At 65.5% G+C, this 50,256-nt stretch carries 51 protein-coding genes, 1 tRNA gene and 1 riboswitch (1 of these 53 cut by a window edge); of the genes, 22 read left to right on the top strand and 30 right to left on the bottom strand.

The genetic code is table 11. The features are described from left to right. Nucleotides 1–1,567 (bottom strand): hypothetical protein (locus RDU24_RS07255; RefSeq protein WP_308735085.1); only part of this gene is annotated, 1,567 nt, incomplete at its 3' end. Here RDU24_RS07255 and RDU24_RS07250 point away from each other — a divergent pair. The 4 genes from RDU24_RS07250 to RDU24_RS07235 all read left to right on the top strand — a co-directional run bounded on the left by RDU24_RS07250 (nt 1,535) and on the right by RDU24_RS07235 (nt 4,699). Then, the gene (locus RDU24_RS07250) at nt 1,535–2,005 is read left to right on the top strand and encodes a hypothetical protein (protein ID WP_308735084.1); all 471 of its coding nucleotides are present in this window, start codon (nt 1,535–1,537) and stop codon (nt 2,003–2,005) included. The genes RDU24_RS07255 and RDU24_RS07250 overlap by 33 nt on opposite strands. After that, entirely contained in the window at nt 1,998–2,555 is a 558-nt protein-coding gene (locus RDU24_RS07245) for a hypothetical protein (RefSeq protein WP_308735083.1), read from the top strand. The genes RDU24_RS07250 and RDU24_RS07245 overlap by 8 nt, the downstream gene beginning before the upstream one ends. A gap of 90 nt (nt 2,556–2,645) precedes the next feature. After that, nucleotides 2,646–3,887, top strand: coding sequence for an EAL and HDOD domain-containing protein (locus RDU24_RS07240; RefSeq protein ID WP_308735082.1), 1,242 nt, complete (start codon nt 2,646–2,648; stop codon nt 3,885–3,887). Next, entirely contained in the window at nt 3,884–4,699 is an 816-nt protein-coding gene (locus RDU24_RS07235) for an EF-hand domain-containing protein (RefSeq protein ID WP_308735081.1), read from the top strand. The genes RDU24_RS07240 and RDU24_RS07235 overlap by 4 nt, the downstream gene beginning before the upstream one ends. On the opposite strand, the gene RDU24_RS07230 is transcribed toward RDU24_RS07235, so the two are convergent. From RDU24_RS07230 to RDU24_RS07215, 4 genes are all read right to left on the bottom strand, one after another. Continuing rightward, nucleotides 4,696–6,123 (bottom strand): trypsin-like peptidase domain-containing protein, encoded by a 1,428-nt coding sequence (locus RDU24_RS07230; RefSeq protein ID WP_308735080.1) that lies wholly within the window; start codon nt 6,121–6,123, stop codon nt 4,696–4,698. The two genes, RDU24_RS07235 and RDU24_RS07230, sit on opposite strands and share 4 nt — an antisense overlap. 1 nt (nt 6,124) lies before the next feature. Next, the gene (locus RDU24_RS07225; protein WP_308735079.1) at nt 6,125–6,976 is read right to left on the bottom strand and encodes a zinc metalloprotease HtpX; all 852 of its coding nucleotides are present in this window, start codon (nt 6,974–6,976) and stop codon (nt 6,125–6,127) included. A gap of 66 nt (nt 6,977–7,042) precedes the next feature. Then, a complete protein-coding gene (gene thyX / locus RDU24_RS07220) occupies nt 7,043–7,813 on the bottom strand; it encodes an FAD-dependent thymidylate synthase (RefSeq protein ID WP_308735078.1) in 771 nt (256 codons plus the stop codon). A gap of 34 nt (nt 7,814–7,847) precedes the next feature. Continuing rightward, entirely contained in the window at nt 7,848–8,378 is a 531-nt protein-coding gene (locus RDU24_RS07215; protein ID WP_308735077.1) for a hypothetical protein, read from the bottom strand. A gap of 134 nt (nt 8,379–8,512) precedes the next feature. On the opposite strand from RDU24_RS07215, the gene RDU24_RS07210 reads away from it, so the two are divergent. From RDU24_RS07210 to fliS, 4 genes are all read left to right on the top strand, one after another. Further along, nucleotides 8,513–9,484, top strand: coding sequence for a zinc dependent phospholipase C family protein (locus RDU24_RS07210; RefSeq protein WP_308735076.1), 972 nt, complete (start codon nt 8,513–8,515; stop codon nt 9,482–9,484). A gap of 252 nt (nt 9,485–9,736) precedes the next feature. Further along, entirely contained in the window at nt 9,737–10,636 is a 900-nt protein-coding gene (locus tag RDU24_RS07205) for a flagellin N-terminal helical domain-containing protein (protein ID WP_308735075.1), read from the top strand. Between the two features lie 148 nt (nt 10,637–10,784). After that, nucleotides 10,785–12,497, top strand: a complete 1,713-nt coding sequence (gene fliD, locus RDU24_RS07200; protein ID WP_308735074.1) for a flagellar filament capping protein FliD — start codon at nt 10,785–10,787, stop codon at nt 12,495–12,497. Between the two features lie 27 nt (nt 12,498–12,524). Next, complete coding sequence (gene fliS, locus RDU24_RS07195; RefSeq protein WP_308735073.1) at nt 12,525–13,202, top strand: flagellar export chaperone FliS; 678 nt, start codon at nt 12,525–12,527, stop codon at nt 13,200–13,202. Between the two features lie 21 nt (nt 13,203–13,223). Here the strand turns inward: fliS and RDU24_RS07190 are convergent, their stop codons facing one another. The 4 genes from RDU24_RS07190 to RDU24_RS07175 form a co-directional block, all read right to left on the bottom strand. Next, nucleotides 13,224–14,876: a ribonuclease J gene (locus RDU24_RS07190; protein ID WP_308735072.1), complete on the bottom strand. Its 1,653-nt coding sequence runs from the start codon at nt 14,874–14,876 to the stop codon at nt 13,224–13,226. Nucleotides 14,877–14,879: 3 nt separating this feature from the next. Further along, nucleotides 14,880–15,599: a lysophospholipid acyltransferase family protein gene (locus RDU24_RS07185; protein WP_308735071.1), complete on the bottom strand. Its 720-nt coding sequence runs from the start codon at nt 15,597–15,599 to the stop codon at nt 14,880–14,882. Nucleotides 15,600–15,745: 146 nt separating this feature from the next. Then, nucleotides 15,746–17,818, bottom strand: a complete 2,073-nt coding sequence (gene fusA / locus RDU24_RS07180) for an elongation factor G (RefSeq protein ID WP_308735070.1) — start codon at nt 17,816–17,818, stop codon at nt 15,746–15,748. A gap of 235 nt (nt 17,819–18,053) precedes the next feature. Then, nucleotides 18,054–18,683, bottom strand: a complete 630-nt coding sequence (locus RDU24_RS07175) for a DUF488 domain-containing protein (RefSeq protein WP_308735069.1) — start codon at nt 18,681–18,683, stop codon at nt 18,054–18,056. A 146-nt stretch (nt 18,684–18,829) separates the two neighbouring features. Here RDU24_RS07175 and RDU24_RS07170 point away from each other — a divergent pair, with 146 nt between their 5' ends. Then, nucleotides 18,830–19,297: a hypothetical protein gene (locus RDU24_RS07170; protein ID WP_308735068.1), complete on the top strand. Its 468-nt coding sequence runs from the start codon at nt 18,830–18,832 to the stop codon at nt 19,295–19,297. Beyond that, entirely contained in the window at nt 19,230–20,171 is a 942-nt protein-coding gene (locus RDU24_RS07165) for a class I SAM-dependent methyltransferase (RefSeq protein WP_308735067.1), read from the top strand. The genes RDU24_RS07170 and RDU24_RS07165 overlap by 68 nt, the downstream gene beginning before the upstream one ends. A gap of 98 nt (nt 20,172–20,269) precedes the next feature. Here RDU24_RS07165 and RDU24_RS07160 read toward each other — a convergent pair whose 3' ends face one another. From RDU24_RS07160 to gcvH, 5 genes are read right to left on the bottom strand one after another with little or no spacing between them, the layout of a single operon-like run. After that, nucleotides 20,270–20,911 (bottom strand): hypothetical protein, encoded by a 642-nt coding sequence (locus RDU24_RS07160; RefSeq protein WP_308735066.1) that lies wholly within the window; start codon nt 20,909–20,911, stop codon nt 20,270–20,272. Nucleotides 20,912–20,930: 19 nt separating this feature from the next. Beyond that, nucleotides 20,931–22,307, bottom strand: a complete 1,377-nt coding sequence (locus RDU24_RS07155) for a dihydrolipoyl dehydrogenase family protein (protein ID WP_308735065.1) — start codon at nt 22,305–22,307, stop codon at nt 20,931–20,933. 43 nt (nt 22,308–22,350) lie between these two features. After that, nucleotides 22,351–23,796 carry an aminomethyl-transferring glycine dehydrogenase subunit GcvPB gene (gene gcvPB, locus RDU24_RS07150; RefSeq protein ID WP_308735064.1) on the bottom strand — a complete coding sequence of 482 codons (1,446 nt, stop codon included), beginning with the start codon at nt 23,794–23,796 and terminating at the stop codon, nt 22,351–22,353. Next, complete coding sequence (gcvPA, locus tag RDU24_RS07145) at nt 23,793–25,127, bottom strand: aminomethyl-transferring glycine dehydrogenase subunit GcvPA (protein WP_308735063.1); 1,335 nt, start codon at nt 25,125–25,127, stop codon at nt 23,793–23,795. The genes gcvPB and gcvPA overlap by 4 nt, the downstream gene beginning before the upstream one ends. Before the next feature lie 37 nt (nt 25,128–25,164). Beyond that, the gene (gene gcvH / locus RDU24_RS07140) at nt 25,165–25,545 is read right to left on the bottom strand and encodes a glycine cleavage system protein GcvH (protein WP_308735062.1); all 381 of its coding nucleotides are present in this window, start codon (nt 25,543–25,545) and stop codon (nt 25,165–25,167) included. Nucleotides 25,546–25,873: 328 nt separating this feature from the next. On the opposite strand from gcvH, the gene RDU24_RS07135 reads away from it, so the two are divergent. Beyond that, on the top strand, nt 25,874–26,383 hold the full coding sequence (locus tag RDU24_RS07135) for a tetratricopeptide repeat protein (protein WP_308735061.1): 510 nt from the start codon (nt 25,874–25,876) through the stop codon (nt 26,381–26,383). Here RDU24_RS07135 and RDU24_RS07130 read toward each other — a convergent pair. Beyond that, on the bottom strand, nt 26,380–27,519 hold the full coding sequence (locus RDU24_RS07130) for a carboxysome shell carbonic anhydrase domain-containg protein (protein ID WP_308735060.1): 1,140 nt from the start codon (nt 27,517–27,519) through the stop codon (nt 26,380–26,382). The genes RDU24_RS07135 and RDU24_RS07130 overlap by 4 nt on opposite strands. Before the next feature lie 180 nt (nt 27,520–27,699). On the opposite strand from RDU24_RS07130, the gene RDU24_RS07125 reads away from it, so the two are divergent. From RDU24_RS07125 to RDU24_RS07100, 6 genes are all read left to right on the top strand, one after another. Continuing rightward, nucleotides 27,700–28,314: a LemA family protein gene (locus RDU24_RS07125; RefSeq protein WP_308735059.1), complete on the top strand. Its 615-nt coding sequence runs from the start codon at nt 27,700–27,702 to the stop codon at nt 28,312–28,314. A gap of 3 nt (nt 28,315–28,317) precedes the next feature. Continuing rightward, nucleotides 28,318–29,148 (top strand): TPM domain-containing protein, encoded by an 831-nt coding sequence (locus RDU24_RS07120; protein ID WP_308735058.1) that lies wholly within the window; start codon nt 28,318–28,320, stop codon nt 29,146–29,148. A gap of 109 nt (nt 29,149–29,257) precedes the next feature. After that, nucleotides 29,258–29,965 carry a class I SAM-dependent methyltransferase gene (locus RDU24_RS07115; RefSeq protein ID WP_308735057.1) on the top strand — a complete coding sequence of 236 codons (708 nt, stop codon included), beginning with the start codon at nt 29,258–29,260 and terminating at the stop codon, nt 29,963–29,965. A gap of 48 nt (nt 29,966–30,013) precedes the next feature. Continuing rightward, on the top strand, nt 30,014–30,433 hold the full coding sequence (nikR, locus tag RDU24_RS07110) for a nickel-responsive transcriptional regulator NikR (RefSeq protein ID WP_308735056.1): 420 nt from the start codon (nt 30,014–30,016) through the stop codon (nt 30,431–30,433). Between the two features lie 32 nt (nt 30,434–30,465). Further along, nucleotides 30,466–31,245: a GTP cyclohydrolase FolE2 gene (folE2, locus tag RDU24_RS07105; protein ID WP_308735086.1), complete on the top strand. Its 780-nt coding sequence runs from the start codon at nt 30,466–30,468 to the stop codon at nt 31,243–31,245. 58 nt (nt 31,246–31,303) lie between these two features. Next, nucleotides 31,304–31,708, top strand: a complete 405-nt coding sequence (locus tag RDU24_RS07100; RefSeq protein WP_308735055.1) for a flagellar basal body rod C-terminal domain-containing protein — start codon at nt 31,304–31,306, stop codon at nt 31,706–31,708. A 187-nt stretch (nt 31,709–31,895) separates the two neighbouring features. On the opposite strand, the gene RDU24_RS07095 is transcribed toward RDU24_RS07100, so the two are convergent. Continuing rightward, nucleotides 31,896–32,063 (bottom strand): rubredoxin, encoded by a 168-nt coding sequence (locus tag RDU24_RS07095; RefSeq protein WP_308735054.1) that lies wholly within the window; start codon nt 32,061–32,063, stop codon nt 31,896–31,898. Nucleotides 32,064–32,286: 223 nt separating this feature from the next. Here RDU24_RS07095 and RDU24_RS07090 point away from each other — a divergent pair, with 223 nt between their 5' ends. Both RDU24_RS07090 and RDU24_RS07085 read left to right on the top strand, forming a co-directional pair. Continuing rightward, entirely contained in the window at nt 32,287–33,000 is a 714-nt protein-coding gene (locus RDU24_RS07090; protein ID WP_308735053.1) for a class I SAM-dependent methyltransferase, read from the top strand. A 54-nt stretch (nt 33,001–33,054) separates the two neighbouring features. After that, a complete protein-coding gene (locus RDU24_RS07085; protein WP_308735052.1) occupies nt 33,055–34,122 on the top strand; it encodes an asparaginase in 1,068 nt (355 codons plus the stop codon). A 134-nt stretch (nt 34,123–34,256) separates the two neighbouring features. Here RDU24_RS07085 and RDU24_RS07080 read toward each other — a convergent pair whose 3' ends face one another. The 3 genes from RDU24_RS07080 to RDU24_RS07070 form a co-directional block, all read right to left on the bottom strand. Continuing rightward, a complete protein-coding gene (locus tag RDU24_RS07080; protein ID WP_308735051.1) occupies nt 34,257–34,655 on the bottom strand; it encodes a hypothetical protein in 399 nt (132 codons plus the stop codon). Nucleotides 34,656–34,909: 254 nt separating this feature from the next. Beyond that, on the bottom strand, nt 34,910–35,713 hold the full coding sequence (locus tag RDU24_RS07075) for a 2-amino-3,7-dideoxy-D-threo-hept-6-ulosonate synthase (protein ID WP_308735050.1): 804 nt from the start codon (nt 35,711–35,713) through the stop codon (nt 34,910–34,912). 83 nt (nt 35,714–35,796) lie between these two features. Beyond that, nucleotides 35,797–35,884 (bottom strand) — tRNA-Ser (locus RDU24_RS07070). 270 nt (nt 35,885–36,154) lie between these two features. On the opposite strand from RDU24_RS07070, the gene RDU24_RS07065 reads away from it, so the two are divergent. After that, entirely contained in the window at nt 36,155–38,251 is a 2,097-nt protein-coding gene (locus RDU24_RS07065; RefSeq protein ID WP_308735049.1) for a methyl-accepting chemotaxis protein, read from the top strand. 75 nt (nt 38,252–38,326) lie between these two features. Here the strand turns inward: RDU24_RS07065 and RDU24_RS07060 are convergent, their stop codons facing one another. Continuing rightward, nucleotides 38,327–38,950 (bottom strand): DedA family protein, encoded by a 624-nt coding sequence (locus tag RDU24_RS07060; protein ID WP_308735048.1) that lies wholly within the window; start codon nt 38,948–38,950, stop codon nt 38,327–38,329. A gap of 83 nt (nt 38,951–39,033) precedes the next feature. Beyond that, a complete protein-coding gene (locus RDU24_RS07055) occupies nt 39,034–41,307 on the bottom strand; it encodes a DUF3536 domain-containing protein (protein ID WP_308735047.1) in 2,274 nt (757 codons plus the stop codon). A 163-nt stretch (nt 41,308–41,470) separates the two neighbouring features. Here RDU24_RS07055 and RDU24_RS07050 point away from each other — a divergent pair, with 163 nt between their 5' ends. Continuing rightward, on the top strand, nt 41,471–42,145 hold the full coding sequence (locus RDU24_RS07050) for a FecR family protein (RefSeq protein ID WP_308735046.1): 675 nt from the start codon (nt 41,471–41,473) through the stop codon (nt 42,143–42,145). A gap of 28 nt (nt 42,146–42,173) precedes the next feature. On the opposite strand, the gene RDU24_RS07045 is transcribed toward RDU24_RS07050, so the two are convergent. The 6 genes from RDU24_RS07045 to RDU24_RS07020 form a co-directional block, all read right to left on the bottom strand. Next, complete coding sequence (locus tag RDU24_RS07045; protein ID WP_308735045.1) at nt 42,174–43,337, bottom strand: ABC transporter permease; 1,164 nt, start codon at nt 43,335–43,337, stop codon at nt 42,174–42,176. Continuing rightward, on the bottom strand, nt 43,334–44,440 hold the full coding sequence (locus tag RDU24_RS07040; RefSeq protein ID WP_308735044.1) for an ABC transporter ATP-binding protein: 1,107 nt from the start codon (nt 44,438–44,440) through the stop codon (nt 43,334–43,336). The genes RDU24_RS07045 and RDU24_RS07040 overlap by 4 nt, the downstream gene beginning before the upstream one ends. A 4-nt stretch (nt 44,441–44,444) precedes the next feature. Continuing rightward, the gene (locus RDU24_RS07035) at nt 44,445–45,473 is read right to left on the bottom strand and encodes an HlyD family secretion protein (RefSeq protein WP_308735043.1); all 1,029 of its coding nucleotides are present in this window, start codon (nt 45,471–45,473) and stop codon (nt 44,445–44,447) included. A gap of 135 nt (nt 45,474–45,608) precedes the next feature. Continuing rightward, a complete protein-coding gene (cbpB, locus tag RDU24_RS07030; RefSeq protein WP_308735042.1) occupies nt 45,609–47,018 on the bottom strand; it encodes a peptide-modifying radical SAM enzyme CbpB in 1,410 nt (469 codons plus the stop codon). Between the two features lie 2 nt (nt 47,019–47,020). After that, nucleotides 47,021–47,158, bottom strand: coding sequence for a modified peptide precursor CbpA (gene cbpA / locus RDU24_RS07025; RefSeq protein WP_308735041.1), 138 nt, complete (start codon nt 47,156–47,158; stop codon nt 47,021–47,023). Between the two features lie 82 nt (nt 47,159–47,240). Next, a riboswitch (cobalamin riboswitch) is annotated at nt 47,241–47,422 on the bottom strand. A gap of 59 nt (nt 47,423–47,481) precedes the next feature. Then, a complete protein-coding gene (locus RDU24_RS07020) occupies nt 47,482–48,384 on the bottom strand; it encodes a LysR family transcriptional regulator (protein WP_308735040.1) in 903 nt (300 codons plus the stop codon). A 212-nt stretch (nt 48,385–48,596) separates the two neighbouring features. Here RDU24_RS07020 and RDU24_RS07015 point away from each other — a divergent pair, with 212 nt between their 5' ends. Continuing rightward, nucleotides 48,597–48,863, top strand: a complete 267-nt coding sequence (locus RDU24_RS07015; protein WP_308735039.1) for a hypothetical protein — start codon at nt 48,597–48,599, stop codon at nt 48,861–48,863. Nucleotides 48,864–48,887: 24 nt separating this feature from the next. Here RDU24_RS07015 and RDU24_RS07010 read toward each other — a convergent pair whose 3' ends face one another. The 3 genes in view from RDU24_RS07010 to typA are tightly spaced (at most 21 nt apart) and all read right to left on the bottom strand, a layout consistent with a single transcriptional unit that may run on beyond the window. Further along, nucleotides 48,888–49,019, bottom strand: coding sequence for a hypothetical protein (locus tag RDU24_RS07010; RefSeq protein WP_308735038.1), 132 nt, complete (start codon nt 49,017–49,019; stop codon nt 48,888–48,890). Then, a complete protein-coding gene (locus RDU24_RS07005; RefSeq protein ID WP_308735037.1) occupies nt 49,012–49,962 on the bottom strand; it encodes a 4Fe-4S binding protein in 951 nt (316 codons plus the stop codon). The genes RDU24_RS07010 and RDU24_RS07005 overlap by 8 nt, the downstream gene beginning before the upstream one ends. 21 nt (nt 49,963–49,983) lie before the next feature. Further along, nucleotides 49,984–50,256 carry the final stretch of a translational GTPase TypA gene (gene typA, locus RDU24_RS07000; protein WP_308735036.1) on the bottom strand. It continues 1,575 nt past the right edge of the window, so 273 of the gene's 1,848 nt are visible here — the last part of the coding sequence; the start codon falls outside the window, past its right edge; its stop codon occupies nt 49,984–49,986.

Raw genomic sequence — 50,256 nt, 5'->3', positions numbered from 1 at the left:
ATTCCTGCGGCTGCACGGCTCCAGGTGGTACGGGCGCAACGTTCTGCTGTTGGAGGACGCCGTATTTCGAGAGCAATTCCGTGAGTTTGGCCTTGATGTTCTGGGTTGTGCGGGCCACTTGCGTCAGGTCGATGACCACCAGGAAATCCCTGCGCAGGGGGGCCTTGTCCCAGAGGGCGCGCACCGCCGTCTGCAGCGGGGCTTCCATTTGCAGCACCTGCATGAGCGCCGCCAACTGCTGGGGGTTTTTGGGCTTGAACAGCAGCATGTCCGGGCGCGTGGGGTCCTGGGTCCAGATTTGCGTCTTGCGGATGCGCGACAGGCCTTGCTTGGCCAGCGCGTCCACTGCAGGCACAAGGCTTCTGCGGGCGGCCACGCTGCGTACGCTGATTTTCGCGCCTTCGTCTCTTGCCTTCTCGCGCAGGAGCCCCACGAAGGCGCTTTCCAGCAGGTAGAACAGCACGCGCTCCAGGGCATCGATGGACAACCCTTGGGCCAGGGAACGGACGGCTTCGAGCTCGTCGGAGCGCAGGGACGCCTGCGCCGTGAGGAAATGCTCGCGCGCCTGGCTGAGGACCAGCATGGCCCCAAGCGCCAGGGCCACGGCCTGCTCCATGATGAACGGCAGCGGGTGCTTCTCCTGCGGCGGCTGGCCGCTTGCGCGTGCCTGCATGGCGCGGTACAGGCTCATGGCCACCGGATCCATGCAGACGATGAGGGCGGCGCTTTCCAGGTGTTCCAGGAGCAGGTCGCCTGGCAGGAAGGACAAGCCTTTGAGCAGGCAGGCCTGGACCATCTTGCGCACGGCCTGGCTTTCGGGCGCCTCCGCGCTGGCGGATTCAAACGCGGTCTGGATGCGCGTCTTGGGGATTTCGCCGGGAGAGTCGTGCAGGGTGGCGAGCACGTCGTCGAACAGGAAGCGGATGAGGACCTGCTGGCCGTCCTTGGAGAGCATGAACTTGCCCTCGCTGGTAAGGTGCTCGTAGCCCTCGGCGACGTGCTGGGCGATGAAGCGCTCCACGAACTCACGCCAGAAGCTCTGGTCCATCTGGCGGGTCTTGATGAGTTCGGCGAACTGCGAAAGCCCAGGCGCGCCGAAGTGGCGCATGATGAGCTCCTCGTAGTTGTCCGTGGTCAGGCCCATGGCGAAGACCATGCCCTGAACGCTTTTTACCAGCAGCGACTCGGTGTTGCGCAAGAGCGCAGAGGTCTGGGCGACGGCGGCCTCGTCCCCGGAGGCCTGCTCCTTGTCCAGGCGGTTCAGCAGAAGCGGAAAATTTCCGGCCAGCTTGCGCAGAAAGGCGTCGGCTGGGTGGTCTGTGCGGCGGCACAGGGTGTTGATGATGCTCTGCTGCTGGGATTCCAGCATGGGGTATTCGCTGATGCCACCGCTGTTGGTCTCGATGAAGGAGAGCAGCAATTCGCGCTCCAGCACCTCGCGGACGGTGCTTCTTTCCTTGAGCGGGCGCAGGGCGGCGAGATAGGCCTCAAGGCGCGCGGGCCACTCTGGTCTTGTCCCGGCGCTTTGGAGGGCATGAACGCTATGTTCTGCTGGCTGCTGTTCCAATGTCCCTTCCCGGTCCTGGGCACTTTGTCAGATACTGCTCTGACTTGGCTCTACTTCGGCCTGTTTGTCCAAAAAATCAAGGGGGCAGTTCGATATTCCTGCACCCAGGGCGTGTTTTCCGCCAGCCATGGCCGGGCGGGCGTTGCAATTTCTGACGGACAGGCTACAAACCGCAACAGGCGCCTGGCATCACGCCGCGCGCCAGGCAGGGGGCAAGGCATGCGATTTCTCGATTTCGTCCGGCAACAGGGATACATCCCGTATCACGGCACTGTGTCGGCGTCGGTGTATGCCTACTTTCGCTGCGAAAATCCGGCCAAGGCCCGCTGGTTTCATCGGCCCGGCAGCTACCAGTGCGCCGGTTGCGCCCAGCAATGCGAAACCGACAGCCCCGACGGCTTTCAAATCTTTCTCCTGACGGAACAACGAAATGCCTGACACCCCGCGTCCTCTCCCCCGGCTGCTGTTGTCGGCCCTGGCCCTGGTGCTGACCCTTCTGACCGCTGCTCCGAAGGCGTGGGCCGCAGGAGACGACGTGAACCTCTCCCTGTGCAAGCAGGTGCTCTCGCGCATCCTCTGCAAGAAGGAGAACGAGTTCAGCTACAAGGGGAAGGTCCAGGACGGCGTTTACATCGTCGCGGTCTTCTACGCCTCCAAGAACTCCGAGTACCTCTGCGCCGTCATGCCCGATGGGCAGGTCATCGTGCAGGATCGGACCTGGCACCCCATGCGCCGTGTCATTCCCTACACCGCCGATTCCGACGGCAAGTGCCTGACCGCGACCCTTTCCTCGCCGGAATGCCCGACAAGAGCCGTCATCAAGGCCTGCCCGGCGCGCACCCCGAAGGACGCCAAGGAGCAGGTCAAGGAGACCTTCTGGGTGCGGCCCATTCCCGCGATTCTGGAGGAGGAGTACCGGGCCATGACCGAGAAGCCCCAGCAGAACGCCACCGAAGCGGCTCCGCCAGCCGCGGCTCCGCCCAAGTAGTCGGGAGAATCCTCTTTTCGTCTTGCGTGGAACTGCGAAACGAGCGATACTTATATCATGACTCAACCCGTGCCGCCTCCACAGGTTTTGATGGACCATAGGGCCATTTTCGTGGCGCGCCAGCCCATATTTGACGTGCACGAGAAGGTCTGGGCCTACGAGTTGCTGTTCCGTGGAAGCGCTTCGGCCAAGACCGCCGACGTCACGGAAGATGACGTCGCCACAGCTTCCGTCATCGCGGACGGCTTCTCCCTGGCCTTCTCCGGCATGGACAAGTCCCGCAAGGCCTTCATAAATTTTCCCCAGCGCCTGCTGCTCGACGATTCCGTCTACGCCCTGCCACGGGAGATCTGCGTGGTCGAGGTGCTTGAGACCATCACCCCCACCCCGGAGATGATCGCGGCGCTTCGGCGCCTCAAGGAGCACGGCTACGTCATCGCCCTGGACGACTACGTCGGCCAGCCCGGCTTCGAGGAAGTCATCGCCATGGCGGACATCGTCAAGGTGGAGGTGCTGGGCATGGCGCCGGACAAGCTCAAAGCCATCGGCGCGGCCCTGCAGAAGTTCGGCTGCCGCCTGCTGGCGGAGAAGGTCGAGGACCGGGCCACCTATGATTTGTGCAAGAGCTACGGCTTCTCGCTGTTCCAGGGGTTCTATTTCAGTCGACCGGAGACCATGACCGGCAGCAAGGTGCCCACACCGGTGCTGGCCAAGATGCGGCTCCTGCGCGCGCTGACGGGCGAGGACTTCGACGTGCGCGAACTTGCGCGGATCATCTCCTCTGACCCAAGCGTGACCTACCGCCTGCTGAACTTCATCAACTCCGCGGCCTTTTCCCTGCGCTCCAAGATCCAATCCATCCAGCAGGCGCTGACCCTTTTGGGCAAGCAGCAGATCAAGCAGTGGTTCCTGGCGGTGATCATCTCCGATTTCGACAGCACCTCCAAGGTGCAGGAGGCCGCGTACACCTCGCTGCAGCGCGCCCGCTACCTGGAGAGCATGGGCAAGCTCTTCAAGAACGCCAGCTTTTCGCCGGAGACCCTGTTCCTGCTGGGGCTGTTCTCGCGACTCGACGTGCTGCTGGCCCAGCCCATGAACAAGCTGCTGGAGAATATCCCGTTGGACAAGGAGGTGGAGGCGGCGCTGTTGTCCAAGCCTTCGCCCTACTGGTCCTGGCTGTCGCTGGTGGAGGACATCGAGGTCGGCAACTGGGATGACGTTGAGGACTTCCTCGACAGCAGGGGGCTTGACCGCGAGACCTCGGCCATCAACTATACCGAGTCCATCCAGTGGACCCAGACCCTGCTCAAGTGCAAGGCCGACACCTGTTGAGGGCCCGGCTCGCACCGCTTCTCCTGGCGTTGTCGCTGGTTGTCGCCCCGGCGCAAGCGCTGGCCCAGGACGCCCCGCCCCTAGAGGCCGACGCGGCTCCAAGCGCGCCTTCCGCTTCTCCCAAGAAAGCTGTTCCGACCAAAGCCGTTCCAGTCAAGTCTGCTGCGGGCAAGCCGCTGCAATTCAAGGCACTTCCAGACAGCGTTGCGCCTGAAAAGGTCACCCCCGCCAAGGCCCAGCCCAAGCGGCAGGCGCGCGGCCCGGCCGTGCAAAACGACGGCAAGCGCTACCTGCGCTCCCTTGACGAGAACCACGACGGCCGCATCAGCCGGGAAGAGTATCTTGCCTCTTCGAAGAAGCGCTTCGCCAAGCTCGACGCCAACGCCGACGGGGTGGTCTCAGCCCAGGAGGCGCGCGCGGCCAAGGCCAAGGCCGACGCCAAGCGCCTGGCCCAGGGCAAGCCGGTGAAGCCACGCGCAGCGGGAGACAAGCCGCCCAAGCCCCCGCTCTCGAACCTGGACGCCAACGAGGACGGCCGCGTGACCCGCAAGGAGTTTCTGGCCCGCCGCGAGAAGCAGTTCGGCGAGTTGGACCTGAACCGCGACGGGGTCATTTCAAAGGAGGAGGCCAAGGCGGGCAAGGCCAAGAAGCTCGCCCGCCGCGAGGAGCTCAAGCTGGAGAAGAAGGAGCGCCAGGACCGCAAAAGGGCCAAGGCGTTGGAAGCCTCCCAGGAGCAGGACGCTTCGCCGCGTCAGCGTGCGGCTTCGTCAGACGCCCCGGCGGCCATGCCGGAAGCCCCGCGTCAGCCCTAGATCTTCATGCGCACGTTGTAGCTCTGCCCGCCGCGCTGCACGCTCAGGATGAGCGTCGTGTGCATCTGGTAGCGGTAGAAGGCCCCCAGCAGATCCGCCTCGTTCGCGGTGCGGCGGCTGCCCACCTGGAGCACCACGTCGCCGGGCTTGATGCCCAGCCTTGCCGCCGGGCCGCCAGCCCGAACCTCCGCGATGGTCACTCCCCCGGCGTCCCCGCCTCCGGCCGTTGGCCCACCCGCTGATGCGGCGCCCTTGCCCTCGGTGGACGGGGAGAAGCCCCAGCGCCAGTCGAGCAGGTTGAGGCTGGCCTGGCGGTCCAGCACCTGTGGCGTCAGCCGCACCTCGAAGGGGTCTTTGCTCCGGCGCAGCTTCACGCGGATGCTGTCGCCCTTGGCGTAGTTGAGCAGGAGCGCCAGGAACTGGGACTTGTCCTGCACCTCAACCTCTCCGATGGACAAAAGCGCGTCGCCGGGCTTGATGCCGGCAGCCTCGGCAGGGGTCTTGGGGAACACGTCGGTGACGACCATGCCGCCCACGTGCTTCAGCCCGAAATAGGCCGCCTGGTCCTGCTCCATGTTTTCGCCCAGCAGCCCCAGCCAGATATGCGCCACCCGGCCCGTGGCGATGAGCTCGTCCAGCACGCGCTTGGCCTTGTTGATGGGGATGGCGAAGCCCAGGCCCTCGCCCTTGGCGAAGACGGCGGAGTTGATGCCCACCACTTGGCCCAGGATGTTCAGCATCGGCCCGCCGGAGTTGCCGGGGTTGATGGCCGCGTCGGTCTGGATGAGCCCGGTGATGTAGGTCTGGCTGGAGCGCACCGAGCGGTTCACGGCAGAGATGACGCCCGTGGTCACCGTGTGGGACAGCCCGAAGGGGTTGCCGATGGTGATGACCGGCTCGCCGATCATGAGATCCGAGGAGTCGCCCATGCGCGCCTGGGGCAGCGTGGGGCGGTTGGGTCCGGGCAGTTCCAGGCGCAGCACCGCCAGATCGATGTCCGGGTCGGCGCCAACGAGGCTGGCCTGGAATTCACGCCCGTCCTGCAGGCGAGCGGTGATTTCCGCCGCGCCGGAGATGACGTGGGCGTTTGTGAGTACGAAGCCCCGCTTGCCGTCGATGATGACGCCGGAGCCAAGGCTGCGCGTGGTCTGCTTTTGCTGCTGCGGGGTGCTGGGCAGGCCCAGGAAGCGTTGCAGCTGGTCGTTGGCGAAGGGCGTCTGCGCCGGTCGGGCGCTGACGATGCTCACCACCGCGGGGCCGGCCTCCTGCACCACGCGCACCACCGGGGTGCGGCGCGGGTTCGAGTCGCCCGCGTTTTGCGTCGGAGGCGACGCGGCCAGGGACTCCGGGCAGGGCAGGGCGACCAGGGACAAGGCCAGGGATACGGCCAGGGCCAGGGTCTGGGGCAGGGAGCGGGCGGCCACGCTAGGCGCCCTGTCTGCGGGCCAGGGCGCGCAGGCGTTCGATGCGTTCGGCCATGGGCGGGTGGGTGCTGAACAGGCTGGAGAAGCCCCCGGCGCTGAACGGGTTGACGATGAACATGTTCTCGGCCACCGGGTTGCCCTCAAGCGGAATCTGGCGCGAGGCTGCGTCGAGCCGGGCCAGGGCGCTGGCCAGGTCCAGGGGGCGGCCCGAGAGGCGCGCCCCGGTTTCATCGGCCAGGTATTCGCGGGAGCGGGAGATGGCCATCTGGATGAGCATGGCCGCCAGGGGCGCGATGAGCGCCAGTGCCAGGGCCGAGAGTCCGCCGCCTTCCCTGTCGTCGCGCCTGCCTCCGAACATGGCCCCCCACTGGAGCATGTGGGCGATGCTCATGATGGCCGCGCCGAGCACGGCCGCAACGCTCTGGATCAGGATGTCGCGGTTGGCGATGTGCGCCACCTCGTGGGCGAGCACCCCGCGCAGCTCCTCGGGCGAGAGGGCGCGCATGATGCCCTCGGTGACCGCCACAACGGCGTTTTCCGGGTTCCTGCCCGTGGCGAAGGCGTTGGGCGCGGCCTGGGGGATGACGCAGATGCGCGGCTTGGGGATGCCGCCCGCCTGGGCCAGTTCGGCCACGATGGCGTGCAGCCAGGGCGCGTCGGCGGGGCCGAGCTCGCGCGCGCTGTACATGGAAAGCACGATCTTGTCGGAGTACCAGTAACTCACGAAGTTCATGACCAGGGCGAGGACCAGCGCGATGACCAGGCCGGTCTTGCCGCCTGCGGCCTGGCCCAGCAGCAGCATGAGGCCCGTAAGCAGGGCCAGCAGGAACAGGGTCTTCAGTTGGCTCGTCATGGATTGCGCTCCTTCAGCGGAAAGTCTCCAGGGCAGGCCAAAAAATAATCACACCCGGGCGGCTGTCTAGGCCTGGCCGCCCTTGTCCGCCTCGGCCCTGGCCTTGTCCAGGTCGGCCCGCGTCGGAAATTTTCCGCAGGCGAAGCGTGGGCTTTCGGGGCAGAAGCCCAGGGATTCGCACTTGGCTCCGGCCGTGGCGAAGATGGCGGGCAGCTCGGCCTTGCAGAGCTCAAGCATGGCCTCGGCCAGGGCGCGAATCTCCCACTGGGCGCGCAGGCAGCACCGCAGGTGGAAGAAATGCAGCAGCGCCCGGCAGTTCATGGTGATGACGATCTTGGTCTCCGCGGCCTGGGGCAGCACGAAGCGGGCGTCTTCCTTGGATTTCTCCTTGCGCCCATGGGCTTCGAGGATGCCCTTGAGGTCGCGGTAGGCGCTGCCCACCTCGTCCATGAAGGCCTCGAAACGGGCCTTGGCCTCCGGAATTTTGGCAATGGCCGGCGGCAGGATGAAATCCATGTCCGAGCCGTCCACGTAGCGCTGGCTTTGCTGGGAATAGGAGGCCAGGCGGTGGCGCACGATCTGGTGCGAGCAGGCCCGAGAGATGCCCTCCACCGCGAAGGTGAAGCTGGCGTGCTCGATGGGGCTGTCATGGCCGCTTTCCAGAACCTTGCGCACGAAATCGGCCTGGGTCTCCCGGTCCACCTCGCCGGACAAAAGCTTGGGCCACATGTCGGCCACGAAGCCCGCGTGGTAGCACTGGCGAAAGGCTGCGTAGATGAGGGCCAGGGCGTCCGGGGTGCTGGCGAGGAGTTCGACCTTGAGCGGTTTGACAGGCATGGGGTCTCCAGAAAGGATGAGGTTCGCCCGCGCGCTACATGCGCACGCGCTCCAGGACGTCGGCCAGCACCTCGTCGAGCGGCGCGTCGGCAGGGGCCATCAGGTGCAGGGTCTGCATGATGAGCGGCTCGTAGGAGGTGCGCAGGCGGCCCAGGCGTTCACGCACCTTTTCCTGCTCCTCGGGCGTCTTGGCCAGGCGCTCGGCCATGGCCTCCACGCTGGCCATGAGGTAGAGCACGCGGCCGGTTGAGCCCAGGCGCGCGCGGAAGCTCTCGGCCAGGAGCAGCTTGTAGGGCACCTCCACCACGGCCGGGCCTGTTGGCGCGTCCGCGAGGATGCGGTCCAGCGCCGCGTCGGGCCCGTCCAGCGGCAATTCCTGGGCCGTGCAGCCCAGGGCGCCCGCCAGGTGCTCGGCCACTGCGGATTTGCCGCAGCCGGGCAGCCCTATGATATAGATGATGCCGCCGCCGGGCATGCTGGGCCTGGGGGCCGGGGCGTCGTGGCGGAAGACGGTGGTCTTGTCCGCCTCGTCGATCTCGAATTCCTTGCGGATGAACTGGGTCACCTGTGCGCTCCCTGTAAGGCGTTGCCCGCACATGCGCGGCCGGGTTGCCGCATGCGGACAGGCAGGGTATAGCCCAAGCAGAGGCCATCGACAAGCTTCCGGTGGAGAGTCCGGTCGCAGCCAGGGAGGTGAGCATGCCAAGGGAGATCGTGCACTGGATGGTGGCCGAGCGCGCCGCCGAGCTGCTTGCTTCCGGCCCCTTCGGTCCGGCGCTCAGGAACAGCCCCAACGGCCTGCGTTACGGCGCGGTGTTCCACGATGTGCTCTTCTACCTGCGCGGAGACTATCCCGAAGGGCTCAAGGCCCTGCCGCAGCGCCTGCACGGGGCGCAGGGCGAGGACACCTACGAGCTGCTCCGGCTCTATGCCCCGCACATGCACGCCATGCGCGGGCTGCCCCTGCCCACGTCATTTTTCGTGGGGCTCGTCTCGCACATCTTCGCCGACGCCACCATCCACCCCCTGGTCTACCACTTCACGGGCAATTACTACGACGAGGATCCCGTGCGCCGGACCAGGGCAGTGCGCAGGCACCGCACCCTGGAGACCCTGCTCGACATGGTGGCGGCGGGCGGCCCGGCGGCGGTGGAGAAAACCTCCCTGCGCGGCGTGGTGAACGGGGTTGAGGGCAAGCTCTCCGAGGCTTTTCCACCAGAACTGCTGGGCCGCATGGCCGGAATGGACGCCGCCAAGGCCTTCGCCGCCTTCGATTCCGCCCTGGACAACTACTGCTACATGCAGGCGCTTTGCCGCATGCCGACCCTGTCCCGCTGGGTGCGTGAGCTGGAAGGCTGGCTTCCCGACAAGGGGCGCGAGATCGCGGCCCTGTTCTACGCCGCCCAGCTATGGGACAAGCGCGACTCCGTCTCCGGCAAGCTGACCTTCCGCAACCCCGCAACGGGAGACGTGTTCACCAACACCCTGGCCGGGCTCATGGATCTGGCCGCGCGGCAAACCGCCTGGTTCTGCGCCAGCCAGGCTCCTTCGCTCATCGCGAGCGGCACGCTGTCCGAAACTTCGGCCGGACCCTCGCTGGACCTGGGCGTGGCCGGGGCCGCTTCCAGCAAGGCCGGATATTTCGCCGCGCTCCCCCTGCCGCCAGAATAGCCGCAAACCTGGCCGACCAGGGCCAGAGCCACACGAGAGACCCCGCCTCCAACCAGATGCGGGGTCTTTTCTTGCGCCCGCATGGGAAAGTTCACTTTCGATGAAAGAAAGTTTGGCAAGCTCCTAAAGTTTTCCTGGGGCACGTCGATGAGGAGTGCGTAGAAACAATCGGATTGGCCCCGCAGGCGATGTCGCCCCAAGAGGACCACCGAATGGCATGGATGCCAAAAAACTTTCAAGGAGGAAATGGATATGGCTCTTACAATTAACCATAACATGATGTCCATGACGACCGCCCGTTTGCTGACGGACTCTTACGGCAAGCTGGCCAACTCGACTCGCCGCCTGTCTTCCGGCTTGCGCATTCAGACCGCCGCGGACGACGCCGCCGGCCTGGCCGTTCGCGAAATCATGCGTTCGGAAATCAAGAGCTTGCAGCAGGGCATCCGCAACGCCAACGACGCCATCTCGATGATCCAGACTGCTGACGGAGCCCTCGGCGTTATCGACGAGAAGCTCATCCGCATGAAGGAACTGGCCATGCAGGCGTCCACCGGCACCTATTCTTCGGACCAGCGCCTCATCATCGACTCCGAGTACCAGGCCATGGCTTCGGAAATTACCCGAATCGCCAACTCCACCGACTTCAACGGCATCCACCTGTTGAACGGCAACCTCTCCGGCACCAACAGCACCCACAACGGTGCAGCCCTCAAGGCCACCGGCCCCATGAAGGTCCACTTCGGCACCGGCAACGACTCCTCCGAGGACTACTACTACATCTCCATCGACAACTCCACTGCCTCCGCCCTGGGCGTCGGCCTTGGCGCCACCGGAGCCACCAACGGCAAGTCCATCTCCACCCAGCAGCTGGCTCAGACCGCTCTGGATTCCCTGAACAACGCCATCATCTCCAAGGACAAGATTCGCGCCAACCTGGGCTCCATGCAGAACCGTCTGCAGAACACGATCACCAACCTGTCCATCCAGGCTGAGAACACCCAGGCTGCCGAGTCGCTCGTGTCCGACGTCGACGTCGCGACGGAAATGACCGAGTTCACTCGCCAGCAGATCCTGACCCAGTCTGCGGTGGCCATGCTGTCCCAGGCCAACGGCCTCGGCCGACTCGCCATGCAGCTGATCGGTGGCTAACGCTAGCTGAAGAGTCAAGGTCAATCCACGGCAAACGAGAACACAAGGGGCCGCCGCGAGGCGGCCCCTGTCGTTCTGGCACCAGGCTTGCACAAATCAGGTGGGGTAAAAGGACCAGGAAATAATTTCCCTCACAGAGGACGCAAGCATGACAACCTCGATCACTTCTTCATACACTTCCGGCCAGATCAACATCGCCGGCCTGGGCAACGGCACGGACTTCAACGCCCTTATCGACGGGTTGGTGAAGGCTGAAACCGTTCACATCACCAGGCTTGAGAGCTGGAAGAAGGAATGGGACGACAAGGTTGAGCAGTTCCAGAACCTGAACACCAAGATGCTGACGCTCAAGACCACTCTTGAAGGCATGGACACCATGGACTCCTTCATGGTCAAGGCCGTGACCAGCACGGACACCTCCGCCCTGACCGCCACGGCGGACAGCTCCGCGCAGGTTTCCACGCACAGCGTCATCGTGGGACAGCTTGCGCAGAACGATGTCCTGACCACGACCTCGGGCGTGAGCGCGCTCACCAGCTCGGTGATGACCTCCAACTCGAACATCACCTTTTCTTACGCAGGCACCAGCATCACCCTCTCCAACATCTCTGCGGGAACGACGCTCAGCGGGCTTGTGAACTACATCAACAACAACGCCTTGTGCAGCGGGAAGATCAAGGCCACCACCATCTACGACGGCTCGGTCTATCACCTGCAGATTTACGGCCTGGGCCAGGGCGACGCCAACCAGGTGGTGCTCTCAAGCACGGGCGGGCTCGTCTTTCAGCCAGCGGCCTTTGACAACACGCAGAACGCCCAAAGCTCGCACATCAAGGTGGACGGCTACCCAATCGGCGCGTCCAACTGGCTCTCGCGCGACTCGAATACGGTCTCGGACGTGGTCCCAGGGGTGACCATGAACCTGAAGCAGGCCAACTCCAACGCCACGCTGCAGATCGGCATCAGCACGGACACAGCCGCCGTCAAGGAGAACATCCGGACGTTCGTGAGCCAAGTCAACGAGGTGCGCTCCCTGATCCAGAGCATCACCAAGGTCGACACCACCGACGCCAAGAACCCGCAAGGATCGATCTTGACCGGCAACTACGCGGTGCAGATGATCTCCACCCAGCTGAAGGACATCTGCGCGGACAAGGGGCTTGGCTTCAACTACTACAGCGTGTCTGGCAGCACCATCACCGGCGACTATTTCTCCTCGCTTTCCCAGCTTGGCATCAGCACCGACGCTGACCAGGGCTCCACCACAAGCGGCCTGCTCGTCCTCGATGAGGAAATTCTGGACAGCGCGCTGTCATCCGACCCCGACGCCGTGGCCAAGCTCTTTGCAGCCGACTACCTGGGCGAGAGCGAATCGTCGAACTTTTCCTACCTCTCGCACATCGGCGGCACCACCCAGCCGGGAAGCTACGAGGTCAGCATCACCACCGACGGCACAGGAATCACCAGCGCCACCATCAACGGGCATGCGGCGGGCATAGACGGGTGGAGGATCACCGGCGCCTACGGCTATGACGAGGCCGGTCTCGTCATCCAGCTGGACAACCAGACGCTGAACAGCACCATGACCGGGACTGTGAACCTGAAGCTCGGCAAGGCCGGGGAATTGATCAAGAAGCTGAAGACGCTCACCAGCAGCACCGAAGGGCCGCTGCATATTCTGGAAGAGAACTACGGCGACATTACCAACAGCATCGACGAGAAGATTGAATACGAAACCTCGCGCATCGCCAAGCTCAAGCAGTCGATGCAGGAAAAGTATGCGCGCCTGGACGCCTTGCTTGGCAAGCTCGCACAGCAGCAAACACAGCTGACGAGCGCAATTGACCAGCTCGGCAAGTAATCGTTTAGAAGAACGGAGGCTCAGCTCATGCTCAAGGCTGCCAAGGCATATCTTTCGACGCAGGTCACCACGGCAACCCAGGGCGATCTGCTGCTCATGCTGTATGATACGGCCATCAAGCATATCAAGCAGGCCAAGGACAAGATCGCCGAGCGCGATTTCGCCGCCAAGGGGATCTCGATCACCAAGGCCATCGAGATCGTCAGCGAACTGCACGAAAGCCTGAACAAGGAGAAGGGCGGTGACATCGCCAGGAACCTGAGCCGGATGTACTTCATGTGCAACACGAGGTTGTTGCAGGCGAACATTGAGATGAATCCGAAGAAGCTTGATGAGGTGATCGCGATTCTTACTGGCCTGCGGCAGGCTTTCGCCCAGATCATTCCGGGCCAGGAGGGCATGGCCCCGGCCTCGCAATCTTCCGTGACGCGCCCGGCCCAGGACGCCCAGCCTAGCGCGAAGCCAGCCGTGGCTGCCCCGGCCTACCCGACGGCGTATCCTTCGGCCTACCCGCAGCCAACTGTGCCGACTGCCGCCGCGCCGCAGCCGGAAGCAAGCGCCGTGCCCGAGGTTGCCGCCGTGGCCGAGGTTGCGGAGGCCCCGGCGCCAGCCGACGCGCCGGACGCGCCGGAGCAGATCCAGGACCGCGCGACGGTGAACAGCGTTCGCTTTCGGGCCGCCAACGCCTACGCCAACTCCCGCTAGGGCAGGCGCAGCCGTTTCAGGCTAGATGGAGATGACCAGCGGCACCACCACGGGGTCGCGGTCGAGCACGTTGCGGAAGAAGCGGCGCAGCGCCATGCGCACGCGCTCCTTGATCTTCTTGACGTTGCCCGTTGGACTGTTCTCCACCTCTTCCATGACAACGCACTTGGCGTCCTCCAGCAGGTGGGCGTATTGCTGCTCGAACACGAAGCCCTTGGACACGATGTCCGGCCCGAGGGTGATCTCTCCGGTCTCCTTGTCGATGACCAGAAGCACCACCACCATGCCTTCCCCGGCCAGAAGCTGCCGCTCCTTGAGCACGCTCTGGCCCACGTCGCCCACGCCCTTTCCGTCCACCAGGATGCGTTCCGCGGGTACGGCTTCCTCCAGGCGGATGCCCTGGGCGAGAATGGTCAGCGGCTGGCCGTCTTCCAGCACCAGGGCCCGCTCCGGGGCCACCCCGCATTCCACGGCCAGGCGCGTGTGCTTCACCAGATGGCGATACTCGCCGTGGATGGGCACGAAATACTTGGGCCGCACCGCCTCCAGCATGATGCGCAGCTCCTCGCGGTGTGCGTGTCCAGAGGCGTGGATGGCCTGGACCTTCTCGTAGAGGACTTCCGCGCCGAGCTTGTAGAGCCGGTTGATGACCTTGGTGATGGCCAGCACGTTGCCGGGGATGAAGCGCGAGGACAACAGCACCAAGTCGCCCTTCTTGATGCGCATTTGGCGGTGCTCGTCGAGCGACATGCGCGACAGGGCCGCCAGGGGCTCGCCCTGGGAACCCGTGACCACCAGCACCACCTGCTCGTCGATCAGGCTTGAGGTTTCCTCCACCTCCACCAGGGTGCCTGCCGGGATGCGCAGGTAGCCGAGTTCGCGCGCAAGATCGATGTTGCGGGCCAGGCTTTTGCCGGAGATGGCCACCTTGCGTCCGCAGGCGGCTGCCAGGTCGAAGATTTCCTGCAGGCGCTGGATGTGGCTGGAGAACAGCGTGACGATGATGCGGCCGCGCGCCTTGTCGAAGATCTCGCGCAAGGAGGCCATGATCTCGCGCTCGGTAAGCGCGAAGCCTTCGCGCTCCACGTTGGTGGAGTCGGAAAGGAGCAGCTTGACCCCTGGCTCGGCAAAGCGGCGGATGGCGTCCATGTCCGTCAGGTGCCCATCCATGGGGTTGCGGTCGATCTTGAAGTCGCCGGTGTGCAGCACGCGGCCCTGTGGGGTCTCGATGCCCAGGGCGTAGCCCTTGATGATGGAGTGGCAGACGGGGATGAAGTTGAAGGCGAAGGGCCCCATCTCCACGCGGTCGCCGGGCTCCACGGGGCGCAGGTCGGCGTCGATGCCGTGCTCCCTGAGTTTGGCGGCCACAAGCGCAAGGGTGAAGTCCGAGCCGTAAACCGGCACGTTGATGTGCGGCAGAAGCCAGGGCAGCGCGCCGATGTGGTCCTCGTGGCCGTGGGTCAGCACCACCGCCTTGAGCTTGTCCTTCTCGGCCAGCACGTGCTCGAAGCGCGGAATGACCACGTCGACGCCGAAGAGGTAGTCCTCGGGGAACATGAGCCCGCAGTCCACCAGCACCGTCGAGCCATCGGCCTTGAAGGCCATGCAGTTGAGCCCGATTTCCCCCAGGCCGCCCAGCGGGTGTATCGTCAGTCCGTCCTGGCCGTGCGCCATTTTTTAGCTCCTCGCCAGTTTCTGGTAGGCGTCGTTCATGAGGGCGTACATGTCGTCCTTGAATTTTTCGCGGTCCTTCATGGTGTAGGCGGACGGGTCCACCGGGGGCAGCGCCTTCAGGCGGACCAGCTGGTCGGGGTTGAAGAAGCGCTTGCCCTTGGGCAGCAGCTTGCCGGTGCCTTCCATGACCAGGGGCGCCACGGGCAGCCCGCATTTGAGCGCCAGCACCATGCCGCCGACCTTGAAGTCCATGAGCTTCGACAGGTCCTGGTTGCGCGTGCCTTCCGGGAAAATCAGCGGCGCGATGCCCGCCTTCGCCGCGGCCACGGCCTCGTCCACGCTCTTCATGGCCGAGCGCCGGTTCTCGCGCCGGATGGAGATGTGGCCCGCATCGCCAAGCGCCTTGCCGTAGATGGGGATCTTGAACAGGCTCTCCTTGGCCACGAAACGCATGTGGTAGTCCCACAGGGCGTCGAACAGGATGGGAATGTCGAACAGGCTCTGGTGGTTGCACATGAACACGTAGTTGGCCTTCGGGTCCAGCGCGGAGAGGTCGGCCTCGACCTTGATGCCCGCCATGCGCAGCATGAAGCGGCCATAGGCCTTGCCCGGCAGGTCGCGCTCGTCGGGCGTGGCCTTCTCCTTGTCGAGGAGCAGCTGCTTGATGCTGTAATAGATCGTGGTGGGCACGAGGAGGAGGAAGAAACGCAGTACTCTGAACATAACCATCCCTGTTGGTGTCTTGTGATCGCTCCACTACTTGAAAAGCCAGGCAGGCACAAGCTCGCAGCGCCTGGGACTGCCCATCGCATGAAAAAGGCGGCGGAGATGGTCCCCGCCGCCTGTGCGTCGTGTCTTGCCGGGCGGGGCTATTCCTCTTCGGCGTGTTCGCGCTTGTTTTCCTCGATGACCTTGGCCGCGATGGGCGGCGGGCATTCCTCGTAGTTGGCGAACTCCATGGTGAAGGTGCCCTGGCCGCCGGTCATGGAGCGCAGGTCCGGGGCGTACTTGAGCACCTCGCTCATGGGCACGTGGGCCTTGATCTCGGTGACGCCGCCCTGGGACTCGCTGCCCAGCACCTTGCCGCGGCGGCTGGAGAGGTCGCCGATGACGTCGCCCATGTGCGCGTCGGGCACGGCGACGGTGACGGTCATGATGGGTTCGAGCAGGATCATCTTGGCCTTTTCGCAGGCCTTTTTGAAGGCGATGGAGCCCGCGATCTTGAAGGCCATTTCCGAGGAGTCCACGTTGTGGAAGCTGCCGTCGTAGAGGGTCACCTTGAAGTCGATGACCGGGAAGCCCGCGAGCACGCCGCGCGCGGCGGATTCCTGCACGCCCTTGTCCACCGCCGGGATGTACTGGCGGGGGATGGAGCCGCCAACGATGGCGTCAACGTACTCGTAGCCCGCGCCCTTGGGCTGGGGCTCAAGGTGGATCCAGCAGTCGCCGAACTGGCCGCGGCCGCCGGTCTGCTTCTTGTGGCGGCCCTGGATCTCTCTCGCCGCCGTCTTCACGGTCTCGCGGTAGGGCACCTTGGGGGTCTTGAGGACAATCTCCACCTTGTAGCGGCGCTTGGCGCGCTCAACGCTGACCTCGATGTGGTTCTGGCCCATGCCGGAGAGCAGCGTGTCCGCAGTCTCCTCGTCGCGGCCGAGCTTCAGGGTCACGTCCTCGTCCAGCAGCTTGGCCATGGCCTGGTAGACCTTGTCCTCGTCGCCCTTTTCCTTGGGCGCCAGGGCGTAGGTGATGAGCGTGGGCGCCAGGGCGGGCTTCTTCAGCGCAAAGGGCGCCTTGTCCGAGGACAGGCTGTCGCCGGTCTTGGTGTCCTTGAGCTTTGCCAGGGTGACGATGCTGCCGGGGCCGAGCGGGGTTTTGCAGGGAACCTGCTCCTTGCCGTTGGTCAGAAGCAGCTGGCCCATGCGTTCCTGCTGGCCGGTGCGGGAGTTCACCAGGGTCAGGTCGCCGGTGAGGGTGCCCGAGAGCACGCGCATGACGGTGAGCTGACCGGCGAAGGGGTCTGCCATGGTCTTGAACACGAAGCCCGCCACGGGTGCGGCCTCGGTGCTTTCGCGGGCGGAGCCGTCCTCGCCCTCCCAGTGGGGGTGGTCCAGCGGGCTGGGCAGCACGGCCTGGATGGTGTCGAGCAGCTGCGGGCCGCCCATGTTGTTCAGCGCGCTGCCCACGACCACGGGAACCAGCTCGCCGCTTTTGACGCCCGCCACGAGCGCGGCCTTGAGCTCGTCGGGCGTCAGCTCGCCGGCCTCCAGGTATTTTTCCATGAGCGCTTCGTCGCTCTCGGCGATGTTCTCGATCATGGTCTCGCGCAGCGGGGTGGACAGGGCGGAGACGTCCGCCGGGACCGCGCCAGTGGTGGCGCCGCCCTTGCCGTCGAACATGAGCGCCTTGTCCTCCAGCATGTCGACCACGCCCTTGAACTCCTCGCGCTCGCCGATGGGGTAGTGCAGCAGCACGGGCTTGATGCCCAGGCTGTCCTTGAGTCCGTTGAAGGCCATTTGGAAGTCCGCTCGGTCGCGGTCCATCTTGTTGATGAACACGATGGCCGGGAGCCCGGCCTTCTTCACTTCGCCCCAGGCCTTGCGGGTGAGCGGCTTCACGCCGTCCACGGCGTCGATGACGAAGACCACGGCGTCGGCCGCGGCGAGGGTGTAGGGCAGGTCGCCGTTGAAGTTGTTGTCGCCCGCCGTGTCGATGAGGAAATGCTGGTTCTTGTTCCACTTGAAGTTGGCGAAGCTCGGCTGGATGGAGCCGCGGCGCTTGATCTCTTCAGGCTCGAAATCGAGGGTGGTGGTTCCGTCTTCGATCTTTCCGAGACGGTTCAGCACACCGGCGTTGAAGAGCAACATTTCAGCGACAGAGGTTTTTCCGCTGCCGCCATGACCAACCAAAGCATACGTCCGTTGAGACTTGAGCGCTTCCGACATCCCTTACTCCGTGTATCGAGTTTACCGCCGGGAACTGCCTTCCGGGCGGGTTGTGGACCGCCTGCGAAAAATCTTCAAGGTTTAAACCTATAGGGAGAGGGACGCGAGAATGTCAAGGGTGAGGGGCGGATGGGGGGTGGCGGGTTGCTGGCGAGGGGGTGGGCAAAGGCTCCAGGCGTTCTTCGGCAGGACTCTTTGGCGCGTGCGGGTCGGGCCGTGTCGGCGGTCAGTGGACCTAGAGGTCCGAGGTATCGTTGGGGGCGTTTTTCGGAAGGATCGGCCGGTATGATCTCCACGCCAGCCGTTCCTCTGCCTCGCCTCCGAAGAGCGAGAGCTGCTTCGGCGCGCGGCGCTCCTCGTCCAGAAGCTCGGCCTCGGAGATGAGCGTGCCGTCGGCGAGGATGTGCGCCACGGCCACGCCCTGTTCGCGCAGCACCCGGCCCAGCAGCAGCCGCCGGTGGCACTGGCGCGGGTTGTCCTCCCCGCAGGTGAGCGCCATGGTGTAGCCTTTGCGCAGGCCGGTCAGCACGCGCCCGATGGCGACCTGGAAGGGCTCGGTGCCTGCGATGCGGTCGTAGAGCACGTAGCCCTCGTCGTCGTAGAAGCCGGGATTGTCGGGCATGCCGCCCAGTTCGCGGCCCAGGTACAAATAGCGCAGGCCTGCCGCATGGGCGGCGGGCTCGATCTGGTCCTTGTTGAAGTGCGGGGTGTAGGCGGCATAAGGCTTGGAGCGAACATCCACCAATACCTGGACGCCGTAACCCTGCAGATTGTCCAGAAAGCGCGGCAGCGGCAGGTTGGAGAACCCGGCGGTGTAGATCGTTGCCGCGCAGTCCGGTTCGTCTGGGATTACTGAGTACGACATGCTACGTAGTCTATTCCCAAGTCCTGTATACGTCAAGCTGTCCTTTGCGGTTGCAGGGCTTGCGGCGCGGGGCGGGGCGATGTAACGTGCGCCGCAGCAGACGCCCGCGAGGTCCGCGCACTTATTCGCACACAAGGAGGCCGCCTATGCCGCTGAAGGATTACCAGGACGCTTTGACCCGCCTGCAGAAGGGGCTGGCCCAGGCCTACAAGGACTCTCCCCAGATATTGAACGTGCCCGGCCAGTCCGTGGCCTGCAAGGTGGAGCCGGACTACTACCTGGCGCTGGAGCCGGTGTTTCTTATCCTCATGGCGCGCTGGGCCGTGTCGTTTCCGGAGGCGGTGCTGGAGACCCTGTCCCACACGGGCAACGCCATCGTGTGCAAGCCGCTGTCCACGCACATCATTCCGCTCACCGTGAGCTGGGGCGGCCAGGACTACGAGGTCCAGGCCATGTTCCTCCAGGCGGACTTCGTCGAGCGTGCGCTCAAGCTGTACGCCGGGGTGGCCGCGCCGCTGCCGGTGTCCGAACTGCGCATCCGCGAGGATGACCGCGCCGCGCTGGAAGCCTTTTTCGGAGAGTCCACCCCACCCAAAAAGCTGGCCTACCTGTAGCCGCTACTCGGCTCAGTTGGTTCGAGGGTACGCCGTTTGTGGACAGGCGACCATTGGAGCAGCATCCTTGCATAATCTCATAAAGGCCATAGGCCACACCAAGGCCAAGGCACTGGATTTGGTGAGTCGGCACGTCCCTGCCGGAGCGAAGGTTTTGGAACTCTCCTGCGGTGAAGGCATATTGGCCGACGCCATGCTGCGCAGGGGCTATGAGGTGCGCGGCAGCAACTATTCCATCTACCCGCAGCGTAATCCGGCAGTCCCGGTTGACACAGGCGTGGATATCATGGAGCCCCTGCCGTATCTGGACGCCTCTTTTGACTGCGTCGTCCTCTCAGAGGTGCTGCAAAACGTGCCCGACCACCGCTTTGTGCTGGGCGAGATCGCTCGGGTGCTGCGGGTGGGGGGCGTTTTTGTGCTGACCACACCGAACATGATGAACATCAAGTCACGCCTGCACTTCCTGTTCACCGGATATTTCAAGGTCAAATGGATGTTCATCGGACACGATGTGCCGCTGTCCCAGGCCTTCGCCTTTCATAACCACCCGGTGCATCTGCCCGTGCTGTTGTACTATTTAAACGCCCTGGGCTTTGCCACGCCGTTGGTGGACGGCATCTACGTGAAGCCAAAATCCGTACTTCTGACAGCGCTTTTCGGCTGGCTGGTCAAGCCGCTGACCTGGGTCAATGTTTCGTGCACTGAGAAAAACCTTAAACATTCCAAAGCATCTCGCCAGCACTACGAAGCTTTAACCAGTTTCATGGCCCTGACCGCAGACCGTCTGGCCGTGGTGGCCCGCAAGGGTGAGGTGAAACAGGCATTGTCTTCGGTTTCTGATGTGCCTGAATGGGCGCAGGCCTACAGGAAGTAACCGCGCTCTGCCTGCCTTCCATATCGTAGCCAAGAGAAAGGGCGGTCCACCATGATGCGGTGGATCGCCCTTTTTGACGTGCGTGGCGAGGTGTCGGACTAGTCGTCGTGGGCGTTGGGGCACTTGGGGCGCAGCATGCAGATGTTGCAGCCCTCGCTGTAGGGCATGCGTGTAAACACCGCGAACTGGCGGTTCACCGTGCCCTCCGCGTTCCAAATGAGCCCCAGCTTCTCAAAGGCCTTGAGGATGCCCGCGGTGGGCTTGGGCAGGGGGGCGCAGCCCTTGTCGGCCAGCTCGGGGATGACGTTGTGGGCGGCGCTCATGACCATGTGGATGGCCAGGTTGTGGAAGCCCATGCCCGCGCTCTGGGAGTCCTGCCAGACACCCTCGATCTCGTCCTCAACCGGCTCTTCCAGCCAGACAAGGAGGTGCCCGCCGTCGCCGGGCGCGGCCGGGTCGGTGATTTTGTAGGCGCGCAGGTACTTGGCGGCCCAGTTGTCGAAGCGTGGCTCCAGCTCTTCCAGCAGGTCGTGCTCGATGCGCGTCTCTCCGGACAGCTCGCAGTAGGTGAACAGGTCGAACTCCGGGTGGGCGCTGATGGCCTCCACCTGGATGGGGCCGGCCGACTTCTTGGCTACAGGCTTCTTCGCCGTCGTGGGCTTCTTGGCGGCGGCAGGTTTCTTGGCTGCGGCCTTGGCGGCAGCCGGTTTTTTTGCAGCGGGCTTCTTGGTCGTGGTCACGCGGGTCTCCTCATTTGGCCTACACGGCCTCTTTGTCGGCCAAAAGCGCGGCCTTGAGCGATTCGTCCAGGGTCGGATGGGGGAACATGAAGGCTTCGGCGTCCTCGCGGGTCCAGCCGAGTTGGATGATCTGCGTGGCGAAGCAGGCCAGGCGCGACACGCCAGCGCCCACCGCCGTGATGCCCGCGATCTTGCCCTCGCGCCAGACGCATTTCACAAACCCTGCCGTGGCCGCGTGGGCCTGGGCGATGGGGTTGGCGATGAGCTGCGCGCGGCTGACGAGCACGGCTGCTCCCTGGGCCTTGGCGCCGTCCTGCGCCACGGGGGCCATGAGCCCGGCGCGGAACACTTCCGGAGCGCCGTAGAGGATGCTCGGCACCGGGCCGGAGTCATAGGGGCCGGAAATGTGCCCCAGCAGCCGCTCCACCACGTAGTGGGCCTGGTGGCTGGCGGCGTGGGCCAGCAGCATGCGCCCGTTCACGTCGCCCACGGCGTAGACGTTCGGCGCGGCCTGGAGCTGCGCGTCGGTCTGGATGTAGCCGGCGCCGGTCAGGGTGACGCCGAGGGCTTCCAGGCCCAGGTCGGCGGTGTTGGGCTTGCGGCCCACGGCGATGAGCGCGCAGTCGGCCACCACCTCCTCGCCGCCTTCCAGCGTGAGCACGGCGTGCTCGCCGCGCGTCTTGACCGAGGCCACCTTGACGCCGAGGCGCAGGTCCCAGCCCTGGCGCTTGAACACGGATTCCAGCGTCTTGCTGACCTCCGGGTCCTCGGCGCCGGCCAGGCGCGGCAAGGCGTCCACCAGGGTGATCTTCGCGCCCATGCGGTGCGCGGCCTGGGCCATCTCCAGCCCGATGAACCCACCGCCCACGACGATGAGGGACCCCGGCATCTCGGCCAAGGCCAGCAGGCCGGTGGAGTCGAGCACCTTCGCGCCATCCGGCGTGAGGCCGGGGAAGCTGCCGGGGCGCGAGCCCGTAGCCACGAGGAGGTTGCGGCAGCCGAGGGTCTTGGTGCCTTCGGAAGTCTGCACCTCCACGCTGCCGGGGCCGGTGATGCGCCCGAGGCCGGCCACGAGGTCCACGCCAAGGGCTGCCAGGCGGAGGCCCATGGCCTTGCGCGTGGCAGCGATGTACTTGTCCTTGCGCGACTGCAACGCCGGGAAGTCGATGTGGATGTCGCCCGTGGCGACGCGCATCTTGGCCTGCGCGGCCAGCTCGTCCACGGCCTCGGTGGCGCCGAGCCAGAGCTTGGTGGGGATGCAGCCTCGGTTCAGGCAGGTGCCGCCGAGTTCCGCCGCTTCCACCAGCGCGGTTCTGAGCCCGGAACCGGCGGCCTCGATGGCTGCGTCGAAGCCGCCCGGGCCGCCGCCCAGAATCACCAGATCATATGTCGTCATATTGTCCTGCGGGTTGTCGTTACAAATCGCCCTACAAATCGCCCTACAAATCGTCAGTCAGCTCCATGCTGCGGGCGGCGCGGGTCTCGTCCAGGCGCGTCACCGGCAGGGTCGTTGGCGCGTTGTGGGCAAACTCCGGGTCGGCGGCAGACTGCTCAAGCAGCGCGATGAGGTCATCGGCGAACTGGTCCAGGGTGTCCAGGCTCTCGGTCTCGGTGGGCTCGAACATGAGCGCCTCCTTGACGATGAGCGGGAAGTAGATGGTGGGGGCGTGGTAGCCCTTGTCCAGCAGCATCTTGGCGATGTCGAGCGCGCGCACGCCGCAGGTGGTCTGCTTGCAGGCCGTGGCCACGAACTCGTGCATGCAGATGCGATCAAAGGGCACTTCCAAGACGCCATCCAGGCGCTTGCGCAGGTAGTTTGCGGCCAGCACGGCGGCCTCGGTGGCGCGGGTAAGGCCCGCTCCGCCCAGGCGCAGGATGTAGGCGTAGGCCTTGAGCACCACGCCGAAGTTGCCGTAGAACGGGGCCACGTACCCGATGGACTTGGGGAAGTCGTAGTTCAGGAAGAACTGGCCGTCCTCCAGCTTCTCCACGCGGGAGACGGGCAGGTAGGGCACCAGCTTCTCGCTGACGCCCACCGGACCGGCGCCGGGGCCGCCGCCGCCGTGGGGCGTGGCGAAGGTCTTGTGCAGGTTCAGGTGCACCACGTCGAAGCCCGCGTCGCCCACGCGCATCTTGCCCATGATGGCGTTCAGGTTCGCGCCGTCGTAGTAGAGCAGGGCATCCACGCTGCGGAGCATCTCGACGATTTTGGGCAGATTCTTTTCGAACAAGCCCAGGGTGTTGGGGCAGGTCATCATCATGCCCGCCACCTGGTCGTCCAGCACCTTGGCCAGCTCGTCCGGGTCCACGATGCCGTCCTTGCTGGGCAGGTTCACCACCTCGTACCCGGCGATGGCCGCGCTGGCTGGGTTGGTGCCGTGGGCGGAGTCCGGGCAGATGATCTTGGTCTTCTTGTTGCCCTTGTCCTTGTGGTAGGCGGCCATGATCATGACGCCGGTGAGCTCGCCGTGCGCGCCCGCCATGGGGTGCAGGGTGAAGGCGCTCATGCCGCAGATTTCGCAGAGCATCTGCTCGGTCTCGTACATGACCTCAAGCGCGCCCTGGCAGAGCCTGCCCGCGCCCTTCAGCTGCGGCAGCACCGGGTGCAGCCGCGTGAAGCCGGGCAGGGCGGCGACGTTCTCGGTGAACTTGGGGTTGTACTTCATGGTGCAGGAGCCGAGCGGGTAGAAGTTCCCGTCCACACCGAAGTTGCGCCGGGAGAGCTGGGTGAAGTGGCGCACCACGTCCAGCTCGGACAGCGAGGGCAGGCCGGCGGGCTTTCCGCGCAGCAGCCCCTGGGGCAGCATTTCGGCTGCGGTCTTGTCGGCCTTCTGGGGCCAGACGCCCTCGCGGCCGGGATCGGATTTCTTGAAGACCGTGTTCATGCGAGCATCCCCCGCAACAGCTCGGCCAGGACGCCGATCTGCTCTTTGGAAGTCTTTTCGGTGCAGGCCACCAGCAGCGCGTTCTCCAGGCCGGGGTAGTAGCGGCCCAGCGGGAAGCCGGGAACGAAGCCGCGGTTGGTGAGCTTGTCGATGGCCTGGTAGGCGTTCACCGGCAGGCTGACGGCGAACTCGTTGCCAAAGGGCGAAGCGGACAGGAGCTTCACGCCGGGGATGGCGGTGAGGCGCTCGGCCGCGTAGTGTGCGCGCTCGATGCAGATCTCCGCAGTGCGCTTGAGGCCTTCCTCGCCCAGCAGGCACAGGTGCATCAGCGAGCGCAGGGCGCACAGGGCCTGGTTGGAGCAGATGTTGCTCGTGGCCTTCTGGCGGCGGATGTGCTGCTCGCGCGCCTGGAGCGTCAGCACGTAGCCGGTGCGGCCCTGGGTGTCCACGGTGCGGCCCACCATGCGGCCGGGCATCTGGCGGATCATCTCCTTGGTGCAGGTCATGATGCCCAGGTACGGCCCGCCGAAGGAGAGGGGCAGGCCCAGGCTCTGGCCCTCGGCCACGGCCACGTCCGCGCCCATCTCGCCGGGGCTTTTCAGCACCGACTGGAGCACCGGGTAGACCGAGATGACGCTCACGACGCCCTTGGCCTTGGCCGCGGCGAAGAGCGCGCTGAAGTCGTTCAGCGTGCCGAAGAAGTTCGGGTTCTGCACCAGCACGGCGGCGGTCTGGTCATCCAGGGCCGCGGTCAGCGCCGCCAAGTCGCAGTTGCCGTCCTTGTGGGCGATGGTCACCAGCTCCAGGTTCAGGTTGGCCGTGTAGGAGCCGAGCATGACCCTGTAGATGGGGCTCACCGCCTCGCAGACCACCAGCTTGCGGCGGTCGGTGTGGCGCACGGACATCATGGCCGCCTCGAACAGGGCGGTGCCGCCGTCGTACACGCTGGCGTTGGCGTACGGCAGGCCGGTCAGCCGCGTGACGGCGGTCTGGTACTCGAAGATGGCCTGGAGCGTTCCCTGGCTGGCCTCGGGCTGGTAGGGCGTGTAGGCGGTGTAGAACTCGCTGCGCATGGACAGCGCGTCCACGGCCGACGGGATGTGGTGGTCGTAGAACCCGGCGCCCAGGAAGCTCACGTGGTTCACCGCGTTCTTGCGGGCCAGGTCTTCCAGCTGGGCAAGCACGGCCATTTCGCTCTTGCCTTCGGGCAGGTCGAAGCTCTTGGGGCGCATGTCGGGGCCGATCTCGGCGAAGAGCGCCTCCACCGAGGGCGCGCCAATGACGCCGAGCATCCGCCGGATGTCGTCCGGGGTATGCGGAACGTAGGGCATGATCGTCTCCTTGCGGAAGTATGCGCCAAACTCGGCGCTAGTGGGCTTCCTCGGCGCAGACCTGCGCGTAGGCGGCAGCGTCCAGCAGGCCCTCGGGGGCGGCCGCAAGCTTCACCTTGATCATCCAACCGGCGGCGTAGGGCTCCTGGTTGATGGCCTCGGGCGCGTTCTCCAGGGCGGCGTTGACCTCGGTGACGGTGCCGGTCACGGGCGAGTAAAGCTCGCTGGCGGCCTTGACCGACTCAACGGAGCCCATCTCGGCCCCTTGGGTCACGGAGGCGCCCACCTTGGGCAGGTCGACGTAGGTCAGGTCGCCCAGCTGTTCCTGGGCGAAATGGGTGATGCCGACGGTGGCGGTGTCGCCCTCGATCTTGGCCCACTCGTGGCTCTTGGCGTACTTCAGGTCGTTGGGAATCATGCGGGGTGTCCTCCTTGCGGGAAGGTTAATATTCGGGGTGAGGCTTGATAGCATCCCCTGGCGAGAATGAAAACCCTGATTTGTTGCAACCATTCTTATGAAAAACATATTGAAAATCAATTTGTTGCGTACAACAATTGGCGGTACGCCGAAGGACGTTCTGCGCCTTGAAAGAGCCTCCTGGCTTACGGGAGGCGGGACGCGCCAGCGGGAGGCGACCTGTGGCGCGCCAAGGGCAATGGTTTCGACCTCTTGCGGGGCTGGCGCGGGCTGTGCTAAAGTTTGATATCTTCCCCCCGGCCCCGTGCAACCCATGGAGGTGCCCGCCATGCGCAACAGACCAGCCGCCCTGACATTGATTCTCCTTTTCCTGCTCGCCTGTCTCGCCATCCCGGCCCTGGTCCAGGGGCAACCGCAAGAGTGCAAGGAAGCCCAGGAGTCGCGCAGTCCGCAAGCCCAGGTGGACTTGTTCACCATCTGCCTGGATTCCCCCGGGCTGCAGGGCGACGAGCGCGCCCAGACCTACAAGCAGCGGGCCGTTGCCTACATGCACCTCGGTCGGCACCAGTTCGCCCTCGACGACATCAACCATGGGATGAAGCTCAAGTCCGACGACTCCGACATGTACTACCTCCGGGGCTTCGCCTACCGGGCGCTAGGCCAGTACCAGAAGGCCGTCGAGGACAGCAACCGGGCCATCTCCATGGACCCGACCTTTGCCGCGGCCTACGCCAACCGGGCCTTCGCCTACCAGGCCCTCGGCGAGAAGAGCCGGGCCAAGTCGGACGCCATGCGGGCCAAGGAGCTCGACCCAAGCGTCAAGGTGCCGAGGCTCTAGCTCCGTGCTGTCGCGGCGGGCTCCCCGCCGCCGACGCCGGTCAGGCGCCTGGTGTTCCAGTCCAGCACCGCCGTCTCGACGCGCATCTTGTGATGCAGGTCCGGCCATTCCCGGCGTATGACCTCGTCCGCGAATTGCGAGAGGAAGCGCGACTTGAGCTCGGCCCTGGCGCGGTCCATGCCCGCCTCGCGGTACGGGGCCGAGGCCAGCAGCAGGAAGCCGTCGTCGGGGATGCGGCCATGCTGCATGTTCGAGCGGATGATGCCCGCGGCCTTGGCGATGGGGCCGGAAAGGTCGGGGCTGAAAGGGCCGATGATCAGCGCCATGTTCGGCTCGTGCAGAAAGTCGAACCCCCGGCCGATGCAGATGACCCATTCGCGGTGCTCCACGGCGATCTCGCGGCCCGAGGCGCGGATCTCCGCGATGTGCCGGATGTTGCCCGCCACCAGCGGCAGAAGGTCGGTCAGGATGCGGCCGGGCATGTCCGGGTAGAGCGCGCGCAGTTGCCGCAGCAGCGCATCCTCGTCGGGGTTGGTCGGGTCGGCCCCCTGGCTGGCCTCGGCCTCGGCCAGGTTCCATGAAGCGCCGGTGCCGTTCTGCCCCGGGCCGTGCAGGATCAGCGCGTCCTCGTCCGTCTCAAAGCCGAAGACCACGGGATACACGGTCTGGCGCGAGGCGCCGAAAGTGTGCTCCATCTGGCGCTTGATGTCCTGGACGTAGCGGATGGAGGCCTGGGTGTCGAAGTCGAACCCGGCGCAGCCCCGGTGACGGTCGCCTTTTGAGAAGTGGTAGGTGATGACGATGAGCACGCGCTGGCCGCGCTCCACGGCGTCGTTGACGGAGGCGGCCACAACCTCGCCCAGGTAGGGCCAGCCCATGTTGAACATGCCGCCAAGGTTGCGCAGGGGCTCGATGATGCCCAGGGGCGTCTTGGTGGCGTAGGGAATGTGGATGCGGCCATCCATGCATTTGAGCACCATGATGTGCGTGGGGTGCTCCGCCAGATAGCGCTTGCGCGCCAGGGTCGCGTCCGGCCCGCAGAAGTCCTCGGAATGCTTCCGACCCAGTTGCCACAGCCACTCGATGCGCTCCTCTATGCCTGGCTGCCTGCTCGGATGGATGCTCCTGTCGCCCATGCGCGGCCCCCTTCTCACCACAGAATAATTGATGCTTCCGGTATACGCACAAACGCACAGGCGTTGCAACGAGAAGCCGATCCAGGCAGGGACGCAGTCTTGACAGATTGTCCGGCGATGCGCATCCTTACGCAGTCTGACGAGCCGCTCTTGGCCGCCACCTATCAGGAGAACAACCAAATGAAACCCATCGCCATCGCCGGACTTGCCCTTGTCGCCCTGCTGCTTTTTGGCGGCATGTCCATGGTCTCCACCAACAACGCCATCATCACCCTGGACGCCCAGTGCGACCAGATGACCGGCCAGGTGAACAGCGCGCTGCAACGCCGCCTGGACCTCATCCCCAACCTGGTGGAGACGGTGAAGGGCTACGCCGCCCACGAGAACGAGACCCTGACCGCGGTCATCACCGCGCGCGCCTCGGCCACCCAGGTGAAGCTCGACGCCTCCACCATGACCGACCCGGCCAAGCTGGCCCAGTTCAACCAGGCGCAGGGCCAGCTCTCCGCCGCCCTGGGCAAGCTCATGGTGGTCAGCGAGCAGTACCCGAACCTCAAGGCCGACAAGCAGTTTGTGGAGCTCATGACCCAGCTTGAGGGCACCGAAAACCGCATCAAGATCGAGCGCGACAACTACAACAAGGCCGCCACCGCACTGAACATCAAGATCCGCACCTTCCCCGGCAGCCTGGTGAACTCGCTTATGGCGAACATCGCCAAGCGCGAGGTCTTCCAGGCCGAGGAAGCCGCCAAGACCGCACCCAAGGTCAGCTTCGGGACCGAGAAGAAGTCGTAGCGCATGAAGCGTTTTGTTCTCGCCCTTTGCCTGCTGCTGGCCGCCTCCGTGTTCGCGGGGGCGGCTGGCGCAAGGCCGGCCCATGCGCTGGAAGTTCCGCCGCATGGAGGCCAGTGGGTGGTGGACACCGCGCGGCTGCTCCCGCCTGCGGAAAAGGAAGCGCTGGGCGAGTCCCTGCGCAACTACGCCGGCGCCACCGGCATCCAGATCGTCGTGCTGACCATCCCCGGCCTGCAGGGCGAGGACCTGACCGCCTACGCCAACCGCGTGGCCCGCGAGTGGGGCGTGGGGCAGAAGGACGCCAACAACGGCGTGCTCATCCTCGTCGCCATGGCCGAGCGCAAGGTGCGCTTCGAGGTGGGGCGCGGCATTGAGGACAAGCTGCCGGACATCCTCAGCAAGCGCATCCAGCAGGAGGTCACCATTCCGCTCTTCAAGGCCGGGCGCTTCGACCAGGGGCTCGTGGCGAGCGTGGCCGCCATCCAGAAGGCCCTGGGCGGCGCCCCGGCGCCGGACCAGCAGGGCCGTGCGCGGCCAGCGCCCGATGGCGGCCTGCCGCTGCTGACCCTGGGGCTCATCGTGTTGGCCGTGTTGCTGGGCTTTGCCTACGCCCGGCGCAACTCCTCCCGCTTCGGCGGCAACGGCGACAGCCAGTCCTTCTTCCTCGGCATGCTGCTCGGCATCCTGTCCAACATCTTTCGCGGCCGGGGCGGCGGCGGAGGGTTTGGCGGAGGCGGCTTCGGCGGCGGTGGCGGCGGCGACGGCGGCTTCTCGGGCGGCGGCGGCGACTTCGGCGGCGGGGGCAGTTCCTCGGGCTGGGGTGATGACAACTAGTCCTGCCCGCATGATTTTCTTCTTGCCGTGGCAGTAGCCGTTCCCTTCCCGTGTCACGAAATATTGACTTCTTGTGCCGTAGTGGTGCATTTTGAGTGTCGTGAAGACCATGCCGCAGACATCCGGCGCTGATCCACTGCGCGCTGCCTCTCCCGGCGGGACCGCGTCCGGCCAGTTTGAGGCGGTGGTGGGAAGCGATGTCTGGCGGCTCAACCGCCCGGCGGACCTGGAAACGCTGTGGCAAGGCATGGCCGAAGGGGACCTGGGCGAGGATGAGCGCCTGCCCTACTGGGTGGAGCTCTGGCCCGCCGCCGTGCTGCTGGCGCGCTTTGTGGCCGCGAATCCGGAGCGCGTGCGCGGGCGGAGCTGCCTGGACGCCGGTTGCGGCCTGGGGCTCAGCGCCCTGGTGGCGGCCCGTGCTGGCGGGCGCGTGCTGGCCTTTGACTACGAGCCCGAGGCGCTGGTCTTCGCCAGGCAGGGCATTGAGCTGAATCGCGGGCTGCTCGGCCAGGCCGAGCCCCTGTTCGCGGTGATGGACTGGCGCTCGCCAGCCGTGGCGTCAGGCTCTGTGGAGGTGCTGCTCGGGGCGGACATCCTCTACGAGCGGAGATTTTTTGAGCCTGTGGAAGCGCTTTTGCGCCATGCCTTGGCCCCGGACGGCGTGGCCTTCATCGCCGACCCGGAACGCAGCGTCTCCGCCCCGGCGTGGGAGCGGCTGGCTGCGCTGGGTTGGCGGATCGAGACCCCGTTCTCCGGCCGCGTGGCCCAGGGCGGGCAGAACATGAACGTGCACATCCGCCAGATTTCCCGCTGCTGAACTGCGGGCGCCCGGCGGAACAAGACCTGAGACACAAGGAGCCAGATCATGGGCGAGACCATCCGTTTCGGCGTGTCGCTAGACTCGGACCTCTTGGACAAGTTCGACCAGCTCTGCAAGGAAAAAAGCTACCAGACGCGCTCCGAGGCCATCCGCGACCTCATCCGCAGCATGCTGGTGCAGCGCCAGTGGGAAAACGACGACGGCGAGGTGGCCGGCACCCTCACCCTGGTCTACGACCACCACCAGAGCGGACTGGCCCAGAAGCTGACGGAGATCCAGCACGACAGCCACGACGCCATCCTGTGCACCATGCATGTGCACCTGGACCACCACAACTGCCTGGAGGTCCTGGCGCTCAAGGGTCCGGCCGAAAACATCAAGGCCTTGGGCCAGAAGCTCATCTCCACCAAGGGCGTGAAGCACGGGCATTTGGTGCTTACCACCACCGGCCAGGAGATCGGCTGATGGCACAGTCGCAAATGGCGGCGCCCCCCGAGATGGAGGACGTGCAGAAGCACCCGGCGACCGTGCAGATGCCCATCGACCGCGTCGGGGTGAAGGACCTGCGCCTGCCGGTGGTCGTCCGCGACCGCGAGTCCGGCAAGCAGCACACCGTCGCCCGCGTCGAGCTTTCCGTGGACCTGCCCGCGGCCTTCAAGGGCACGCACATGAGCCGGTTCGTGGAAACGCTTGAGAACTGGAGCGAGGAACTGTCGCGCTCGTCCATGGAGAAGCTGCTCTCGGACATGGCCGAGCGGCTGGAGGCCCGCCGGGCTTACGCGCGCTTCGACTTCCTGTATTTTCTGCGCCAGTCCTCCCCCGTGAGCAAGGCCAAGGGCCTCATGGGCTACCCCTGCTCCGTGGTGGGGGCCTGGGAGGACGGCAAGCTCGACTTCACCCTCGGCGTGGACGTGCCGGTGATGACCGTGTGCCCCTGCTCCAAGGCCATCAGCGACGAGGGCGCCCACAGCCAGCGCGCCATCGTGCGCATCCTGGCAAAGTTCAAGGGGTTCCTCTGGCTGGAGGACCTGATCGAGATCGGCGAGGGCTCGGGCTCCTCGCGGGTGTACACCCTGCTCAAGCGCGAGGACGAGAAGTACGTCACCGAGACGGCCTTCGCCAACCCGGCCTTTGTGGAGGACGTGGTGCGCTCAGCGGCCAAGGGGCTGTCCGAGCACCCGCGCATCACCTGGTTCCGGGTGGAGGTGGAGGCTTTCGAGTCCATTCACGCGCATTCTGCCCAGGCGACTATTGAAAGTTGTGTGCGGAAGGCGTAGAGGATTTCTGTAAAGTCTTCTCAACAGGTCCTGAGAAACCCCGACAAGGGGGAGCGCCATGACTCTCGATGTGAACTGGAACCTGCAAGCCATCTCGGCCCTGGACGTTTCGGCCATGGCCGCGTCCGAGAACATCGCCAACGCCAACTCCGACAACTACCGCCCCGTGCGCGTGGAGCTTGAGGACGGCGTGGGCGGCAAGGGCGTGCGCGTGGCCGACATCGTGGAGCTTACCTCCACCACCTCCGGCCTGGACAATACGCCGCTGGTGCCGGACGGACGCCCGACGGACTACGCGAGCGGGCTCATCCGCCCGACCTCCTACACCGGCGAGGGCAGCGGGGTGGACATCGCCCGCGAGATGGTGGACCTGATCCAGGTCGAGCGCGCCTTCTCGGCCAATGTGGCGGCCATCGGCAACATCGACAGCATGACCGGCAACATTTTGAACATGATGGCCTGAGCCGGACCGGAAGCTCCCGGGCTCAGTTGGCGAGGCTCTTCAAGAGCGCATAGGTGACGAGACCTGCGGCGACCGCCGCATAGATGAAGATTCAGGGCGTGCAGCGCCCGCGCAGCTTCCAGTACAGCACCCCGAAGGTGGCTGCTCCGGCCAGCGCGGCCAGGGGCATCAGCATTTCGGCGGGCATCTAGTCCTCCTCCTCCATTGTGGCGAAATCGTCCTGGCTGGACTTGCAGCCGGGGCACACCCACTCCTGCGGCAGTTCGCAGCCGGGGGTTCCTTCCTTCACGCCGTTTTTCGGGTCGCCCTTCTTCGGGTCGTAGACATAGCCGCATCTCAGGCAGGCGTAACGCATGCGCATCTCCTGGCTCGCCCCTGTGCGCCAGTATGGCTTGATAACCCAGGGGCGTATTTGGTTTCGTGCATCGACGAGTGCGAACATAGTCATCCCGGCGCGGGTTGGCAACAGCCCGTTGCCCGGGTGGGGCGATTGCGTTGGTGCGCCACTTGCATTCGTGTGCGCATTGGCAGCGCGATTGACAGCGCGCACCGTCAAATCAGAGCGTAAGGAGCCGAAAATGCAGAAAGATAAACAAGCAGGAGCGGAAGAGGTCGTTCGCCAGGCCGTCTATCTGCTGACCAAAGGCACCCCGGAAGACTTCAACATGCTGTACCGCCAGCGCCAGTTCCAGGCCAGGGCGTCGGTCATCGACGAGGCCTGCATGGCCATGGACTTCCCCTACGAGAAGCGCCACAATTTCTACACCTATGTCTACAATCGCCTGGTACGCAAGGCTCCCGTGGACTATCTGGAGTTTGGGGTCGCCACCGGCGAGAGCTTCCGCTCCTGGTTGAGCTTGAGTCCGCAGCCGGAGTCGCGCTTCTACGGTTTTGACTCCTTCGAGGGGCTGCCGGAAAAATGGCAGGCGGACTCGCCCAAAGGCGCGTACAGCACGGGCGGCCAGATTCCGCAGGATGACGACACGCGCGCGACCTTCATCAAGGGCCTGTTCCAGCACACCGTGGATGACTTCAGCCTCAACTATACCCCGCGGAACCGGATGGTCATGCACATGGATGCGGACCTCTACTCCTCCACTCTGTATGTGCTCATGACCATGAACCGCCACATCCGCCCAGGCACGTTGATCCTGTTCGACGAGTTCACCGCGCGCGGCTTCACCGACGAATGCGCCGCCCTCGAGGACTACTGCCAGGCCTGCTGCCGCAGCTACACCATCAAGGCGCGCCGGCGCGACTTCGTCAAGCTGGCGGTGGAAATCACGGAGTAGGCCGCCCGCGGCCTCAAAGCGATGACGCCCGCAAACAGCCCAAGGAGTCGCCCCATGACACACGCGTTGCGCGTCCTGGTCTTTCTGCTGCTGACGCTTGCGCTGCCGGTGACCGGCTTTGGCGCTGACAAGAAGCCCGTAGTGGCCGTGCTCGCCACGGGCGGAACCATCGCCGGAGGAGCCGAGTCCGACACGGCCACCATCGGCTACAAGGCCGCCGTGTTCGGCGTGGACAAACTGCTGGCGGCCGTGCCCTCACTGGGCAGGGTGGCGGACATCCGCGCCGAGCAGGTCTTCCAGCTGGCCTCGGAGAACATGACCCCGGCGCACTGGCTGGTCCTGGGCAAGCGCGTCAATCAGGCGCTCAAGGATCCGGACGTGGCCGGCGTGGTCATCACCCACGGCACGGACACCCTTGAGGAGACAGCGTACTTCTTGAATCTGACGGTCAGGAGCGACAAGCCTGTGGTCATCACCGGCTCCATGCGCCCGGCAACGGCCATCAGCGCCGACGGACCGATCAACCTGTTCAACGCAGTCTGCCTGGCGGCCTCGCCCGAGGCCAGGGGCAAAGGCGTCTTCATCCTCATGAACGACACCATCTTCGCCGCGCGTGACACCACCAAGACCAACACCTTCCGCACCGACACCTTCGCCGCGCCGGACACCGGGCCTCTCGGCGTCATGCAGCTCGGCCGCCCCTTGTTCCATCGGCTGCCGGTCCGGGCGCACACCGTTTCGACGGAGTTCGACATCGCCACGCTCACGTCCCTGCCGCAGGTGGAGATCCTGTACGGGTACGCAGGCAGCCACCCCGCCCAGGTGACGGGTGCCCTGGCCACCGGCGCCAGGGGCATCGTCAACGCTGGCACGGGCAACGGTTCGCTCCCTGACGCCAGCAAGCAGGCGTTTGCCGGGGCGAGCGCCAAGGGCGTGGTTGTGGTCCGCGCGTCGAGGACCGGAAGCGGCGTCGTGACGCGCAACGGCGAGGTGGATGACGACGCCCTCGGCTTTGTGGCCGCAGGCAACCTCACCGCGCAGAAGGCGCGGGTCCTCTTGGCCCTGGCGCTCACGGTCACTGCCGATCGAGCGCGCATCCAGAAAATGTTCGACACCTACTGAGGCCGGACCGGAGCGGTCGGACCGGAACGACCGGCTGGTGGCTGGCCAAGGCGGCCCTGCGCGCCAAGCGAAAGCCCCTGCAAGGACTCTGTCGTCCTCGCAGGGGCTTTGGTGTTGTCGCTGTGGCGAGTCGTTTAAATGTGCCGGATCTTGAAGGACGTGGCGGCGTCGCCGCTGGAGCCCTTTTGCTGATTCTGCAGCTGGCGGATCTGGCCGCGCAGGTTGGCAAGGTGGCTGGCCTTCTCCTCAGGGGTCTGGTCGGAACCCTGCTCACGCTGAAGATCCTTCTGGAGCTTGGCGATGCGTCGGGCCAGGGTGTCTGCTGTGCTCTGGGCAGCGCTTGAGCCTTCGCTTGAAGCCGCCGGGGCGCTTGCCGCCTTGGCGCGTGCAGCCTCGGAGATCTCGATGGAGTCGCCACCACTGGCCTTTCCAGGGTTGTCCGCGTTGGTCGGCTGCGTATTCTGCGGCACCTGCAAGCCCACAGCCTGCGTTGCCTGATTTGCCATGACCGATGAGAGAGTTTGGATGTCCATCGCTCCTCCGGAAATTAAATGGTCTTACCCTTACCACCTTATCGGCATGTGCCGTTTGAAACTTTAGGGGTTTTTTGCGCCGTGATCCAAGATGACTGAAAAATGCGTAGTGTGAAACCCTGTGATCATTCACTAAAGTGGCCCAGGGTCATGCCCCGGAGCGCCTGGAATCGCAGGCCCGGACCCAAAAGAAAGCGTCCCGGCCCCCCTCGTGTCGCGGGAGCCGGGACGCATTGCGTGCGTCTGAGCGTCGGCTATTCGAAGTCTTTGAGCAGCTCCATGGCCTCGTCCACCGCCACATCCTCGTGCACGACCTTGGACAGCGCCTGGGTGAGCAGGTCCGGGCGCTTGTGCTGGAAGATGTTGCGCCCCACCGAGAGCCCGGCGCCGCCAGCCTGGATGGAATCGTGGACCATGTTCAGGAAGGCCCGGGTGCTGTCGAGCTTCGGCCCGCCTGCGATGACCACCGGGACGCAACAGGCGTCGATGACGCGCGAGAAGGATTCGGGGTCGCCGGTGTAGGGCACCTTGACCACGTCCGCGCCGAGTTCAACGCCCACGCGCGCACAGTGGGCCACGATGTCCGTGTCGAACTCGCCCTTCACCTTGGGGCCACGGGCGTAGACCATGGCCAGCACGGGGATGCCCCAGCTCTGGGCCGTGCCGGTGACCTGGCCGAACTCCTCCAGCATCTTGGCTTCGCTCTCGTCGCCCAGGTTGACGTGCACGCTCACCGCGTCCGCTCCGAGGCGGATGGCCTCCTCGACGGTGCAGACAAGGGTCTTGGCGTTGGGCAGCGGGGAGAGCGAGGTGCTGGCGGACAGGTGCAGGATGAGGCCCACGTCCTTGCCCTGGGTGCGGTGGCAGCAACGCGGCATGCCCTTGTGCATGAGCACTGCGTTGGCGCCGCCCTCTACAGTGGCCTTCACCGCGGCATGCATGTTGACGATGCCGGGAAGCGGACCCACGGTGGTGCCGTGGTCCATGGGCACGATGATGGTGCGCCTTGTGTTGCGGTTGATGATGCGTTCGAGCCTGATGGCCTTGCCGAGATGCATGCTGGACCTCCTGTTGCCTTTTGGTATCGCAGGCGCAATCCCCGGTCACAGGGGCCGGGAAGCCGCTTTCGCACACTGGTGAGTGGCGGAGGGGGAGGGATTCGAACCCCCGGACGGTTTCCCGTCAGTGGTTTTCAAGACCACCGCCTTGAGCCGCTCGGCCACCCCTCCATCCAGCCAGGGGCACAGGACAATACCCGCAACCGAGGCGCAGTGGACGTTGCCAAAAGCAGGGCTGCAAGTCAATGAGCGCGATACGTGATAAATGTGAAGCCATTCTTGCGTCTTTGGTTGCAATTCTCATCTGTTTTTGATGAAATATAGATAACGGTAAAGTTTGCTCAGAATTGGACCGATGGGCTTGAAGGCGCAGAACGCGCCATGCTGGAATCTTTGTCGTGTAGTCACCGGGAGCACCTGCCCGACAGCAAGGAGCCAACCATGAAAGAACAGCAGAAAGCACTCACGCCAGCCACAGCCATTTGGGCTGTCGGGGCGATTGCTGCGGCCTTTGTTGTGGCGGCCCATTTTTCCGCAAATATGTGGGTCGCACTGGGGCTTGCTGCTGTAGTCGTAGCGTTGGCCGCCTATCTGGCGACAAGCCAGGGGCCGGGGACCGACGCCCTGAAGGCGGGCTTGCTGAGGTTGCTGGCCCGCAAGCGCGATTTCGCCTTCGACGAGGTGAACTCCTGGCGCGCCTTGGGCGAACTCCCCGCATTGGTGGCCGAGGTCGTCGAGTACAACATGCACCGCCGCGAGTTCTATCGCGGAGCGGTGGATGGCGTGGGCACGCCGTTCCTTCTGTGCGACGCCTCCGGCTCCATCACGCACGTAAGCGCCAGCCTGCTGGCCCTGCTGAAGCGGTCCGACAAGGATGTCGTCGGGAAAACCGTGTCCGAGGCCTTCTACAACACCAAGGGCACGTCCATCACCGAGCGCTGCATGTCCTCCAAGTCCGACACCTCCGAGGATGACACCCTGAAGCTGTGGGATGGCCGCACCCTGGACGTGCACACCTACGTGAGCTGCATCAAGGACGCCAAGGGCCAGGTGCTCGGCGCCGTGCTGTGCCTGGTGGACCTGACAAAGACCAAGGAGCAGCAGAACATTCTTGTGCAGCAGCAGGCCCAGATGCTTGAGGTCGGCAATTCCATCAACGACCTGGCCCAGCGCGTCGCCTCGGCCTCTGAGGAGCTCTCCGCCTCCGCCGACGAGCAGGCGCGCGGCGCGCAGCGCCAGAAGACCCAGACCGAGAGCGTCTCCACCGCCATGGAGGAGATGACCGCCACCGTGCTTGAGGTGGCCCAGAACGCCTCCCAGTCCTCGGAAGCGGCCGCCACGGCCAGCCAGGCCGCCACGGACGGCGTGCAGCTGGTGCGTGAAAGCGTCACCGGCATCAACCTTGTGGCCGATTCCTCCCGCAAGCTGGCCCAGGTGCTGGGGCAGCTCGACAGCCAGGCCGCTGAGATCGACCGCATCATCAACGTCATCAACGACATCGCCGACCAGACCAACCTGCTGGCGCTGAACGCCGCCATCGAGGCCGCGAGAGCGGGCGACGCCGGGCGCGGCTTCGCCGTCGTGGCCGACGAGGTCCGCAAGCTGGCCGAGAAGACCATGACCGCCACCAAGGAGGTCGAGAACTCCATCCGCGAGATTCAGGAGCGCTCACAGAACGCCGTGACCACCATGCGCGAAACGGAGCGCCAGGTTGAGGTCAGCACGGACCTGTCCAACCGCACGGGGCAGTCCCTGGAAGAGATCATGCGCCGCATCGAGGACGTCACCATGCGCGTGGCCCAGATCGCCACCGCCGCTGAAGAACAGTCCGCCGCGGCCGAGGAGATCAACAAGAACATCGAGGAGATCGCGGGCATCGCCATCGAAACCGAGGAGGGCGCCGGGCAGGCCGCCAGCGCCACCCGGGATCTGGCCGAGCTGTCCCAGAACCTGTTGCAGATGTCCATGACCTTCACCGCCACCAAGTCCGACGCCAGCAAGCTGCGCGCCTCCCGCGGACAGATGAAGGGCATCCTGCCCAAGCTCATGCTCGACTACGTCAAGGTCAAGTTCGGCGAAGCCGTTCAGGACAAGGTGATGGAGGAACTGGGCCACCCGGTGTTCCTGCCCGCCCAGAGCTACCCGGACGAGGTGCTGCGCCAGATGGCCGACATCGTGGTCCAGGAGAGCGGGAAGGATCCGCGTGCCGTATTCGTGGACCTCGGCAAGTACACCATCGGCCAGTTCCACAAGATGTACAGGCCGTACTTCAAGGCCAAGACCCTGAAGGAATTCTACCTGACCATGAACGACACCCACGCGGCCCTGACCAAGGCGAATCCGGGCATCGTGCCGCCCAGGTTCAGCTACGAGGATCGCGGCAACAAGCTGACCATGATCTACAAGTCCAGGCGCGGCTATCACCACTACTTCGAGGGCATCCTGCTCGGCGCGGCCGAGTTCTTCAAGACCCCGGTGGACATCACCGTGCAGGTGCAGGACCCCGAAACCGCCCGGGCGGAAATCATCTTCAAGTAGCGGCGGATCAGACGAAGCAAAAGCCCCCGGTTCTCCTGATGGAGGGCCGGGGGCTTTTTGTCTTGCCGTGCAGGGCTATTCAGCGGCGGTGGCGCGTTTGCGCTTGAGCTTGTACCAGACGTACCAGGCGATGCTTGCGACCAGCATGCCCACGATGAGCGCGTCGAAGTGGTGGCGGTAGGTCTGCACCATGCTCCAGTTCTCGCGCAGCTTGAAGCCGCAGTAAAGCAGAAAGCCGTTCCACATGGTGGCGCCCACCGTCGTGGCGAGAGCGAAGGGCCAGAAGCGCATCTTGCCGATGCCCGCCGGAATGCTCACCAGGTGCCGCACCACGGGGATGAAGCGGCAGAGGAAAAGGGTGAGGGTTCCGCCACTGCGGTGGAAAAAGCGTTCGGTCCTTTCCAGGTCATGCACGTCGAGCAGCAGGTACTTGCCGACCTTGAGCACGAAGGGACGACCGCCGTAGTAGCCCATGAGATAGGACAGGTACGAGCCCAGGAACGAGCCGATGCTGGTGGCGAGGACCGCCTCGAAAAGCCCCCATTTGCCGTCGGCCACAAGGAAGCCCACGAAGGGCATCACCGCTTCGCTGGGAACGGGGAAGATCATGCTCTCCAGGCCCATGAGAAAGGCCGCGCCTGCATAGCCGGTGCTGTCCAGGATGCGGATGGCGAATTCCGAGATGACTTCCGTGAGCAAGGTGAACCTCCAGCGTGACGATGTCAGCCGCCTCTACCCTTCCTTGGGACTCAGGGCAAGGGGCATGCCAGGCGCAGGCAGGCTCAGTCGACCTCGAAACCAAGGGCCAGGGCGGCCTCGCGGCTCGCGGGATCGGAGCGCAGGCGCAGCCAGTAGAGGTTCTGCGCGGGCCAGAGGTCCGGCAGGGCGTCCACCGTGGCCGCTCGCTCGAGAATGCGCCGCACCTCGGCATAGGCCGGGGTCTTGGCCGCGAGCAGGTCCACCAAGGCCTCGCCAACGCGATGCGCCAGCAGGGCACGTTCCGGGTGGTCCTGGCCCAGCTCCTTCAGGAAGTTCAGGAAGTCGCGTGACGGCACCACCTCGCCCATGATCCACTGCCAGCACAGGGCGGACCAGAGCCTGCTCCAGCGCTCGGCCGCGGTCTGGGTGGTCTGGGCCTCGCGATAGGGCAGGAACAGGTGCGCGCCCTGACGCGCCTCGGCGCATTGCTGGCCCCAGGAGTCTGCCTCGGCCCGCAGCACCCAGGCCAGGGCCAGGGCCTGGCGCTTGCCCCAGGACAGGTACGAGGCCGGGACGCACTTGGTGGGCTTCGGTGAGTCCTCGTGCTCCACCTGCACGCATCCGGCCAGCGGACCGCCGCCGCCTGGGCGCTCCCACTTCCAGCCGCAGTCGTCGCTGCCCGATTCACGCGCCCAGGTGATGGAGGCCGTGCCCGAGAGCTCCTTGCCCGCCGCTGCCTTTGCCGCCGTGAGGGCGACGCGGAGCCCAGGCCAAGTGGCGGTTTCGCTCTTGCCAGCGGCCGGCAGGCGGTTCTCGGCCCACAGGCGCACCAGGGCCTGGGCCAGGATGCTTTCGGTGGTTTCGCGCCGGGGGCGTATTTCGCGGGTCCAGAGATCGTGCCCGTTGCCCAGGGTCGGGTCGTTGGACGTGGCCTGGCCGATGTGGGCCAGAAGCAACGGCTCCAGGTCTTCCAGGCCGGTGCGCTGGGCCAGGCCCATGGCTCGCAGGGCGAAGGTCAGGGCGTTGAGCGGCTCGATGCGTCCCAGGTCGTCGAAGAACCAGGCGCAGCTGGCAAACGACGAGAGCGCCCATTTCTGCATGTTGAGGAGCTTCCAGGCCGTGTCGCGCCGGGCCTCGGTCAGGCCCTTCCTGAAATGTTCGCGCTCAAAGCCCTTGGCGTCCGTCAGCCCGGAGAGCACCCGGCCATACTGCACCGCTGCTTCCTCGGCGTCCATGAACAGGGTCTTGCCGAGCTCCTGGTAGTGGCTGTCCATGCGCGTCTTCACCGCCCGCAGGCCGTCGCGCAGGGGGCCGCGCCAGCGCTGGTTCCAGCCGGGTCGATTCTCGGCGCAGCAGCCGCAGTCCGAGCGCCAGCGCTCCACGCCGTGCGCGCAGCTCCACGACGAGCTCTCATGGATGCGCGCGCGCCGCCTTGGCGGATTTTCGGCCAGGTAGGCGGCGTAGTTGGTCAGCCGCACGCCGTCCACGCCGCTTCTGGCCTGGGACAGCGCGAACGCCAGGGCCATCTCGCCGAACTTGAAGTGGTGGCCGTAGGTCTCGCCATCCGTGGCCAGGGCCAGCAGCCCCTTGCCAGCCAGGCCGGAGAGCTTGCCCCAGAACATGTCGCCGTGGCGCAGCAGGCCTTCAAAGGCCACCGCCTGGGACAGCGGGCCGTCGTAGAAGTACACGGCGATGCTGCGACCTTGTGGCAATTCCACCAGGTACGGCTCGCGAATGTCCAGGTTGCCTTCGTTGGCGGGGGTCCAGTTGTTTTGCGAGATGTCCGCGACTTCCTTCGCCTGGCGCGGGGCCAGGATGGTGAACTTCACGCCAGCCTGGGCCAGCAGCTCCAGGGTGCGCGTGTCCACGGCGGCCTCGGAGAGCCACATGCCCTCGGCCTTGCGGCCAAAGCGCGCCTCGAAGTCGGCCAGGGCCCAGGCGATCTCGGCCCGCTTCTCTAGGTCCGTGGCCAGGGGCATGATGACGTGGTGGTAGATCTGGGCGATGGCGTTGCCGTGGCCCAGGCGTTCCAGGCTTTTTCCGTCGCCCTCCAGCACCCGGGCGTAGATGTCAGGGGCCTGGTCCTGCATCCAGGTCAGCAGGGTGGGGCCGAAGTTGAAGCTCATCCACTCGTAGCAGTTGACGATCTCGATAATGTGGTTGCCGCCGTTGGTGCGCCTGGCCCAGGCCAGGGGGGCGTAGCTCTCGCCGCAGATGCGCTCGTTCCAGTGCTTGGCCGGGGCTGCGCTGCCCTCGGGGAAGATGGTGTCCATCCAGGGATCTTCACGGGGCGGTTGATAGAAATGCCCGTGGATGCAGAGCTGCCTGCCGCTGGTGTGTTCGCTCTTCTTGGCCATGAAGTCTCCTGCGCTTTAAGGATGCCGATGATCAACCCTACCCTGGGGGAGCGCCGCGGGCAAGGGGGCGGGCTGGGCGGAGCACGGGTCGACAAGGCGGCCGATGCCTTGTATGGATGAAGAATGGGCAGGACTGCGCTCGCAGGCTGCAAGGGGGATGTACATGAAGACGCTCGATGCCGTGCTCAAGACGTTGCTGTTCCCGATGATGCTGGCCGGGCTGTTCCTGATAGGACATGCCCTGGCGCTTTCGCCTTCGGCCTTTGCGGCTGGCGGGGAGAACCTGGGCCATGTGAGCCGCATCCAAGGCGCGGCCTTTGCACAGCGGGGGCAGAACCTGGAGCGGCTTGCCTTGAACTCCCCGGTGAAGCGCGAGGACACCCTCAAGACCGCAATGGACTCGCGCCTGGAGCTGACCATGCTCGACGAGACGAAGCTGACCCTCGGCGCGGGCACGGAGTTCGTGCTCGAACGCTACGACCTGGGCCGCCAGCAGGGCGCCGGGGCGGTGCTGCTCAAGCTGACCAAGGGGGCGTTCCGCGTGGCCACGGGCGAGCTCTCGGCCCTGCGCGGCGGACCGTTCGAGGTGGGCACGCCGCTCGGCACCATCGGCATTCGCGGCACGGACTACTGGGGCGGGTATCTGGGCACGGACGAGATCAACGTGCTGCTCATCTCGGGCAAGGGCGTGTACATCAAGAACGACGGCGGCACCACCGAGATCCTTAAGCCTCTTGAGGGCGTGACCATCCGCTCCGCCACCGCCCCGCCCCCGGCCCCGACCTTGTGGAGCCCGGAGAAGCGCGATCGGGCGTTTAAGACCGTGGCGTTCGATTAGGTCAGCGTTCGGCTAGTCCAGCGGCGGGCTAGTCCAGCGTGCGGCGGTACCGCCGCATGCCGATGCTGATGACCGCCAGCAGGAACAGCGCGATGGGCCAGACATTGGTGAGCGATTCCAGCGGGCCGTTGCCCTTGAGCAGGATGCCGCGAACCAGGCGCAGGTAGTGCGTCAGCGGCAGCACCGAGCCGATGGTCTGCGCCCAGCCCGGCATGCCCCGGAAGGGGAACATGAACCCGGACAAAAGCAGCGACGGCAGGAAGAAGAACACGCTCATCTGCACCGCCTGCAGCTGGTTCTTGGCGATGGTGGACAGCGTCACCCCGACGCTCAAGTTCGCCGCGATGAACACCAGCGACAGCACGAACACCGCCACGATGCTGCCTCGAAGCGGCACCCCGAACAGGAACTTCGCCGCCAGGATGATCAGCGTCATCTGGATGTAGCCCACCAGGATGTACGGGATGATCTTGCCGAGCATGACCTCCAGCGGCCGCACCGGCGTGGAGAGCAGGTTCTCCATTGTGCCGCGCTCCCTCTCCCGGGTAATGGCCAGCGACGTGATCATGGTCAACGTCAGGGTCAGGATGACCCCCATGAGGCCGGGCACGATGTTGTACTGGGTCACGGCCTCGGGGTTGTACTCTGCGTGCACGCGCAGGGTCACCGGCGGGGGCGTCGGCGCATAGCCCGCCGAGGCTGGCAGGTCGCGGACGAGCACCTGGCTGACGACCTCGCGCATGGCCGCGAGCGCCCCGCTGGTGGCAGCCGGATCCGTGGCGTCGGCCTCCAGCAGCAGCACCGGCTGTTCCCCGCGCAAGAGCCGCCGGGAAAAGTCCTCGGGGATGGTCAGCACGAACTGCACCCGGCCCTCCTTCAGGGCGCTGTCGGCGTCGGCGCGGCTGGCCAGGTGCCCGGTGACGTCGAAGTAGCTGCTGGTCTGCATGCCCGCCACGATGCTGCGCGCAAAGGGCGAGTTGTCGGCCGAGAGCACCGCCGTGGGCAGGTGGCGCGGGTCCGAGTTGATGGCGTAGCCGAACAGGATGAGCTGCATGAGCGGGATGCCGATCATCATGGCGAAGGTCACCCGGTCGCGGCGCATCTGGATGAACTCCTTGTACACCATGGCCGCGAAGCGCCGGAAGCAGAACATGTTGCTTGCGTTCATGCCCGAGGTCATGCCCGATCTCATGGCTGCCCGCCTCCCTTGGCCGCCTGACCGTTCTGCCTGGCCTGCTGGCCGCGCATGAGGTGGATGAAGACCTCCTCCAGGCTGGTGCGGATGAGCTTCCAGTCCTGGCCGTTGGCCAGCAGGAAGGGGCTGAGCGTCGCATCCAGCAGGTGCTTGTCCTGGCCGCTGACGTGCAGCGTGTTGCCGAAGGCCACCACCTGGTCCACGCCGGGAAGCGGGCGCAAGCGCTCGGCCAGTTCTGGCAGGTTCGGGCCGGACACGCTCCAGGTGGTGAGCCCCGCATGGTCCACGATGCCCTCAAGGGTGTCCTGCGCCAGCAGGTCGCCGTAGGCGATGTAGGCCAGGCGGTGGCAGCGCTCGGCCTCGTCCATGTAGTGGGTGCTGATGAGCGCGGTGACGCCCTGGCTGGCCAGCTTGTGCACCTCGTCCCAGAAGTCGCGCCGCGCGCCGGGGTCCACGCCCGCCGTGGGCTCGTCCAGCAGCAGCAGCTTCGGCCCGTGCAGGGTGCAGGAGGAAAGCGCCAGGCGCTGCTTCCAGCCGCCGGACAGGCTGCCCGCCAGCTGGTTCTCGAAGCGGTTCATGCCCATGCGCGCGAGGCAGGCGTCAACGGCCTCGGCGCGGTTGGGCAGGCCGTACATGCGCGCCGTGAAGTCCAGGTTCTCGCGCACGGTCAGGTCCTCGTAGAGGCTGAAGCGCTGGGCCATGTAGCCCACGTGGGGCTTGATCTCGTCGGCCTGGGTGAGCACGTCGAGGCCCAGGCAGGTGCCGGAGCCGGAGTCGGGCTTGAGCAGGCCGCAGAGCATGCGGATGAAGGTTGTCTTGCCGGAGCCGTTGGGGCCGAGGAAGCCGTAGATTTCGCCCCGCTTGACGCGCATGGACAGGCCGTTGACCACGACCTTGCCGCCGAAGCTCTTGGTCAGCCCGGAGACGTCGATGACGTAGTCGCCGTCGTTGGACTTGTCGTTGCCGCCGTCGTTGGACTTGTCGTTGCCCGGGGCGCCCGTTTCGGCGCCGGCGCTGGCGTCGCCGAGAGCGCTGGCGTCGCGGATGCCGTTGCTTTCGGCGTTGCCGCCGCCGGGGCTATGGTCCGTGTCCGCGTCCATGCGGCTACTTCGCGGAGCCGAAGGTCAGGCGAACGTCGACAGGCTGGCCGGGGTGCAGCAGCGGCGCCTGTTCCGGTGCTGGCCGGGCCTCCACCAGGAACACCAGCTTGGCCCGGTTGTCGCTGGAGTAGAGGATGGGCGGGGTGTACTCGGCCTGGGCCGAGATGTAGCTCACGCGCACGGGCACGGTGCCCGCCGCGCCAGCGGGGCCGCCGTCGAAGCGCACCTGGGCCTCCTGGCCCACGCTGAGGGCGCCGACTTTTTCCTCGGGCACGAAAAAGCGCACCTTGATGTTCTGCGGGGGCAGAAGCACGGCAACGGCCTTGCCTGCGGGAACCCATTCGCCCTGGGTGTACAGCGTGTCGAAGACCAGGGCGGCGGCGGGCGCGGCCTGGGACTTTTGCGCAAGTGTCCAGGCCGCCTGCTCCACGCGGCCCTTGGCCGCTTCCACCTCGGCCTGGGCGGCGGAGATCTCGTCCGTGCGCCCGCCAAGCTTGGCCGTGGACAGGTTGGCCGACATCTCGCGCACCTGCTGGGCCTTGAGGTCGTAGTCAGCGCGGGCGCGGTCCATCTCCTCGGCGGAGATGGTGCGCTCGGCATAGAGCTTCTGGCGGCGCTTGAACTCGGTCTCGGCCAGGCGCAGTGCGGTGCTGGCCTGGCCCAGCCGCGCGCTGAGGGCGGTCAGTTCGGTGGGGCGCTGGCCCTTTTGCACATTGGCCAGCCTGTCGGCGGCCTGCTTGAGGGCTGAGGTGGCCACGGCCAGGGCGGCGCGCTCGTAGTCCTGTTCCAGCACGAAGAGCGGCGCACCGGCCGCCACCTCCTGGCCCCGGCTGACGCGCAATTCCGCCAGCGCACCGGCCACGGGCGAGGCCACATGGACGTATTCCGCCTCCACGTAGCCCTGGAAGGTTGCCGTTCCGGCCTGGACGAAGTGGCGAACCCCGTAGAAGGCCGCGCCCGCGAGGGCGAGCGCCAGCACGCCCAGACGGACCTTGGCGGGGATGCGTTGCAGGAGCTGTGTTATGGCGGCCATGCCCCAGCCTTACACCTTCTGCGCAGGCTGTGTCAAACATATGTTTGAAATGTGCGGATGACAAGAAGCGCTCCTGTCATCCGCACACAAGAAGGCTTGCGCGCGCCGGTTGCCCGGAAGCGGCGCGGGGTTGCCTCAGGACTGGTTCACGTCGAACACGGTCTCCACGTCCTTGTCCCAGCCGTCAAAGAGGAAGGCATCTGCCTTCTTGTCGGCCAGGAGCCGGAAGGCGTAGCGGACCTGCTCCTCGTAGAAGGCGCAGAAGGCCCCCTTCTTGTCCATGCCGCCATTCATTTCCTGGGCTTCCGCCGGGCAGGGCGAGCCGCAGAAGTGGCGAATGGCGCAGGTCCGGCAGGAGTCGATGTCCTCCACCTTGCGGCCCGTCACGCGCTTGAAGGCCGGGGACACCAGCACGTCGTCAAGTTTGTCCTTGAAGAGGTTGCCGCCGTTGTAATCCGGCAGGCCGATGAACTCGCTGCACGGGAAGAGACCCCCGTCCGGGGCCAGGGCGAAGAAGCAGCGTCCGCCGCCGCAAGGCGAGATGTCGCACATGAGGCGCCGGGCCGTGGGCGCCACGATGGACAGCAGGATGTTGGCGAAGTTGGCCACCACAAGCTTGCGGCCGGTCTTCTGGTACAACTCGTAGGAGCGGTCCAGGGCGGCGGTGTAGTGCTTGGCGGCCTCGGCCTCGTCCGGCTTGAGCTCCCTGGAGGCGGGCATGGTGCAGCGCAGGATGTTCAGCATGGTCACCGGAACCTCGTGCCCGTGGAAGAATTCCACCAGCTGGGGCAGGGTGCGCATGTTCTCCTTGGTGACGGTGCAGATGACGTTGTAGAGCGGGTAGCCCTTCAAGCGCTCCATGGCCTGGACCACGACATCGTACACGCCCTTGCCGCCCCAGGTGGTGCGCGTGCGGTTGGCGATGCGCGCGGTGGCGGCGTCCAGCGACAGCCCAATGCCGACCTTGTGGCTGGTCAGGAACTCGATGGCGGCCTCGTCCAGGTTGGTGGCGTTGGTCTGCACGCCGAAGCTGAAGTCTCCGGCATAGCGCTCGATGCCTGCGAACACGGCCTCGTGGTTGAGCAGCGGCTCGGCCCCGTGGAAGACGATCTGCGGCAGGCGGCCCGCGGGCAGGTGCGCGGTGAACCAGTCCTTGAGCCTGCCCAGGGCGTCGAGCAGTCGCTCGGTGGGCATGTGCTCGCCGTTGCGGCGCATCTCGGTGGGGATGTAGCAGTAGCCGCAGTTCAGGTTGCAGCGCGCTGTGGGGTTGAAATACACCGCCGAGGGCGTGAGGCCGAAGCGCAGGTCGTGCATCTCCTTGGCGAAGGCGCCCGAATTGGCGCGGACCTGGTCAAGGAACTCGGGCGAGCGCAGCGTTTTGGCCAGGGAGCTTTTGCGCACCAGGGACCAGAAGGCCGTGTCCGGCTCGATGAGCGCCATGTGCGTCTTGTGGCCGATGTCCACGGGGATGAGCTGCGGGCCGTCGCCGGTGTTGGCGAAGCGGCCCGCGAGGGCCGCCCCGCTTGCGGAACTCTTTGCGGTCATGGCTAGGGCTTCGCCTTCTCGCTGACGAGGATGTAGTGCGAAAGGCCCGTGCCGTCGGCGGAGCATTTCTTGCGGAAGGCGATGATGTCCTTGTCCTTGGCCGTGCTCGTCTTCTTCTGGGCGTCTTTCTTCGTCTCCATGTCGACCTCCGAATTAAGGGTAATAAAAAAGGATTCCGGCCGCCCCATGCAGAGCGGCCGGAATCCTTTGCCATCAGATTCCTTGAAAATTATTGAAGCAACAGATCTTCTGACTTCCGGATCATCCGCCTGTGCGCGACCTTCCCCCCAGGTTTTGACCTGAAAGTGGCGGCTCTCGCCTTGCGCACGGCGTCCCCGGTTACAGCGGCGGGACCGTCACGGACTTCAACCGTGTTCTGAGATGTTGCCTCAGTCCGAAAAATATACACAAGCCGGGCTGTTGGCGTCAAGCCAAGGCTGCCCAAGTGGGCCATGATTCGCGCTCAGGGCTCCTGGGGCGTTGCGGGCTCGCGGATGTGCTCGATGAACTCGCGGATGTGCAGGGGCTGGCGGTCAAAGTCCCGCACGCAGAGCATGAGCTGGCGCGTGGCCCAGTCGTCCGCGAGGCGCACCACGCGCAGGTTCATGGTCTTCTTGCAGCGCAGGGCGGCGCTTTCGGGAATGACGGCGATGCCCACGTTGTTCTCCACCAGGCGCGAGGCGGCCATGAACCCGCGCAGGCGCACCCGGTAGTTGATGCGCTTGCCCGCGCGGCTGGCGTGGGCTTCAAGGTACTTCTGGATGGAGCTGCCCTCGCCCAGGCCCACGAACTCGTAGTCGAGGGTGTCGACGAAGGACACGGCGCGCCGGGCCGCCAGCGGATGTTTGGGCGAGACCACCAGCACAAGCTGGAGCGTGCGGAAGGGGAAGGTGGCAAGGTCGCCCACATCGGAATTCCTGGCCACCACGCCCACATCGGCCTTGTCGTCCAGCAGGCTCTGCACGATCTCGGCGCTGACGCGCTCCTGCACGTCGATGCCCACGTTGGGGTGCGCGTTGAGGTAGGTGCTGAGCACTTCGGGCAGGTACTCGGTGATGGTGGCGGTGTTGCAGAGCAGCCGGATGTGGCCCTTGAGCCCCTGGCCGTACTCGCTTACGTCGCCCACCATGCGCTCCCATTCCTGCATGATGCTCTGTGCGTGGCGGATGAGGGCCTGCCCGGCCTCGGTGGGGGCCACGCCGCGCCGTCCGCGCGTGAGCAGCGGAACTCCCAACGCGTCTTCCATGTTCCTGATGCGCGCGCTGGCCGAGGCCAGGGCCAGATAGGAGCGCTCCGCCCCGCTGGTGATGCTGCCGCTTTCCACCACGTGCAGGAACAAGCGCAAGTCCGTGAGGTCAAAGGACATCTGGTGTTCCTCCAGCAGGGGCGTGCATTTGCGGGCCGCGGCGTCAGGCTTGAGCCTTCGCCTCAGCCGAAGGCATACTCAAAATCTTCCGCATTTACAACCAAACCGGGCGAGATCAGTGTGCAGCCATGGAGAGCGCGCTCCCGCAGTTTTCGCGGGTCCGCATCGGAAGTCAAAACCGCCGCGCCACCGGCGCGAAAGGAAGCAGGAACATGAACACCGCCATGCAGATCATCGTCAGGGTCGCTTTTGTCGCCATGCTGATCGTGGGCGCCGCCTGTAGCAAGAAGGACAGCCAGCTTCAGGAGAGCGCAGCCGCCGATGTTCGCGGCGGCCTCACCAGCGAGCAGGCCCAGGCCATCGAGACCGAGCGCATGCAGGAACTTCATGCTCGCGTGGAGTACATGCAGGCCCAGCTCAAGGACGTGCACCCCCTGAGCGCCAAGGCCAATGTGCCTGGCGGCGACTACATCGACTAGCCGCGACGCCTCCTAATCCGCCCCTCAATAGCCGGGGTGCGGCGCTCGGTCTTGCAGGTTCCGGGCGTTGCGCCCCGGCTCCCTTTTCAGCAGCTCCAGCAGGGCCACGAGCTTCAGCCCTGCGGGGCGGCCGGTCAGGGCCGCCGGTTCAGGCATGTTTGCTCAATTCTTCGACCAGCAGCGGCATCCCGCGCGAGGGGTCGGCCTTGAGCGTGAGGGCCTGTTTGGGGCATTTGCTCACGCAGGCCCCGCAGCCCATGCAGCGCGCGCTTTTGATCTGGAGGGAGCGGTCGCGGGCCTTGAGCGCGCCGAACTGGCAATACTTCACGCAGTTGCCGCAACCCACGCAAGCCTCGGCGTCCACCTGGGCGACATAGCCGGAACTGGCGAGCATCTCCACGCCGTTTCGCTGGGCCTGCATGGCCCCGCAGCAGCAGCCGCAGCAGTTGCAGATGGCGTAGAAGCGGCCCAGCGCCACGTCCTTGAAGAATGCGTGGTGCACGTGGCCGCGCGCGTGCTCGGCCTTGAGGATGTCCGCCGCCTCGTCCACGCTGATGCGCCGTGCGCGCTTGCCGTTGTGCTCCAGCACCAGGCTGGCGAAGGGTTCGCCCATGACGAGGCAGACGTCCATGGGCGAGCAGGGGGTCTTGCGGGAGGCGCGGCAGGGGCAGTCGAAGACCACGATATGGTCCGGGTTCTTGAGCACGATGTCGCGGGCGAGCTGGTAGGGCACCACGGATTCGGGCGCGGTGAGCTTCACCTCGCGTCCGATCTTGACGAGCTTGGTGGCCTCCTCGGTGGGCAGCACCTTGCCGTGGTAGGTGTCCGCGAAGCGGAGGCCCCCGCTGGCCTTCTGCGCGCGGCGGGCCTTGCGGCGCTTCTCCACGCGGGAGGGGAAGGCCCTGTCCAGCAGGCGTGAGAAACGGGCAAGGCCACGGGCAAGCGGATGCTCACCCGTGGCCATGCCGATGTAGAAGTAGGGCCAGCGCAGGTAGATGTACCCGTGCAGCTTGTTGCCGTTGGTGAAGCCCGGGATCTTGTCCGCCTCTTCGAAGAAGCGTTTGGCCGAGGGCTTCAGCAGCAGGTGCAGCGGGTTCATGGCTGTCCTTCCGGTTTGACGTTACTTGTCGCCCTCGGCCTTGAGCGAGGCGCCGCGCATGGTGTGGCGCTTGGTGGCGGAGAGCACGGTCTTGCGCAGGCGGATGGACTGCGGCGTGACCTCCACCAGTTCGTCCTCGCGGATGAAGTGGATGGCGCGCTCAAGGGTCATGGGCTTCACCGGGGTCAGGGTGCAGGCCTCGTCCTTGCCGGAGGCGCGCATGTTGGTGAGCTTCTTTTCCTTGGCCGGGTTCACGTTGATGTCGTTCTCGCGGCTGTGCTCGCCCACGATCAT

The organism is Humidesulfovibrio sp., from assembly GCF_031082295.1.
In the GTDB taxonomy this organism is placed as follows: Bacteria; Desulfobacterota; Desulfovibrionia; order Desulfovibrionales; family Desulfovibrionaceae; genus Humidesulfovibrio.
This window is presented reverse-complemented; position numbering and strand designations above follow the sequence as displayed.

What these genes read in the sequence shown, in the direction of transcription:
- RDU24_RS07250 (WP_308735084.1), top strand. Translation starts at nt 1,535, where the DNA reads ATGAACGCTATGTTCTGCTGGCTGCTGTTCCAATGTCCCTTCCCGGTC.
- RDU24_RS07245 (WP_308735083.1), top strand. Translation starts at nt 1,998, where the DNA reads ATGCCTGACACCCCGCGTCCTCTCCCCCGGCTGCTGTTGTCGGCCCTG.
- RDU24_RS07240 (WP_308735082.1), top strand. Translation starts at nt 2,646, where the DNA reads ATGGACCATAGGGCCATTTTCGTGGCGCGCCAGCCCATATTTGACGTG.
- RDU24_RS07225 (WP_308735079.1), bottom strand. Translation starts at nt 6,976, where the DNA reads ATGACGAGCCAACTGAAGACCCTGTTCCTGCTGGCCCTGCTTACGGGC.
- thyX (WP_308735078.1), bottom strand. Translation starts at nt 7,813, where the DNA reads ATGCCTGTCAAACCGCTCAAGGTCGAACTCCTCGCCAGCACCCCGGAC.
- RDU24_RS07210 (WP_308735076.1), top strand. Translation starts at nt 8,513, where the DNA reads ATGCCAAGGGAGATCGTGCACTGGATGGTGGCCGAGCGCGCCGCCGAG.
- RDU24_RS07205 (WP_308735075.1), top strand. Translation starts at nt 9,737, where the DNA reads ATGGCTCTTACAATTAACCATAACATGATGTCCATGACGACCGCCCGT.
- fliD (WP_308735074.1), top strand. Translation starts at nt 10,785, where the DNA reads ATGACAACCTCGATCACTTCTTCATACACTTCCGGCCAGATCAACATC.
- fliS (WP_308735073.1), top strand. Translation starts at nt 12,525, where the DNA reads ATGCTCAAGGCTGCCAAGGCATATCTTTCGACGCAGGTCACCACGGCA.
- RDU24_RS07190 (WP_308735072.1), bottom strand. Translation starts at nt 14,876, where the DNA reads ATGGCGCACGGCCAGGACGGACTGACGATACACCCGCTGGGCGGCCTG.
- RDU24_RS07185 (WP_308735071.1), bottom strand. Translation starts at nt 15,599, where the DNA reads ATGTTCAGAGTACTGCGTTTCTTCCTCCTCCTCGTGCCCACCACGATC.
- fusA (WP_308735070.1), bottom strand. Translation starts at nt 17,818, where the DNA reads ATGTCGGAAGCGCTCAAGTCTCAACGGACGTATGCTTTGGTTGGTCAT.
- RDU24_RS07175 (WP_308735069.1), bottom strand. Translation starts at nt 18,683, where the DNA reads ATGTCGTACTCAGTAATCCCAGACGAACCGGACTGCGCGGCAACGATC.
- RDU24_RS07170 (WP_308735068.1), top strand. Translation starts at nt 18,830, where the DNA reads ATGCCGCTGAAGGATTACCAGGACGCTTTGACCCGCCTGCAGAAGGGG.
- RDU24_RS07165 (WP_308735067.1), top strand. Translation starts at nt 19,230, where the DNA reads ATGACCGCGCCGCGCTGGAAGCCTTTTTCGGAGAGTCCACCCCACCCA.
- RDU24_RS07155 (WP_308735065.1), bottom strand. Translation starts at nt 22,307, where the DNA reads ATGACGACATATGATCTGGTGATTCTGGGCGGCGGCCCGGGCGGCTTC.
- gcvPB (WP_308735064.1), bottom strand. Translation starts at nt 23,796, where the DNA reads ATGAACACGGTCTTCAAGAAATCCGATCCCGGCCGCGAGGGCGTCTGG.
- gcvPA (WP_308735063.1), bottom strand. Translation starts at nt 25,127, where the DNA reads ATGCCCTACGTTCCGCATACCCCGGACGACATCCGGCGGATGCTCGGC.
- gcvH (WP_308735062.1), bottom strand. Translation starts at nt 25,545, where the DNA reads ATGATTCCCAACGACCTGAAGTACGCCAAGAGCCACGAGTGGGCCAAG.
- RDU24_RS07135 (WP_308735061.1), top strand. Translation starts at nt 25,874, where the DNA reads ATGCGCAACAGACCAGCCGCCCTGACATTGATTCTCCTTTTCCTGCTC.
- RDU24_RS07130 (WP_308735060.1), bottom strand. Translation starts at nt 27,519, where the DNA reads ATGGGCGACAGGAGCATCCATCCGAGCAGGCAGCCAGGCATAGAGGAG.
- RDU24_RS07125 (WP_308735059.1), top strand. Translation starts at nt 27,700, where the DNA reads ATGAAACCCATCGCCATCGCCGGACTTGCCCTTGTCGCCCTGCTGCTT.
- RDU24_RS07120 (WP_308735058.1), top strand. Translation starts at nt 28,318, where the DNA reads ATGAAGCGTTTTGTTCTCGCCCTTTGCCTGCTGCTGGCCGCCTCCGTG.
- RDU24_RS07115 (WP_308735057.1), top strand. Translation starts at nt 29,258, where the DNA reads ATGCCGCAGACATCCGGCGCTGATCCACTGCGCGCTGCCTCTCCCGGC.
- nikR (WP_308735056.1), top strand. Translation starts at nt 30,014, where the DNA reads ATGGGCGAGACCATCCGTTTCGGCGTGTCGCTAGACTCGGACCTCTTG.
- folE2 (WP_308735086.1), top strand. Translation starts at nt 30,466, where the DNA reads ATGGAGGACGTGCAGAAGCACCCGGCGACCGTGCAGATGCCCATCGAC.
- RDU24_RS07100 (WP_308735055.1), top strand. Translation starts at nt 31,304, where the DNA reads ATGACTCTCGATGTGAACTGGAACCTGCAAGCCATCTCGGCCCTGGAC.
- RDU24_RS07095 (WP_308735054.1), bottom strand. Translation starts at nt 32,063, where the DNA reads ATGCGTTACGCCTGCCTGAGATGCGGCTATGTCTACGACCCGAAGAAG.
- RDU24_RS07090 (WP_308735053.1), top strand. Translation starts at nt 32,287, where the DNA reads ATGCAGAAAGATAAACAAGCAGGAGCGGAAGAGGTCGTTCGCCAGGCC.
- RDU24_RS07085 (WP_308735052.1), top strand. Translation starts at nt 33,055, where the DNA reads ATGACACACGCGTTGCGCGTCCTGGTCTTTCTGCTGCTGACGCTTGCG.
- RDU24_RS07080 (WP_308735051.1), bottom strand. Translation starts at nt 34,655, where the DNA reads ATGGACATCCAAACTCTCTCATCGGTCATGGCAAATCAGGCAACGCAG.
- RDU24_RS07075 (WP_308735050.1), bottom strand. Translation starts at nt 35,713, where the DNA reads ATGCATCTCGGCAAGGCCATCAGGCTCGAACGCATCATCAACCGCAAC.
- RDU24_RS07065 (WP_308735049.1), top strand. Translation starts at nt 36,155, where the DNA reads ATGAAAGAACAGCAGAAAGCACTCACGCCAGCCACAGCCATTTGGGCT.
- RDU24_RS07055 (WP_308735047.1), bottom strand. Translation starts at nt 41,307, where the DNA reads ATGGCCAAGAAGAGCGAACACACCAGCGGCAGGCAGCTCTGCATCCAC.
- RDU24_RS07050 (WP_308735046.1), top strand. Translation starts at nt 41,471, where the DNA reads ATGAAGACGCTCGATGCCGTGCTCAAGACGTTGCTGTTCCCGATGATG.
- RDU24_RS07045 (WP_308735045.1), bottom strand. Translation starts at nt 43,337, where the DNA reads ATGAGATCGGGCATGACCTCGGGCATGAACGCAAGCAACATGTTCTGC.
- RDU24_RS07040 (WP_308735044.1), bottom strand. Translation starts at nt 44,440, where the DNA reads ATGGACGCGGACACGGACCATAGCCCCGGCGGCGGCAACGCCGAAAGC.
- RDU24_RS07035 (WP_308735043.1), bottom strand. Translation starts at nt 45,473, where the DNA reads ATGGCCGCCATAACACAGCTCCTGCAACGCATCCCCGCCAAGGTCCGT.
- cbpB (WP_308735042.1), bottom strand. Translation starts at nt 47,018, where the DNA reads ATGACCGCAAAGAGTTCCGCAAGCGGGGCGGCCCTCGCGGGCCGCTTC.
- cbpA (WP_308735041.1), bottom strand. Translation starts at nt 47,158, where the DNA reads ATGGAGACGAAGAAAGACGCCCAGAAGAAGACGAGCACGGCCAAGGAC.
- RDU24_RS07020 (WP_308735040.1), bottom strand. Translation starts at nt 48,384, where the DNA reads ATGTCCTTTGACCTCACGGACTTGCGCTTGTTCCTGCACGTGGTGGAA.
- RDU24_RS07015 (WP_308735039.1), top strand. Translation starts at nt 48,597, where the DNA reads ATGAACACCGCCATGCAGATCATCGTCAGGGTCGCTTTTGTCGCCATG.
- RDU24_RS07010 (WP_308735038.1), bottom strand. Translation starts at nt 49,019, where the DNA reads ATGCCTGAACCGGCGGCCCTGACCGGCCGCCCCGCAGGGCTGAAGCTC.
- RDU24_RS07005 (WP_308735037.1), bottom strand. Translation starts at nt 49,962, where the DNA reads ATGAACCCGCTGCACCTGCTGCTGAAGCCCTCGGCCAAACGCTTCTTC.